Origin of the sequence: Nonomuraea sp. NPDC048881 (assembly GCF_040649795.1) — a bacterium.
Classification (GTDB): Bacteria; Actinomycetota; Actinomycetes; order Streptosporangiales; family Streptosporangiaceae; genus Nonomuraea.
In genome coordinates, this window is the sequence record NZ_JBEZGC010000013.1 from 1 (window position 1) to 56,643 (window position 56,643).

Consider the following 56,643-nt stretch of genomic DNA (forward strand, 5'->3'; position numbering starts at 1 on the left):
TGCGCCAGATGCACGGCCGCGCCGGCTTCACGCTGCTCCGCCACCGCATCCTGTTGGCCTAACGCTCCGTCACCACCGAAAGAGAGACAGAGCCGAAAGAGGAGACAGAGCCGTTGTTTTTACAGTCCCTGGACTTCCGGGATCGTCACGGGTGCGCAGTTGTGCGGCCACCTCTTCTCGCGTATGCGGAGCAGATGCGTCGTCGCGCATCACGTAGAGCGGCGTGATGTCGTCCCGCGCACTTCGCCTTGCGCCCCGCTGAGATATTCGCCCTACGTCATCAGATCACGGCTTTCCATGAGATTTCGGTTGATTCGAGGGGTGTTGGCCGGTGTCTGTGGGGGAGGAGGTCCTCGGGCCGTGAGTTTTGTCTGCGCTTTTGCCTGGTGGCTTGTACCGCTGCAAAATCATCGCATCAGGTTTGAGCTTGGGGTTCTTCGAGGCGGCTAAGCGGCTCGGCTGTAGTCGTTGATCAGCCCGCTGAGCACCTTCCGGCGTTCGATCCGGCCTTCCAGCGGCATCACGGTCCGCTTGTAGTGATCGGCCTACTCAGTGAGCACTGACCGCAGGTGCCGTTTGTTGTAGATCAGCATGCGGTCGGTGCACTCGGCCCGTACGGTACGGACCCATCGCTCGGCGTAGCAGTTGGCCCGCGGCGTGCGCGGCGGAATCTTGACCACCGTCACGCCCGCGCCGGCGAGGACCGCGTCGAAGACATCGGTGAACTTGGTATCTCGGTCGCGGATGAGAGAGCGAAAGGAGGCGATCCGTGTCCCGAGGTGCATCAACAGGTTGCGGGCCTGCTGGGCCGTCCAGGCGCCGGTCGGGTTGGCGGTCACGCCGAGGATGTGCACACGCCGGGTGGTGACTTCTATGACAAACAGCACGTACAGGCGCTTAAGGAATTCGTGTCGATATGGAAGAAGTCGACGGCCAGCAGGCCTTGCGCCTGGGCGCGTAGGAAGGTCCTCCACGAGGTGTCGGTGCTTCGTGGAGCCGGGCCGCCCCTCCGGCTCCGCAGGATCCGGCCTACGGTCGCCTCACCGACCTGGGAGCCGAGCAGGACCAGTTCGCCGTGCGCCCGGCGGTATCCCCAGGACGGGTTCTCCTGCGCCAGGCGCACCACCAGCTCCTGGATCTCCTTGCTCATCCGGGGGCGGCCGGACCGGTGCGGATACGTCCATCGGCGCTGGACCAGGCGACGGTGCCAAGCCGGCAGGTTGTCCGGTGTCACCAGCCGGTGAGCCCGCACCTCAGGTGGTAAGAGCCGGGACAGCGCGGCCAGGATCGCTCGATCGGCCCAGTCCGGCTTCGGCCGCGTGACTTGCCTCCGCAGTGCCGCCAACTCATGCCGAAGCACCATGATCTCGGCGTCCTTCACCGCCTCACCTCGGCCCAGCAGCACCAGCCGGCCGAACAACCGGATCATGATCAGATACAGGAGACGGAAAGACACGAGGACCGATCTTGCTCGTATCGGCGTATCAGGCCGACCTGGAGGTCAAGCCCCCTGCGACAACTTTTGAAGCGGTACACCCGGCTGCTGCAGGCGTTCCGCGACGACTGTGTGGATCGGGGACATCTGGTGCTGTGGGGCCGCTGCCGCGGAGGCGATGGCGTACCTGGCCGACCGGGTCCGGTCCGCCTGGTGCCGCATCACCTCAACCGCCGACGCCCCCTCGGAACCGCCCCCGGGTGACGAGGACGCGGTCGAGGTGTACTTCGCCTTCCGGTCCGCGTCCGGAGCCGACGAGTCCTACTCCCTCACCACTCTGGAGGTGACCGGCCCGCCCTCGGCCTACTCAGCTGGGCCCAGCATGCATCCCTGACCTTCCCCGCATACGCTGCAGTCATCGCCGGAGGGCGCGCCCCCGGCACCTACCGCGGCGGCGGACACCCCTCACCCTGTCGCGTCCGTTTCGACGACACGGGGGCGATCTGCGAGTTCATGACCGTGGAACCCGTTCTACCAGGGGGAGGGAAGCTCTTCAGAGTGAGGAGAGGGGACTGCTCCGCACAGATATGTGGACTCCTCCAGTAGTTGTGGTGTCATCGTGATGCCTGTGAGCTCCTCGGCCAGGATGAACATCGGACCCTCGTGAGGGTCGGCGTCTGGGTAGACGGAATCGACCACGGCCATGGTGTCTGCGAGTTCATCCGGAACATCCGGGGCATACCCTTCCTGGGCTATGAAGCAGAACCGGAGCTCACTGTTTTCGATCCAGAAGAAGTAGTCGATGGCCTTGACCGAGAGAAAGAAGTGGGAGACGAGCCGGGTTCCTGCCGAGAGCGGCATGATCACCTCTTCGGCCATGCCGAGCGAGCCGCCAGGATCCACAAGCAAGGTCCAGTCTCCGATGGCTGTGGCGGCAATGAACCTATCCGAGGTGGACGGACTCGCGAAGGATGTGTTGAAGAAATCGCTTTGCGTCATGGAAGTGAATTTCTCAGCACGTGCGCCGAGCCTGGCTATCACGTCCGCGGGTGTGATGCCTTGAACGTAGACGTAGCAGGTACCTTCCATGGCGTTGGCGAGATGGGAGTAGCTGCCAGGAATTGTGTTCATGCCCCCATCATTGCACTTGGCCTTGCTATGGATCGTCGTTTGTTCTCGATTGTGCATTAAACTGGCGGCGCGCGTCACTTCTGGCGCGAATGGTTGTGGGCGCCGGTGCTACGGCGAAGCTGGCCGGCGTCCCTGTTTCACGGGTACGGTGACCGGACCTCCTGGGGATGTTGCTAAGCCTGGGCATTGTTGCCGCTGGGATTCTCGCGTCTTTGGATTGCGTATCTGCGATCGGAGCTTCTGTTGAAGTTCGGTCGTCGCGGGGGGATCTCTTGAGATCCCCCCGCAACGATCGCCAGCTAGACGTCTAGGGCTCGATCTTTATCCAGAACGGGTTTCTCGGCCCTACACGATAGCTTGAATAGAAGGCATTCAGTGCATTGCCGTGGGCTCTGTTCTGAGTCGCTCTTACGGCGCTCGCACGTGCCGGTGACGGTCGGGAGTACGACGTCAGCGCCTCCTTGTCCTGCGGGTCGCACTCGATCAGCGGTTGTGGCGGCGCTGGTGCTGGTCTGGAGGCGGTCTATGAGATGGAAGGGATGGCTTGCACTGACAAGATCACATCTGAGAGAGGTCGGTGGGCCTGAGCTGGCCTGACCCGGGATGGGGCCGCGGTCGTCTAGGTCAGGAGCGGTGCCATCTGCCATCGCTGGCTCTACATGAGCATCTAGTCAGCATCTGTGTTTGCGGGTGTTGGGTCATTGCCGCCCCAGCATCAGAGGATGAAGGCTGGGACCAGTTTGGGACCACACGCCATGTCGTTCGCAGGACAACATGCAGGTCGGCGAATGTGGAGCTCAGTGCAGGAGTGCGCTTGACGTGCGGGAACACTCACTCCCACGTTCTGGGGGTCAAGGGATCGCAGGTTCAAATCCTGTCGTCCCGACGGTTGCGAAAGGCCGATCGGCTTGGGTGTAGGCCCAGGACGATCGGCCTTTTCTGTTTCCTCGATCTTGAGGGTGATCTCCTAGGCAACTCGCAGCTGGGGACCACTTGGGGACCACGTCGCCGCCATGTGCGCGCTGAGCGCGTTCCCGGCCTCAGTGATGGCGCCGAGGTCTGGGATGGTAGCTCCACCGCTGCCCGCTCAAGCGCGGGCCCCCTGCGAGGCCATCGCTCTTCTGCAGAACTTCGAGGTCGCTAAAGAATGAAAGGAGATCGCTATGTTGCGACATAGAGATTCATCGCCGACGCGACTCCAACGGTTACGTCAGCGTCGGCCGTGACCGCGAACGTCGTTCGCGGTCACGGCTATCGCGCTCTTAACCCGTAGAGTGCCGACACCTAATAAGGCCGTTCATGCCCCTACGCTCGGCGCCTCGTTGTGGGATCAGCGAGAATGAGATCCATCAGATGGGCGCAAGCTGCGGATTCGCTGACGAAGATTCGTTCGCCAACCCTTGCACCACGCTCGGCATAGTAGACCGCCCAGCCCAAGGACGTTTCTTCCATGCAGTACTGTTCGTCACCTCCGGATCCATCCATCCTGTATGCGCGTTCATCAACTCCGGCATCTGCCAGGAGTTGCTTGAGTGATTCTCTGTCCAAGGCTCACCTCTTGAGAAAGCCGTCGGCGATCAGTTGCGAGACGGGCGCGGGAAGCTCATATTGGACGCCTCCACCTGCATATCCCATCGCAGGAGCGACAGTGCCCGCGTCCACCTTGATGGGCTTGACCACAGTGTAGACCGCATATGGACGTGTGGATTCGTAGTGGGACGGGAGTGCTCGCTTGGCGAAAGGGACTCCGACAGGAGAGACGAAGGTTCCACCTTCATAGCCATATCGGTCGATTTTCGTGCCCGGCTTGAGAGTTTCCTTCACGGGCGTGCCAAGGAAACCCCTATTCGCGGGCCATTCGACTTTGACGAGCTCTTTCCCGGGTGCCCTTGCTGCGCTTTCACCGGTGCTGGCCCGGGCGGCAAGCACTTCCGGCGCGAGAACGCCAGCGCGCGCTGTTGTGCCCAGGCCCATCGTGGCAAGTCCAGGCAGAAGGCTGCCGGTGCCCTTGCTGACACCTCCGGTGAAGCTGTCGCCGTCGACAGGGTAGGTCGCGTTGACCCAGCCGTAGTAGTCGCCTTCGCCCCACGTGAACAGCTCCGTCAGGGGATCGAAGAGGATACCGAAGCCCGACATGATGCCGTTGTTCATGCCATTCACGATGTTTTGCTGCATCGACTGGCTGCCGTAGGGGACATAGTCAGCGCTCGGTGGCCTCATGACAGTCATGGGCTTTACTGCCGGCGTATAGCTGATCCCCGTTGATCGGCTCGCGCTCGTGCTGGCGACTGGCTTGTAGCCGCTGGCCGACGGGTTGCTGCTGGTGGTGTAGCTGCCGTCGGGCTTGGCGAGGTGACCATTCCGAGGGAGGTGGGGGTCGACGCGTACGGGATAGGTGACGAGCAATGGACCCTTGATCCTCTTGCGCCCCCGAGTACCAGGCGAGAACATGACCGGGTGGCTCTGGACGGGGCGCGACTGCGAGTGGACCGAATACTGCGGGCCTTCGGCTACCGCCTGTACATGGGGCCGGCGCACGGACGGGGGATGTACGTCGGGCCGATCTCCGGACGCTACGACCCCGGCCGGCCTCCCCCACCAGAGATGGAAGCCCAGCTGCACCCGGCCCACCCGCGCCTGTGCGAACTGCGCGAGCGTTACCGGCGCCTCGACTCACCGCTCACCGACCACACGGTGTGGACCGACGGGCATCGCCGCGACGGCATCGACCTGCGCCACTTCCGCGGCGACAACGCCTACGTCTGGCAGTTGCGGTACATGGGCAGGCGCCCGGCGCGGAAGTATCGCGCGTACGCCGACTACGTCAGAGGCCTGGACCGGCTCGGCCTGCTGGACCGGACCGAGGAGGATGGCGCGTTCGGGTGCTGGGTCTTCGACGACGGCCAGGGGCGGCCCGTCAGCCGTGATCTGCTCGACTCGATCAACGAATTATATTTTCTCGACCGGACGTGGGGGCTGTTCGACCGGGTCGGCTTCACCGTGGCCGACATCGGTGCCGGTTACGGCAGGCTGGCCGTACGCATGGCGAGCTGCGTACCCGGCCTTCGGCACTACCTCTGCCTCGACGCGATCCCGGAATCCACCTTTCTCAGCGAGCTCTACGTCCGCTTCCGCGGCAGTGCGGACCGGGTGTTGGTGGTGCCGCTCGACGAGGTCGATCAGTGCCTGGCCCAGAACACGCCTGACCTGGCGGTGGCCGTCCACAGCTTCTCGGAGATGTCCTCCGCGGCCATCGACGCCTGGATCGCGCGGCTGGCCTCTACAGGAGTGAAGCACCTGTTCGTGATCTCCAACGAGGCCGACGAGATCTACGCGGCCGACCCCGGGCACAGGCGTAACGACGCGATGCCGATCCTCGATCGCCACGGCTACCGGCTCACCGTGGCCGAGCCCATCCTGCGTGATGAAGCGACCCGCCAGGTGGTGGGGAGCGACAACCATTTCCTTCTCTTCGAACTCGGTGAGGCGTGAGCGTGACAGAGTTGATGAAGTTCGAGACGGCCGAGGGAGGCCAGGTGGTCGTCGAGGTGAGCGAGCAGGAGCCGGGCGTGCATCGGGCCGCCAGGTCCGGCGGCGTGGTGGAGGTTCGCCGGCGCTTCGAGGAGGCGCTCACCGATGTCAGGGACGCCGCGCTGTCGGCGCTGGCCGTCTTCCGTGACGGCCGTCTCCAACCGGACGAGGTGGAGATGGAGTTCGGGGTCCGGCTGAACGCCGAAGCGGGCGCGGTGATCGCGAAGACGACGGTGGAGGGTCATCTCGTCGTGAAGCTCACGTGGAGCAGGACTTCGTGAAGATCGCTTTCGCGGTCCGCGCCTATCAGCCCGATCGAGATCCGGTGAGCCGGTACGTGCGCAACATGTGCTCATGGCTGAGGCCCGCCGGTCATCAGACCTACCTCATCACGGACGCGCCGCCGCCGGTGTCGCCCGACGTGGCGGACGTGGTTGTCACGCCCCCGCCCGAGCCCGATCACGACTACTTCGGCGACGACCAGGAATACGCCGACCGGGTGCGCGAGGCCCTGCGCGTGCTGGATTCCGACGTCGGCCTGGATGTCGCGGAGTTCCCCGACCGGGGAGGCCAGGGGCTCGGAGCGATCCGCGCCAAGCGCCTGCTGGGTGAGTTTTCCCGTCTCGTCCTCGCGGTGCGTCTGCACAGATCTCCAGGGATCGCCGTCGTACCAGGAAGCCAGGCCGCCGCCGATTACCGGCACTCGATCCGGATGTTCGCCGAGGACTACTGCGTACGGCACGCGGATCTGGTGACCGCGCCCTTCGCGGTGGTGGACGGATCCGTCGGGGCACGATCGCGAGTCGCCGTCCGATGTCCGCCTCCCCTCAGCCGGGACGACCTGGCGGAGGTACGGCCGCTGGACGACCGTCCCGAGGACGAGGTGGTCTTCGGCGGGCCGCTCGATCCGTCAGGAGGAGCGGACGTGTTCCTGAGGCTGGCGGACCTGGTCGCCCGAAGATCCGCGACGACGACCTTCACGCTGTACGGCACCGCCGCCGCGCGCCCGCACTTCGGACGGCCGTACCGGGAGCAGTTGGAACGGCTCATCACTCCCGGCCTGCGGGGACGGGTGTCGATCGTCGACGCGTACCCCGTCGCCAGGCCCGCTGTCTGGGAGGGAGCGCGCTGGTGCGTGTTCCCCTCGCGTACCGACGACCTCTCCCTGGAGGGCCTGGAGGCGATGAGCCGCGGCAGCCTGGTGATCGCCGGGGCCGGCAGCGGCCTCGCCGGGATCATCGAACATGGCAGGTCGGGGTTCGTCGTGGACCCCGACGACCTCGTCGGCCTCGAACGGATGGCCGAGCTCATCCTCCGGCCGCCCACCGGGCAGGAGGAGATCGCCGCGCGGGCGGTGGACGCCGTCCGGCGGGCCGCCGATCCGGAAGTGGCTGTTCCACGTGTCCTGTCGGCCTATCGCGGTGCCGCCGGCGGTCGCCCGCCCGCGCCTGTGCAGGTTGGCGGAAATCCACTGGTATCGGTCATCGTCCCTGTCTTCAACCAGGGCCGCCTCGTCGAGGAGACGATCGCCTCCGTCCGGGCGTCCGACTACTCGCCGGTGGAGATCATCGTCGTGGACGACGGCTCCCGCGACGCGGAGACCAGGGCCACGGTCGATGCCCTCGCCGGAGTGACCAAGATCTGCAAACCGAATGGCGGACCTGGGTCCGCCTTCAACGCCGGACTCCGTGAGGCGCGCGGAGAGTTCGTTCTGCCGCTGGACGGGGACGACCTCATCGACCCGGCGTACCTCACGATCGCCGTCCGCGCGTTGCTGACCGACCCGAGCCTGGCGTACCTGACCTGCTACGTGCGCTATTTCGGGATGATGGACCTCGTCCACGCGCCGGTCGGGCACGTCCGCGACCTCATGCACTTCATGGATACGGAGGGCAAACGCAGCAAGGTCTTCCGCCGAGCCGCGCTGGAGGAGGTGGGTGGCTTCGACGAGAACCTCCCGACCCTCGACGACTGGGAGCTGCAGATCAGGCTGGCACGTCATGGCCACACGGGGGATGTCATTCCGCGGGTCCTGTTCTCCTACCGCCGGCACCAGACCTCACTGACATTCGCCTCGCCCGCGGCGAGCTTCGTGGACGAAGCCTGCTACGTCCTGGCCAAGCATGCCGACCTGGTGACCGAGCAGGCGCTGAGCACCGCCCAGCACCTGGTGTACCTGTGGAAGAACGGGATCGAGCTGAGCCGATCGGCGCGCTGGCGAGCACGGGCCGTCGGCGCGTCACCCCCCGATCAGTTACCTGCCGTGCGCAGCTGAAGCAGGTGCACGCCGCCGGACGCCTCGCCGCACGCGATCACCGGCATCCGGTCGTCCACCTTCAGCGTCAGGCAGGCGCTGATGCCACTGTCACCGAAGAAGCGGGCCACCCTGGCCCTGGCGCGGGTGTCCCACAGCGTGACCTCGTCTCCTGATCCGGAGACGAGCAGCCCGCTGCCGGCCGTGCTCGCCACCGCGCGGACGGGCTCTCCCGTGGGCACGAACTCGTCGATCGCGCCTCCGGTGTCGAGATCCCACGTCCGGACGGCGCCATCGCCCCCACCGGTGGCCACCCCGGCGGCGTCGGATCCGAGCAGCGTCATCGCATGGAGTTGGGTCTCGTGAGCCCGAATCTCCCACCGGGCCCGCCCCGTGCCGAGATCCCAGGCGGTCAGGAAGCCGTCGATGCAACCCGCCAGCGCCAGTTCGCCGTCCCGCGCCAGCGACAGGCACAGCACGGGACCACCAGGTCCCCGGCACAACTGGAGGGCGCGGTCGGACGCCACGTCCCATACGCCTACCGTGCCGCCGGCCCCGGCGGTGACGACGCGACGTCCATCGCCGATCGCGCGCAGGAACTGAACGGGCTCGCCCGTGTCCCATTCGCGTACGAGGCCACCGGTTCGCAGGTCCCACAGAGACAGCCGGCCATCGCCGGTGCCCGCCGCCAGGTGACGGCCCAGTGCGCACACCGCTGTCACGGGCTGCTCGCTCGCGTGCCACAAGCGCTGCTCCCGCCCGGTCCTCAGGTCCCAGAGGCGGACGGTCCCGTCACCGCCCGCGGTGACAGCCTGTTCCCCCTTCGCGAGCACGGTCAGATCCTTCACCGGGCCCACATGACCCCGTAGCGTCTGCCGGACGGTCCCCGTCGCCGCGTCCCAGACGCGTACCGTGGAGTCGTCGGAGACCGAGATCACACCGGCGCCGCCCGTACGGACTTCCTTCAGCGCCGCCACCCAGCCGCTGTGCGCCGCGTGCTCGGCGTGCTCGGCGGCTCCGGCCAGGTTCCAGATCCGTAGTGCGCCGTCGGCCGACCCCGACACCGCTCGTCGCCCATCGGCGGTCAGGGCGACCGCGTTGACCCAGCCGGCGTGGCCGCGCAGCGCCGTGGCCTCGCCCCCGCTGGGGAGACTCCATACCCGCAGGATGCCGTCGTCCCCGCCCGAGACAGCCGTACGGCCGTCGGAGCTGACGGCCAGCGCCCCTACCCAGCCGCTGTGGCCGTGCAGGACGGTGTGCGGCGATCCCGAGACCAGGTCCCACACGGTGAGCGGCCCGTCCATCGAACTGACCACGGCATATCTGCCGTCCGGTGCGGCCGCCAACGCCCAGCTCGCCCCGTGCCCGCTGTTCAGGGCGAACGCCCGCCGGCCGTCGTCGAGCCGCCAGATGTGCAGGTTGCCGCTGTCGGTGCCGAACAGCAGGTGGTGCTCGGTGAGCGCCACTGTCGCGGACTGCACCCAGCGCTCACCGCTGTCGAAGTTCGCGACCGGCGTGCCGTCGGCGACCCGCCAGGCGCGCGCCGTGCCGTCTTCGGAGCCCGACGCCACGATCCGGCCGTCGGGCGACAGCCGTATCGACATCACCGCGCCACGGTGACCGCTGAGCACGTGGCGTTGCCTGCCGTCGCGCAGGTCCCAGACCCGTACGGTCCCGTCCGCGGCGCCGGAGACGATCAACCTGGAGTCCGGAGTGATGGCCGTCGTCCAGACCGAGCCGCGGTGCCCTGTCAGCACGTGCTGTTGCGTGCCGTCGGCCAGGTTCCATACCCGCAGCGTGCCGTCGACGCCGCCCGTCACCGCCGTACGGCCGTCCGCCGTCACCGCCACCGACCAGACCGAGCCGTCGTGCCCCCGTAGTGTGTGGACCTCCCGGCCGTCATCCACGTGCCACACCCGCGCCGTGTGGTCGTCGCCGCCGGAGACGGCCACACGACCGTCTCCGGAGAGCGCTATGGTACGGATCCAGCTGGCGTGTCCCACCAGGCTGCCCCCCATCGCCGCCGCTGGAGCGATGAGACCGGCTCCCAGCGGGCGAAGCCGGGAACCGGTCGGCCACGTACGCGCCTGCTCGACCAGTGCGACGACCGCCGGATGCGTGACCCCGGCCAGTCGTCCGACCAGTTGCGCGGACAATTGGCCGGGATCGCGGGCCAAGGCGTGGCTGGACAGCCGGAGCGCGTCACGTACCAGGACGACTCCGGCATCGTCGACACCGGCGAAGTCCGCCAGCAGGTAGGTCACGTCAGTGGCGGCGAGCTTGGCAGACAGCCAGGCCAGGTCCAGCAGCAACATCCGCAGCTCATCTTCCCGCTCGGCGTGTCTCAGGTGGTGGGCGAGATTCTCGAAGAAGTAGCGTTCGACACTCCCGCCGGCCCGGCCGTCCCGCGTTGACGCCGTGTAGGAATCGAGCAGCCTGGCGTGCAGCGCCGGCACATCGGTGAGCTGCTTGGCCACGTAGTCCGACTGAAGGTCGTGCAGCCTGACGCCGGGACCCTCCACACGGGCCAGGGAGCGCTCGACGAACAGGTCGAGCAGTTCCTCCGTCTCCAGGTCGTCCACGCCTACGGGGGCCCACAGCAGTTCGACGACCTGCGCGGGGACGACACGCCCGGCGAAGACCGCCAGCTCCAGGTAACGCTCTCTGGCGTGAGGCTCCAGTACCAGCACACCGGCCTCGATCGCCTGCAGGAGGTCGGGATGGGGGTAGTGCGGGAAGTTCTGGCGGATCCGGCCGAGGTCGGACTCGCGTAGTCGCCGCAGAACTCCCGGCCAGCGCTCCGGTCTGCCTTCGGCCATGGCACCCGCCATCGCCAGCGCGAGCGGGAGGTTGCCGCACTCCCGTACGACTTCGTCCGCCTCCGGCGGCAGCTCGTCGAGCGAGTGACCTGCCCAGCCCGCCAGCAGAGCCGTCGCCTGCTCGTCCGTGAGCGGACTCACCAGCACGCCGTCGGCCCCGGACGCTCTGGCAAGACCTGCGTCTCTCGTGGTGAACAGCAGGCGGCAACGCGGGCCCAGCACGTCGAAGGCGGCGATCTGCTCGGCGTGCCAGACATTGTCGGCGACGATCAGGCAGCGGCGGTCCGCGAGGGCGCGGCTCAGACCCGCTCTGCCGTACTGGACGTCCACGAAGACGGCTTGGGAGACGCCCAGGGCCGCGGCGAGCTGCGCCTGCCGCTCGGGAAGCGAGGCCTGCGGGCCGAGCTCGACCCAGAGGACGCCGTCCGGGAAGCACTGGCGTACCTGATCGTCCCTGGCGACGGCCGCCGCGAGCACCGACTTGCCGACCCCGCCCATACCGTGCACGGCGATCTTCTGCCCCCCGTCCACGGCCCGCTCCGCTTCGGCGAGGACGGCCTGCCGCAGTCGCTCGAAATCCTCCGGCCTGGGCCGGTGATGAGGCGGCGGCCCGGGAACGTTGTACAACGGCCCGGCTGGTACGGCTTCGGGCGAAAGCGCGGCGAGCTCGGGAATCAGCCGCCCGAGCAGAGCGGTGGGTAGCATGAAAGCGATCTTGCGACCTTGCTGGAGATCCTGGGCCACCACCATCCCCACCACGGCCCGGAGCTCCTCGTCGTAGACGGCGCCGCCGCTGAACCCACGCTCCACGGCGGCGCCAGGCGTCTTGATGTCCTCAAGCTGGATCCAGCCGTTGCCCTGCGGCCCGCGGATCCGCCCGGTGGCCCACAACCCGGCACCGTGACCCCGCGGGAATCCGAACGTCCTGAAGGAGTGGCCCCAGACGTCGCCGGGGGCGCGCAGCGGTGCCGGACCGGCCTGCTCGGGCGCCGCGTCCCGCAGCGTCAGCAGGGCGCAGTCGCCCGCGCCGGTCCCGTCGATCGGCGACCACGCCCGTACGTCAGCCGCGATGAGATGGCCGGGTGCCACCAGCGGGAAGTCCACGTACACGGCGGACATCGGCCTGCGGTCCTCGTCCTCGCGCTCGCCCAGCGCGGCGTTCACGACGTGGGCGCAGGTGAGCACGTGACCGGCGGTCACCAGGAAGCCCGCGCCCACGGGCGTCCCGTCCACGGCGCGTATCGCGGCCAGCGACGCGAAGAGCGCCGCATCGGTGGTGGCGGGCGGTTCCGGCCCCGTCATCCGGGTCCACCTCCGAGCCGCCGGGCCGCACGGTCGTTCCAGTCCGTCGTGCCCGGCTCCCGCCAGCCGTGGCACAGCTCTCCGCCGTCCCCACGGAAGAACAGGTCCAGGCGCCCCGTCCTGCTGGAGATCACCGCAGGACGACTGCCGGCACGGACATGACCGTCGTCCAGAGACTCCCACCGAAGGCCGGCGTCGCCTGTCTCGCCCAGCCATTGCGTGAGATGGCCGATGGCGCCCGAGCGCAGACGGACGAAGACGTCGGCGCGGCGCGGAGCCGCCGACGTCGCGCAGGCGTCGGACGCGATGCCGGCCCCCAGGACCCGGTCGGCGGGCCGGTGCTGCCACAGCTGTGGTTCGAGGCACAACAACGTGTCGTCGCGGCGCGCGTAGGCGAGGAGTCGTCCTGGTACGCGGCCCTCGCCCCTGCAGGGCAGAAGCACGGGATCAGAGGTGCACGCCAGCGGTTCGCACCCGTCAGGAGTGACCGGGGGGCTGGTGTGGAAGGCGCCCCGGCCGGGCTGCCAGGTGGACGTGGTCCACTCGTGCGAACGCTGGCGGGGGAGGGCGTACTGGTAGCGGAGCAGCCCGTCGGCCTGGCCGCGTGCGACCATGTGGATGCCGTAGAGGCTGGTGGTGGCCGCGCTCGGCCGGCCGGCGAAGGACCCGCCGCAGTCTTCCGGCCCCTGCATGCCTGGGCCGCGCGAGTACCAGTAGTGCGCCAGACTCGCCTCCTGGGTCCGTACGAACAGGTCGAACCGCCCTGGCCCCCAGCTGACGACGGTGGGGGCGGCCGTGCTGGCCCCGACCACCCGCCACGGTTGCCAGGCGCCTTCCCACCACGAGTGGAGCAGGTCGCCGCCGCTGTCGCGGATGAAGACGTCCAGCCGCCCTCGGCCCCAGCTGATGACCACAGGCGCTCCGACCGGCGCCGTGGGCAGCTCAGGCAGGACGTCTTGTCCGTTGCCGGCCTCCGTCAGCACGAGGTGCCGGAGGCAGCCGGACGCTTCGACGGCGATGACGTCAGCGCGGTCCAGGCCCCACGAGGCGACGCCGGGTTCGGCCACAATGCCGTCCGTGAGGACCGCGAACGGATGCACTCGCGTCATGCGTCCGACGCTATTGCGCCGCCGGTCCCGTAAGGAAGCCAGTTCTGGAATACCAGCACCGTCCACAGCTCGTAGGTGTGCTCGTCGCTTCCGTCGAGATGGCGTTTCCAGCGAGCGCGTACGGCGCCCGCGTCGATCAGGCCGCCCTCCTCGATGACGGCCCGGTCGAGCAGGGTCTCGGCCCATTCCCGAAGGGCGCCCCTCAGCCAGGCCGCGAGAGGAAGGTTGAATCCACGCTTGGGCTGTTCGCGTGCCCAGCCGGGCAGGTGGCGGCGCAGGGCCCGCCGCAGTACCAGCTTGTTGCCCGCCTCGGTGACCTTGAGATCGAAGGGGATGCGGAAGGCCAGCTCGATCAGACGAGGATCGAGGTAGGGACAGCGCACCTCCAGACCCGCCGCCATGGTGGCCCGATCCATCTTCACCATGCAGTTGTCGGGCAGCCAGGTAAGCGCGTCGGCGAGAAGCAGCCCGGCCGGCGCGTCGCCGAGGGCCATGGTGCCGAGCGCGTCGGCGAGCCAGGGCGCCGGGTCCGCGGCGCCAAGGAGGGGAATCGCGGGATCGGCCCAGATCCGCCGCTGCGCATGGAGGTCGAAGGCCCGCCGTCCGGACAGTCCGGCCTCCGCCTTCGCGACGCTGTCGCGCAACGCCGCCAGATACGGCGGATAGCCACCGAACAGCTCATCGCTGCCCTCGCCCGACTGCACCACCTTGACGACCGTGGCGGCCTCCTGGGCCAGCAGCACGGTCGGCAACTGGGCCGGATCGTAGAAGGGCTCGTCGTAGATGCGCGGCATCCTCTCCACGAGCCGCAGTGCCTCCCGGGCCGTGCATACGACATCGACGTGTTCGCTGCCGAGCATTCGCGCGACGGCGTGGGCTGCTGCCCGCTCGTCGAAGTCCGGCTCCTCGAAACCCGCGGTGAACGTGCGCAGCGGGACCGCCGACTCCCGGGCCATCAGCGTGGCGACCGCCGCCGAGTCCACGCCGCCCGACAGGAAGACGCCAACGCGCACGTCGGCCGCAGAACGCAGCGAGACGGAGTCGCGGAGGACCTGATCCAGTTCCTCGGCCAGCTCCTCATGGGAGCCGATCCCGGCACCGCCGGTGGCCGCGATGTCCGGCAGCGACCAGTACCGGCTGATTCGCTCGTCACCGGGCGCGGCCGGTACGCGGAGCGTCAGGAGGCACCCGGGGCGAAGCTTACGAGCCGCGCTGTAGACGCAGTACGGGGCGGGCACGTACCCATGGGCGAAGTACAGCGCCAGCGCACGCCGGTCCAGGTGGGTCCGGAAGGACGGGTGGGCGCGCAACGCCTTGAGTTCCGAGGCGAAGACGAACTGTTCGCCGCACCACCCGTAGTACAGGGGCTTCTCACCGATCCGATCCCTGGCGAGCTGGAGGGTGGCCGTGGCGGGATCCCAGAGAGCCAGTGCGAAGGCGCCGTTGACCCGCTCGAGCGCGGCCGGCAGGCCATGTCTGTCGATCAGCGCGGCGAGCACCTCGCTGTCGGAACGTCCCCGGAAGCGATGGCCGGCGGACTCGAGCTCACGACGCAGTTCGAGGTGGTTGTAGATCTCGCCGTTGCACACGAGGACGGGGGCGTCCGCCCTGATCCTCATCGGCTGGCGACCCGAGGAGGTGAGATCGACGACGGCGAGCCTGGTGTGCGCGAGCCCGATCCCGGCCCGCGCGTCCACCCAGGCGCCGCGCCCGTCAGGGCCGCGATGACCGAGAGTGTCGCTCATCCGGCCTGTCAGGGCGCTCAACTCCGCGACGTCGAGTTCACCGGCCGGTACGAGCGCTCCAGCCATGCCGCACACCCTGTCACCTCCGGACTATCTTGTCCACGACCGCCAGGGTGCCCTCGCACATCGCGGCCTCCGTCAGCTCGCGGCGTGCCTTGGAACGGGCCTTGGCCGCCATCGCGGCCATCTCGTCCGGCTCGGACAATGCCTGACTCATCCGCTCGGCCAGTGCGGTCCGGTCGCGGGCGGGGAACAGCAGGCCGAGCCGCCCGCCATCGAGCAGTTCGGGGTTGCTGCTGGCGTCGGAGGCGACGATCGGCAGCCCAGCGCTCATCGCCTCGATCAGCGCTCGTGAGCATCCCTCCCAGTGTGTGGGGAAGACGAAGAGGTCAGCCGCGTGCAACAGCCGCGCCACATCCTGGCGGTGCCCGAGGAGGTGGACGCGCCCGTCGAGTCCGGCCCGCTCGATCAGGGACAGCAGACGTTCGTCCTCGCCTCCCTCTCCCGCCCATACGAAACGTACGTCGTCGGCGGCGGCCGGCAGCTCGGAAATCGCCGCGAGCAGGTCGGCGTGGCCCTTGGGCGCGGCCAGCCGGGCCACGGTGAGGGCGATCCTCGCCGTCGGGGGCATGACGAGTTCCTCGCGTACAGCCCGCCTTACCGCTGCGACCGTACCGGAGTCCGGTTCCTGCCAGTCGCGCGGCAGATCGACGCCGTTCAGTACACAGTCCACCTCGTCAGCCGCTCCGATGCGGAACGCGGTGGCGAGGTGGCGGCGGTTGTCCTGCGATATCGCCACCCACCGCTGCCTGGCTCTCCTGGCCCGCGCTCCGCGCCGCCGATCCTCCTCCGAAACCGGCCATTCAGGCGGCACCAGGCAGAACACCGGTACGGTCGGCAGGCCACGGTCGGCGCAGGCAGTGAGGAATCCCATGCTTGAATCAGGCTCAGGCAGGAAGAGCAGGATCGCGTCGGGGTTCACCGTGTCGAGTACGGGTCCGGCCAGGCCCTCCTGTCGCTGCGCGCTGCCGAGATTCATGCGCCCGTCAACGATCGCGCCCAGTGGCCACGGCAGCACGCTCGCGCCCGCCTCACGGATGTCGTCGGTGAGTGAACGAGTGCCAGGGGTCTGAGGGAAACAGGCCACGACCTCGTCGCCGCCACGGACGGCCGCGCGGATGATGACGAAGGCGTGCTCTTCGCAGCCACCGCGGATCACACCGGGGAAGAACACCAGGAGTCGCATCAAGCGCGATTGTCCGTGGTGGTCGGCCGTCTGTCCAGGGACGGCTCAGGGCCCGGCGTCCGCCTGGCGGCGCACCAGATCGAGCAGGTTCGTACGAGGCACCCAGCCGAGCAGATCGGCGAGCCTGCGGGTGTCGGCGAGGGAGTCGGCAGGCTCGTGGACGGAGGCGGGTACGACGTCGACCACAGGACGGGTGCCGGTAGCCTCCGCCACGGCCGCGATCATCTCGCGCAGGCTGTGCCCCTGCCCTGTACCGATGTTGACGACTCCAGGATGGCCGATCAGGTCGGCCATGACCGCGACGACCTGCCGTACGTCGGTGATGTCCCGGGTGCGATCGAGCGAGCCGTACACCCGCAACGGCCGGTGGGCGCGGGCCGCGGCGAGCCAGAGGTGCAGAGCCATGTCGGGGCGCTGCCCTTCGCCCGCCACGGTGAAGGGCCGCACCACGGTCACCTGCCTCCCCGCGCACAGTCGTTCCAGGGCCGCCTTGCTGAGGGCGTACTCGCCGCGCGGCCTCAGACGGTCGTCCTCGTGACTGGGCCGCCCGCGCCTGGCGCCGCCGTAGACGCTGCTGGAGGACGCGATCAGCATCGGGGTGCCCGGCGAGGTGAGGGCCAGAACGCGTGAGCCTGCGAGCACATTGTCGCGCCACCGGCCGCCGGCTTCGATGACATCCCGTACCCCGGGCCGGCCGGCCAGGTGGAAGACGGAGGTGGCCGCCTTGAAAGCCTCGCGCACCCGTTCATCGTCGCCGAGCAGGTCGGCGACCAGCACGGTAAGCGCGCCATCGGCCCGTTCCGATGACACGGGGCGGCGGTCGATCGCGACGACGTGGTCGCCACGCGCGAGCAGCAGATCGGTCAGCGCCTTCCCGAGGAAGCCGGCGGCCCCCGTCACGATCGTCGCCACTCACATCCCCTCGCGCGAACTACCACCCACGGACCGGCTACCTGACCGGGGCGAAGAACGGCTACCCCGCCGCATTCCCCCTGGTACACCGGCCCTGCTCGACTGACCGAGGCCCATCCGCACGTTCCGCACCCTAGCCGCAAACCCGCCGCCTGCCCGCTTCCAGACATTCCGCTTCACAGGCCTACGTCGCGTACATATGCGATGTCCGCATCTTCCCCACCTGACAACTTCGAGGCCGCAATGACCAACACCAACAGCAGGAGGGCATATCGGGACCGATCACCCGTACTCGGCCGGTGCCACCCACAGCCGCCCGGACAACACGATCGGCCGCCACCGCATCCCCCTGGTAACGGCCCTCTTCCCTCTGACGTGACAGACGCTTCGAACTCGTACAGGTTGAGCCGATGGCTTCACAGGGCATGACCGTTACCGCGCGAGCCTTAGCCTCTGCCCTGTGGCTAAGCCGCCTCCTCCTCGACAGCGCCTTGATCATTCCGGGCATGACGCACGCGGGCCCTCGCCCCCCTGCGCCTGCCGATAATCCCGTCCGTGCTGGTCAAGCGGCGTGTGAGGTCTCGTGGAGGACGCCGGCGAGCCTGTCTCGTCGGCGTATGTTCAGATCGATGATTCGTCCGGGTCCGGTGATCGGGTCCAGGGCGGGACGCAGTGGAGCCGCTTGGCTCAGGGCTTGATGTGCTAGGTGCCGGTTGTAGAAGCATTCGTATTCGCGCAGGGCGTGCCGAAGGTGGCGTTCGTTCCAGATGAGGCGGCGGTCGAGAAGCTCGTGGCGGCAGGACTGCACCCACCGTTCCAAGATGGAGTTCATCTGCGGCATCCGGATGCCGGTGAGCACGGTCTTGATGCCGGCCTCGGTGAGTACCTCGTCCATGATGGCCGGGAACTTCCCATCCTGGTCTCGAAGCAGAGAGCGCGCCCGGCAGCCCGCATCAGCGGAACAGCGGTTGGACCTCGCGCCGGCTGTTCTGCGACACGGTCTTCACGGTCGTCGTCGACGTGGTCGGGCTGACCGGGGCGCCCCTGACGGCGTCGATGTCGACGACGGTCGCCGTACAGGATCCCGATCTCGTCGCCACGTCCCTCATGGCAGGGAGCGCGACGATCACCGGTGCGGCCACCCTCGCCGGTACGACGACCACCGGCACGCTCCTCGCCGGCGACGTCACGGCGAGCAGCCTCACCTCCGCCGGCGCGCTCGACGTCAGCGGGCAGACGGTGCTGGCCGGGGCGGGCACGAGCGCGGCGAACGTCAGCGGGCCGCTCACCGTCAGCGGCGTGGCCACACTGACCGGCGGTCTCGACGTGGTGGGCGGGCAGGTCACCATGCTCGGCATCGTCGTCCCTCCGGGAGGCGGGAACACCCTCACCACCCCGAACGTGATGACCGTGCCCATTCACGCCAACACCGACTGGTGGTACGACGGCGCCGCCGTCACATTCGGCAGCTCCGAGGGCGGGGAACCGGCCGGCGACAGCTCGATCATCCAGCTGTTCTGGTTCCCCCTCGGAAACGGCTCGATCGCCAACTCCTACGAGATCGTCCCGGCGGACGAGACGACGGAGGTCCCAGGGCCGCCTCTCGCAGACGTCGGCGCCGTGCTCCGGCAACGCGAGACGCGTGCCCGCAACCTCGTCGACAAACTGTCCCGGGCCTTCGGCCACACCCTGGACGACGCCAGCAGGAAGGAACTGGTCACCCTCTTCTCAGAGGGTTGAGCGCGCCGGGGGCCGGGTGGTGCGCAGGCAGCCGACGGCGGGGTCGTGAGGGCTGCGGCGCAGCCGGTCGCACAGGAGCACCGGGAGTAGCGCGCAGTCATCAATGAATGTGATTATTTCGCTCGAATCAATCGCTCTTGACGATAGTCTGGCTGTCATGGCTGACGTGGAACTGCGCCACCTGAGGACGATGGCCGCCATCGCCGAGGAGGGGACGTTCGGCCGGGCGGCGGTTCGCCTCGGCTACACCCAGTCGTCGGTGAGCCAGCAGATCGCCGCGCTGGAGAAGGCCGTCGGCGGGGCCGTCTTCGACCGGCCAGGAGGTCCAAGGCCGGTACGCGCCACTCCTCTCGGCGAGCTGGTCCTGGCCCACGGGCGTGATCTGCTCGCGAGGTCGGAGGCGCTGACCGACGCCGTCGATCGGTTCAAGGCGGGTCACGGCCGGATCGACGTCGGCACCTTCCAGGGCGCGACCCGGTTGATCCTGCCCGCAGTGGTGCGCGGGTTGCTGGGCGAGCACCCCGGCTGCGACGTCAGGCTGTCGGAGGTGATACCGGAGAACCCGAACATCGGAGATCTCGACCTGTTGTTCCACTACGACCGCATCGACGGCGACGTCGAACACGTCGAGCTGCTGGACGAGCCTCACCTCCTGGTGGCCGCCGCGGGCGCGTTCCCCGACGGTCCGGTACCGGTCGAGCTGCTCGACGACACTCCCATGGTCGCCTGGCCGCCCACCGTCCACCAAAGATGGCTGGAACGGGAGCTCGCCGGCGCGGGCGCCCGGCCGCGGATCGTGTTCCGCACGGCCGGCCACGAAACCGTCGTCTCGATGGTGCGGGTGGGCCTGGGCTCGGCGGTGTTGCCCTGGCTCGCCCTCCTGGGGTCGGACGTCTGGTCCGACGACCGGCTCCGTATCCATCGGCTGGAGCCGCCGCCTACCTGCACGTGGTACCTGTGTCGGCCGGCCGGGCGCATCCGGTCGCCGCTGGCGGCCCGGGCCATCGACCTCGCCGTCGCAGCCGCCGCTGAGCTGGCCGGCCAGATGGAACACGGTATATCGCTGTAGGCGATCGACTCGATCGAAAATCATAGCTTTTCGCGATGGGGCGGCCAGGCTTAGCGTGCCGGACATGAACGCCAACCAAGATCACCCCGAGCGGCTCCTCGACATCAACGGCATAAAGCTCTGCGTCCAGACGTTCGGCGACCCGGCTGCGCCCGCCCTGCTGCTCATCGGCGGCGCCGAGGCGTCGATGGACTGGTGGGACGACGACTTCTGCGAGCGCCTCGCCGCCGGCGGCCGGCACGTCATCCGGTACGACACCCGGGACACCGGCCGCTCCACGACCTTCCCGCCCGGCGCGCCGCCGTACGGAAACGACGCCCTGTTCGACGACGCCGTCGGCCTGCTCGACGAACTCGGCATCGCGGCCGCCCACATCGTCGGCGTCTCCATGGGCGGCGGAATCGCCCAGCGCCTGGCCGTGCGCCACCCCGGCCGGGTCGCCTCCCTGACGCTCATCGCCACCAGCCCGGGCGGACCCGGCGGCCCCGACCGCCACGACCTGCCGCCGATGAGCGCCGAACTGGCGAAGCGGTTCGCCGAGGACGGCGACCAGACGCCCGACTGGTCCGACCGCGAGGCCGTCATCGCGTACTACACCGACGGCGAGCGCACCTTCGCGGGCACCATTCCCGTCGACGAGGAGCGGATGCGCCGCATCGCCGGCCGCGTCTGGGACCGCAGCCCGTCCCCTGCGTCGGCGCAGAACCACTGGCAGCTCGACGGCGGCGAGCCCGTCCGCGCCCGTCTCGGTGCGATCGCGACGCCCACGCTGGTGTTGCACGGCACCGCGGACCCGCTGCTCCCGTACGGGCACGGCGAGGCGCTGGCACGGGAGATCCCGGGAGCCCGGCTGGTCCCGCTCGAGGGCATGGGGCACCAGATGCCGCCACCGGAGCTCTGGGACATCGCGATCGCAGAGATCCTTTCGGTCTCCAGCGGAGAGCGCCCGTGAGCCGGCTGCGATCGGCACTATGGCTGCCGCTCTTCGACGAGCTCGCCGACCCGCGGGCGGTGGCGAACCTGGCCGCCGACGCGGAGGAGGCCGGGTGGGACGGCTGCTTCGTATGGGATCACCTGTCCTGGCGGGCGCCGGTCCAGCAGGTCGCCGACTCGTGGATCACGCTCGCGGCGGTCGCGACCGCCACCGAGCGGCTGCGGCTTGGTCCGATGGTGGCGACGCTCGCCCGCCGGCGTCCGGCCAAGGTGGCGCGGGAAACCGCGACACTGGACCAGCTGAGCGACGGCCGCCTCACCCTAGGCGTCGGACTCGGCAGCGATCGGTTCGGCGGCGAGCTGTCCAGGACCGGCGAGCAGCTCGACGACCGGCAGCGGGGGCGGATGCTCGATGAGTCCTTGGCCATCCTGGCCGCCGCGTGGTCCGGAGAGCCGGTGCGCCACCGCGGCGAGCATTACACCGTCGACGACATCACGTTCCTGCCGCAGCCGGTTCAGCGGCCAGGCGTGCCGGTATGGGCCGCCGGATTCCCCGGCAACGTCAAGCCGATCCGCCGCGCCGCCCGGCTCGACGGCTTCTTTCCGATCAACCTGGAACACCCGGACCAGCTCGCCGAGGGCGCCGGCACCCTCACCGAGCTGCGAAACGGCGACATGGCCTCGTACGACATCGCCGTCAGCCTGCCCGCCGGCGTCGACCCGCTGCCGTACGCCGCCGCCGGCGCGACCTGGTGGCTGACGGAGTTCGACCCGGGTGTACGGCTCGACACGGTACGCGGCGTACTCCGCGACGGCCCGGCGAACCCGGGCGACGGCGCCTGAGCCGCTTCACCGGCCTTCCTGATCTCCGACGAGTCGTCCTGCATCAGCGGCGCGGAGATCTCCATGGACGGCGGGCACACCGCCCACGACGGCGCCGAATCCCTCTCCGACGCCTCCGCTGACCGGCGATTCATCACTCCGCTCCTGGGCAGACCGCATGGTCTGATCGGATGAAGAGGAGAAACGTCGTGAACGGCGAGATGCATCAGGATCGGATGATCCGGCGGTTGTGGCCCGGCGGAGCGGAGATGGGCGCGGTCGGGCTCGGCTGCATGGGGATGACGTGGGCGTACGGCGACTCCCCGGACGCCGAGGACCCCCGCACCGTCATCGGGCGGGCGTTGGACCTGGGCGTGAACTTCCTCGACACCGCCGACGTGTACGGACCCTTCACCAACGAGGAGACCGTCGGCAGGGCCATCGCCGGACGGCGGGAGGAGGTCGTGCTCGCCACCAAGGGCGGCAACGTCGCGCGGACCACCGAGAACGGCGCCCCCGCCCTGCCTGTGCCGGACGGAAGGCCCGAGCATCTGCGCGCGGCCGTCGACGCCTCGCTCCGGCGGCTGGGCGTGGACCATGTCGACCTGTACTACCTGCACCGCCCGGACCCCGAGGTGCCGGTCGAGGAGAGTGTCGGCGCCCTGGCCGAGATGGTGGCGGCGGGCAAGGCGCTGGCCGTGGGGGTCTCGGAGTTCAGCCTGGAACAGCTCGACCGGGCGCAGGCCGTCCACCCGATCAAGGCCGTGCAGTCGGAGCTGTCCCTGTGGACGAGAGACCACCTGTCCACGTCGCTGGAGTGGTGCGCCCGCCACGACGCCGCCTTCGTCGCCTACTCACCGCTCGGCCGCGGTTTCCTGACCGGCCGCTTCCGTGAGGCCGGCTTCTCCCCGGACGACTACCGCTCCCGCAACCCCCGCTTCCAGGAGGAGAACCTGAAGGCCAACCTGGTCATCGTGAACGCGGTGGAGCGGATCGCCGCCCGGCACCAGGCGACCGCGGCCCAGGTCGCCCTCGCCTGGACGCTCGCCCAGGGAGAGCACGTCGTCCCGATTCCGGGGAGCCGGCGTCGCTCACGGGTGGAGGAGAACGCCGCCGCGGCACGCCTCAGGCTCACCCCGGAAGACCTCGCGGATCTGGACGCGTTGCCCGCACCGGCCGGCAGCCGGTACTGACCCGCCGACTCCAGGAGGGGGCGGGCCGAAGTTCCGACACCCTACGTTGTCATCCGCGAGATGGAGTAGTCGGTCGTTGTGGGGCAGGGGATGTCGTACCGGAGCGATGCCACGGTTGGGTATTCGGCGACAACTTGGCGCAGCGACCAGCGAAATGCGACGCGCCCACGTACCCGTACTCGATCACGATTTACGGCCCGTGGAAGTGCCCTGACGATGTGGCATACGTAGTTGTCGCCGTTCACGGTGGACCGGGCTGGATTCGTGGTCCTTGACTACCGCCCCGCTCGTCGTTCGATTGCAGGTCGGTTGCGTGAATGCCCGGGTGAGGCGGTCGCGTCGGGGCACCTCGATGTCGGCTCGATGTCGGCGTCGACGAGATCGAGCAGCGCCCGCGGAGGGCCGGCCTGCTGCGGGGTCCGATGTGGTCGATGCCCATCGAGTAGGCCTTGTATTCGGCAAGGACCTCACGCAGGTCGCGTTCGAGCATGATGAGGGACCGATCGACCGCGCGACATCTCCCGCCACGTAGACCCTGTCGGTCGCCACGCCGTTGATGTCGAAGGCGCGCCCGCCGGCGTCGCAGCCGACACCCCAGAAGCCGGCCGCCAGTCCGGAGCCCTCCAGCCATTCCACGTCACGGATCGACCCCAGCGAGGCCAGCACCAGGTCGGCCTCGATGGCGGTCCCGTCCGAGAGCCGAGCAGGCCGCACGTGTCCGCCCGCGTCGCCCTCCAGCGACGACATGCCCACCCCGCAGCGCAGGTCCACGCCATGGTCGCGCCGCATCTGCGCGGCGATCTGGCCGATCACTCCGCCGAGCGCGCCGACCAGCGGCGCCGAGCCCCGCTCGGCGACTGTCACCGGGATAGCGAGTTCCCGGCAGATGGAGGCCGCCTCCCGAGCCGATGAACCAGGCGCCGATGACGAGAACCCGCGACGGCCGCGCGGCCGGCGCCTGTTGCAGCCGCGCGGCGTCATCACGCGAGCGCAGCGTGTACATCCCCTCCAGGGCGGCCTCGGCCGGCGCCGCCCCCTTGCGCCAGCGGTGGGCCACCACAACCGCCGCCTCCGCCGCACCTGCGTGAACATCGTCAGCTCCAGAGCACACCCATCGCGGCCATGCGGCACGCTAGGCGGGGCCGTGTGATCGCCCTGGTCAGCGACGCGACTATCCCTTTCTTTCGTACGTGGTCTGCCCCTGGATGGCGGTAACCCCCGGCCCGCCCTGGATCGCTGACGCCACTGGCCGATCGGATGCCTGCTCACGCCTCAACGCCACCATGATCCCAGGAGGGGCGTCTCGGACCCCCAACGATCTTCGGGCCTCGATGGCCATGTGGGGGCGGAAACGAGCACGCAGCCGTTGCGGAAGCTGAAATGTCGCCACGGCGGATTAGTGTGCAAACCGTGAGTTATGTGATCGATTGTCACCGTGAGCGTGTGCGCGCCGCCGACCCTCTCGTCGCCGTCGCGGATCTCGGCGAAGACCTGATCGAGACCGTGAACGCTGTCGGCGCCCCCTCGGTGACCAGAGCCGACCCCGGCGCCCCGTCAGTGCGCTGGGGCCCGCTGACCACCTACTCCCTCCACGCCAGAGTCGCCGACGACAACCCCGCGGACGCCCTCGGCGGCCTCCTCGACCGGTGGATCTCGACCCTCGACGCCGAGCCGGGTTCCGGGCTCGTGGTGAACTGGCCGAGCCGGGATGCCGCGCCCGTGGCGGCACTGGTCAGGCGGGGGTTCGCGCCACGCTCTGTGCTCGGCGTCCGCGTCGGCCCCGCTTCAGCGGGCGGGCACTCGTCTCCAGGTATACGGCGGGCCACGGCGGACGATCTGGATGCCATGTGCCGGCTGTACGTGGAGCTGGTCGACTACGAGGCCCAGTTCGGCTGGTTCTCGGTGCTGCCCTCGACGCCCTCCGCCGCTCGGGCCGAGCTCGAGGAGAAGCTCGCCCGTGACGACGGCTGGTGCTGGCTGGCCGAATCGGACGGTGAAGTCGCCGGCATGCTCGCAGTCCATCACCCCGACCATTCGGGCTGGATCGCGCCCGCCGTGCAGAAGCCTCCGCCCGTGGCGTACGTGGGCTCCTTGTACGCGCGGCCGGTCAGCAGGGGCCGCGGCATCGGCACCGCGCTGACCGCCCACGCCCATGCCGAGGCCGCAGCGGCAGGCGTCGAGACCATACTGGTGCACTACGCGGCCCCGAATCCGCTGTCCGTCCCCTTCTGGTCCCGCCGGGGCTACCGTCCGCTCGTCACGACCTGGGGACGGTTCGCTTAGGCGAGGAAGGTCCTGCGTATCGGCGGCCCGTCTGCAGCCCCACTACTGGTCGACCACGGGAGGAGGAGGCGAGATCCCCGGCGTAAGCCCGGGCTGCGTTGCTTCGGGGGCTGACCTGGGCGGGTGAGGCGCGTTGGCAACCCGTGTGTTCACCGATGAGGAGATCCGCTGTGCCCGCATCATCTCCGGCAGTCTGCGGGCCAGCGCGGACAGCACCGCTCGATCTGCCCACAACAGCCTCGGACGGCCAAGTTGACGGCGCAACACGGCGACCTCGTGCCGCAGCACGAGGATCTCCATGTTCTTGGTCGCGTCGCTACGAGTCAGCAGCGTTAGCCGGCCCACGACGCGGCAGAAGATCAGCTAGAAGAGACGGAGCGCCATCGGGCCCCGCTCTTCGCCGTCGCCCTTCGGGAGGTTTCACAGCCAATGGGCTGCGGACCATCACCACACTGCCGTAGACGCCGAGGATCAACGCCATTTGCGACCGGGCCATCGGCACCCTGCGCCGCGAACTCCCGGACCGGATGCTGATCCTCAGCGAACGCCATCTGGCCCTCGTGCTCCGCGAGTACCTGAACCCCTACAACGGGCACCGGCCGCACCAGTCCCGGCGCCAACGGCCGCCAGACACCGCAACGCGGTCCGCCCGCGACATGACCGAACTCAATGGCCTGCGATCCATCCGCCGAAGGCTCGTCGTCGCAGGCGTGATGAGCGAATACCACCACGCCGCTTGATCGCAGCTCAGCCCACGAAACTTAATATTCGGGCGGCACACCTCGCGATGGTCGCACTCGCTGCCCTGATCATGCAGCAAAACTCCAGCTCATGGTACGAAACCGTATTTCTGAGCGGATACCGTGCTGATGGTGCGGTTCTTCCCGGACGAAAGCGTGCCGTCGGGTGCCTTGAGTTCCAAGGCGCCAACGCGCACAAAAATCACATACGGGACAGCAGCTCAGCCTTCCGCCGTGACCTGTTCGATCATGGGAGCTTGTACGGCGGCCAGCACGGCGGCGGCGAAGGGCAGGGAGTGATGCGTGGCTCCCCAGCCGATGCCGAACACCACGGAGGCGGGATCGTTGTTGGGGTTGGAGAGGGCCTGGTGCCCACGGATGCGCAGCCGCAATGACCCACGAGCGTCCTCCAGTGCATGCCACTCGACGCCCTCGATCTCAGTGATCGGGTAACGCCGGTCACCTGCCGTGTACTTGGCCGGGGAAGCTCCGGACGCGAACCAGGTGAAGGTGACAGCCTGCCCGTCGAAGGCGGCCTCACCGTCCCATGCCTTGAAACTACGCGGCACCGAAGGACCGGCGATCAGGAACCGCTCAGCCGGACCGCGCTGGGACAGGGCCGCGCGCACCTCGTTGGCATACTGGTCGGCCAGCGTCTTCGTGGCGGCGGGCAGCACCAGCCGGTACGGATCGAGCGACTCCTGGAGTTGCCCCGTTGCCGCGGACATGACCGGATCGGCTCCCTCTCGGGGAACCACCCGCAACGCCACCCTGCCGCGTGCGCCAGGCTCCAGCATGACATCGGCCAGCGCGTCGTACGGCACGAACCGCTCTCCGAGCTCCATGCTCAGTTTCGACGCCTTGCCCGGTTCAGGCGTAATGCGCAGCCCACCGTCCTCGAACTCCCACGCGCAACCTCGCCCCTTCAGTACGTCACCCATGCAAGCAAGGATAGGTGCCCGAACACTGGCGGCTACGCAGACGGGCGACCACCGCGACGAGTCGGCCGGGCCTGCGCACGTCGCCGGCCGCCACGTTCGGCTACGACGACTACGGCGACTTCTGCCGGCGCACTTTGGAGGAGCAGGAAGCCCTTTCTCTTGCACTTCAAAGACCTGGCCGCCCCGAACGCAGTTACCGTCACGTCCAGCCGTTACCTAGTAACGGCTTCAGAACGCGAACGGCTACTCCGAACGCGAACCCATCCCCTTGGAGCGGAGCGCGGCCAACCAGCCGGGCACCACTCCGTGTCGTTCTCGCCACGCGCCCGCCCGGTAACGATCCGAACAGTACTGGGCATCCGAACGGCGGACGCAGACCCCGCCACCATGACTTGCCGCACACCGGGCAGGCGACCGAGGTCCGCGCCGACCGCACCTCCGCGCCGGTGGGCCCTCTGGTCAGACCCCGACCTGCCAGCTCCGCCGCAGCAGCGTCGTATTCGGCACGCTGTCGTTCCCGATCTCGCCAGGCGTGCGACCGGCAGGCGTTGGAGCAGAACCTTCTCGAGACGCGAGCAGCTTCCGGCAATAGACCGCCGCAGCCCTCGCAACGCCGCGTGCCCCGCGAACTCACACCCTCGATGATCCCGGTCTGCTCACGCCCTGTCGCCGCGAAGGGGAACGACCCGTGATCACGCGGTCGCAAATGGGCCTGACCGGAGAAAGGATTTCAACTGAGGCAGAATTCGTTGCCCTCGATGTCCTGCATCACGATGACCGACTCGTTTTCCTCATCGGCAGGTAGTAGCCGCTCGCGTTGCGCGCCGAGCGCGATCAGCCGGGCGCATTCGGCCTCGAGTGTGGCCAGGCGCTCGGCGCCCACGAGCCCGGTGCCGACCCGCACGTCAAGGTGCACTCGATTCTTGACGACCTTGCCTTCGGGAACTCGCTGGAAGTAGAGCCGGGGACCCACACCTGAGGGATCGCTGCAGGCGAACCATGAATCGCGCTGCTCAGGCGGCAACGAGCGGTTGTAGTCGCCCCAACTGGCGAACCCCTCCGGTGGGGGCGGTGCGACATATCCCAGCACCTCGCACCAGAACCGCGCGACGCGCTCAGGTTCCGCACAATCAAAAGCGACTTGAACCTTCTTAACCGACACCATGGGGCAATTCTCCCATGGCCGCGCTACACACCGTGCCCCACCGCTCACCGGGGCACCGAGCGAGACCTCCGCACAGGTCTCCGAGACTCGCGCCCTGGCCGCCGGCATCTGCGTCGCCGAAGAAGGGAGCCTCTGAAGATCACACAAAAAGCATGAAGACATGCTCTCAAGGACTCTCCCCGGGAGGACCTGCTGCGAAGTGCTCGGGCCGCCGCCAAGGGGGAGAGCGCGCTGTCCCCCTTCGGTGGCGGCACGGCTGATGAACCGGGTCAGAACACCCGCGCCGGCACCGTGGAACTGGCCATCCCCCAGCTGCGCTCGGGCTCCTACTTCCCCGACTGGCTGCTGGAGCGCCGCCGCCGCGCCGAGCAGGCGCTGATCAGCGTGGTGGCCACCGGCTACCTGCTCGGGGTCTCGACCCGGCGGGTGGACAAGCTGGTCGAGCAACTCGGCATCAAGCACGTCTCCAAAAGCCAGGTCAGCCAGATGGCCAAGATCCTGGACGAGCAGGTCGAAGCCTTCCGCACCCGGGCCTTGGACGCCGGCCCCTACACCGTCCTCTGGCTGGACGCGCTGACGCAGAAGGTGCGTGAAGGCGGCCGCATCATCAACGTGCACTGCCTGGTGGCCACCGGCGTCAACGCCGACGGACGGCGGGAGATCCTCGGGCTGGAGGTCACCACCGGCGAGGACGGCGCGGCCTGGCTGTCGTTCCTGCGCGGCCAAGAGCGCGCAGCCGTTCGTGGCCACGCTGGTGCGGACCATCTTCGACCAGCCCGACGCCGCCTCGGTGCGGGCCCAGCACGCCTGGGTGCTGGACGCGCTGAAGGGCAAGCATCCGGCCGCCGCCGAGCACCTGGACGCCGCCCGGGAGGATCTCCTGGCCTTCGCCGCCTTCCCACGCGAGATCTGGACCCAAATCTGGTCGAACAACCCGCAAGAACGGCTGAACAAGGAGATCCGCCGCCGCACCGACGTGGTCGGCATCTTCCCCGACCGGGCCGCGATCATCCGGCTGGTCGGCGCCGTCCTGGCCGAGCAGAGCGACGAGTGGGTCGAAGCTCGCCGCTACACGGGATTGGACGTGCTGGCCAAAGCCCTCCTGCGATGCGTCCCCGGCGACACATCCACCCCGGCCCCGATCCCGCAGACACTGACCTTAACCTGCAGATACAGGATCACGCGAAGATCGACTCATACACCACATCCATGGACGCGACCTCGCCGTCCTGCAAAACTACGAGCTCACCCACGGATGAAAGGCCTCAGTGAGGGCGCATCCCAATTCGTCCCTGGCCGGTAAGACGGATGCGCAAAATCCGCGTTTCGCTGGTAGGGCAGGACGAACAACCCGGTGCTGGGCCGGCTCAACGTGGTGCAGGCGGCGTTGAGCCTGCTCTCACCCAGGCGTGCAGCGGGACGTGATCAGACCACGTGCTCCGGGCGTAATCGACGAAGCATCTCCGTACGCGGCCCTCGCCGGCGAACACGTAATCAATCTTCCGCTTGCGGGTCACGTAGGTCCAGCGCCGGCGCGGGTCGCATTCGTCGCGGCCCTTGTAGGCCGCGGCGGCGTCGCGCGGCACCAGGTTGAGGTCGCCGCCGATCACACCTCGGCCGAGCTTGAACAGCTCGCGCAACTGGATGTGCCGGTAGGGCCTGCCCTTCTGCCTGTCGTCGTAGCTCGATCCCGACGAGAAGTGCGCGGTGCAGAACGTCCGGGCGGCCGTGCAGACGGCGTACCTGCGGGCTCCCCACGGCGGCGAGGTCAGCGCGTGCACGACGAGGCCGGTGTCCGTTCCGGCCACGGCCAGGGTGACGCTCAGCACCCCGCGTGGCCTGCCGTTTCTGTCGGGCAGGCACTGGTACGGGGAACCGTCCGAATACATCAGCCCCGCCGACCGGACGCTCCAATTCCGGCCGGTACGGCGTTCGAGCTCGTGTTCCAGGTCGGCGTCGGCGCCCGTGCAGAACTCCTGAAGGAAGACCACGTCCGCCTCGGTCGCCAGCGCTGCCACGTGCCAGGCCAGCTCGGCGTTCGAGCGGCGGAAGAGCGCGCACCCGGCGTTGGTGCCCGCACAGACGTTCCACGTCATCACGTGGAGGAGAGGTGGCTGTGCCTGTACGGACAGGTTCGGTAACAACAGTCCGGCGATCAAGAGCTGGCTGATCATCATCACCGAGATCCCTCCACACATGATCCGAGCCGTCAGAAGACCGCTCAACCGGCACATCTGGCAACCAGGAGCCTATTGGTCTTCATGGGGTCGGACCCGGGCGTACGAGCTGCCAAGAGCCTCTTCTCGTGCCAACCCGTCCCGGTTCTCTCCTGCTGATCAGCCCGATCAGGTTGGAAAAGCCTCACTGATACAACCAGTAACGCTCGCGAAGGGCGCCATCGAGGATTCGGAGTGTGTCCGGCACTGAGGCGTGCTTCTTATGGACTTGCAACTCCCCGCGCAGATCGGCCAGTTGCTGAGCGATGACGAACGAGCTCAATGACCGAGTGTCCTCCACCGCCTCCTTTGCCCGTGCACACGCTTCGTCGACATGGTCTTGTGCGAGCATCACCTGAGCCAGGAGAAGTTGGGTGAGAGCTCGGCTGCGTGTTCGGTCTCGCGCTCGAAGCTCCAGCGCTCGGCTTCCCTGCCGTTGTGCTTCGCCCGGTTGGCCCAAGCTCAGCCGAGCAGGCCCACGCAGAGGTCGCCGAACTTCGCGCCGAACTTCGCGCCGAGCTGGAGCGCCGCATCACCGCGGGCGCGGAGGCCCTCGCCGACCAGACCCTGCTGCGCAGCCTCACTGTCGAGGGCGGCAGCATCAACCTCGACCTGATCCCGCCCCGCGAGATCGCCGCTGTCTGGGTGCATTGCGCCATCGGCATGCTCGGCGATGCCCGAACTACTCCGAGACGCCGGTCGAGATGCCGAAGGTGTCGATGGAAATCAGCCCGGCCGGGACGTACGACCGCTACGCGCTCATCGTGCAGCGTGTCGGCCGACTCACCCCACACGAGGCCCGGCAGCGTGCCGAGGCCGAACGGGACCAGCTCGACGCTCGCCGAGGCTGTCCGGCAGCGCGACGAACTGCGTGACCTGATCCGCGAGCTCTCCGACAGCAGCCCATGCCGGTTCGATCACGACGGCGGCTGCCAGGAGCACGGGCCGACATCCACCTGGGATGGCTGCCCACACGCTGACGCGCAGAAGTTGCTCGCCCAGGAGCGGACGTGACCTGGGTACGGCGGGCGACATCAGCCCCGCACACCTGCGAGCCGCCGATGCGCGAGGTCGTCTACCGGCTGCCGTCCATGAGTACGCACGCGGCGCCGGCCGGCCAGCCGGCCAGGGTGCGCGACCGGCAGGCTCGCGGTAGTCGTCGCGAAGTTCCTCGGTGGTCCACTCGCGGCCCGCCCGACGGCCGCCTCGGCGACCTGTGGCGGGGCCCCTGCGGCGCGCTGTGGCGGATCAGCGATGCCTGCAACGCGTGCGACTGGGCCGGTGGGGCCCGTCGACGAGGGCAACCACGCGATCGGCGTGACGTGGCGGCCCGCCACCCTCTGGCAGCGCGTCCGGTACTTGAAGAAAGGACGACCATGATCATCGAAGAGGAGAACACCGCCTACGAGGCGTCCTTGCCGGAGTGGCAGCGCAGGCCGAACCCCGTCGGCCCGAACACGGCGAACGTGCTCTGGGCCCCGCACCGAGTGCACGATGGCCCTCGCCAAGGAGCGGCCCTGCCCCAAGTCCCTGTGGTTTGCCAGCCCGGAGGAAGCCGAGCGGGTGTACGGCGGGCGCGGCCAACTCTGGATGCGAGGTGTGGCGTTGCTACAGACAGGTCAGGACCAGTGGCAGCGGCCGGCATCTGCCGTCCGGGGTGTTCACGAACAGGGCTGGCCTGGGGCGCAAGAGGGGGTGAGAAGATCGCTTCCCGAGAAGAGGATGATCGCTTCCCGCGTAGGCAGCCCGGGCGCTGACCGTTCAGGGGAGTGCCACGTGGCAGGGCCAGCCGAGGGAGGGCTGGTCTGCGCTGGGTGAAATCATGTTCTCGCAAGATCTTCGTGCAGGGGTGAGCAGGAGTCCGGAACGCTTTTCAGCTGGCCCGGCCCAAGGTCACGGTGCGGGTTCCGGGGGTGAAGTCGCCGAAGGACTGTTGCCAGGACTCACCGGGCCAGTAGTACGTCACAAGGCCCTCGGCGGGCCGGTAGTGGGCGGTGTAGAGCGTTACCGTCCCCTGCTCGTCGACGGATCGATACAGCGGCGGCTTGAGCATCGCCGCCACGTCCGCGCCCGCGGCGCGGATGGCTCGCAGCCGCTCCTGCGTCCGCATGGTCCGCTCCTGCTCGTCGGTCACCGGCAGGTGCTGGTGATTGGAGGCGCAGGCCTCCGGTGCCACCGTCGGCGGCATGTCCGGTCCCACGAACACCGTCATCGCCTTCTTGGGATCGACAATGGTGAGGTTCTGGGGGACGGCGACCGGCAGGGACCGCAGCCTGTCGACCGCCTCATCGACGGTGTCGCACGTCTCCAGCAGGTAGCGCACGAGGATGAGAATGGCGAAGCCATGTCCGTAGACAGAACGTCCGCCCCAGGTGAGCGAGATCGCGAGACCGGCGTCGTTCATCCCGTCCAGCAAGCCCCACAGCATGTCCTGCATCCCGATCACGGGGCGCAGGAAGCAGGAGGAGACGATGGTCCCCTCGCACTGATCGGGCCGCAGGTCATAGTTGCGCAGCAGAGTGCCGTTCTGGCCGATCTGGGTGCAGGACTGGGAGAACGGCCGCAGTGCCGCGTGGGTGAGGAAGACTTCCGCCTCTGGCCGGTCGAGTTGGCCGGCCAGGCGGTCCAGAACCGGGACCAGTTCCGGCAGGTGCGCACGGAACAGCGCCCGAACACGATCCGCGCCCTCCGGAGTCCGGCCCTCCTCGGTCAGCAGGCCCTCCATGTCCTGCCACAGGGCCCGGGCGTGGGCGGCCCATCGCTCGTCGCCGCCGTCGCCGACCTCGATCGCCTGGAAGGTCTTGTGCTGTTGCCGCATGGCTGCCACTTCCCCTGTGAGAATCGGACGAGGTGAGGGCAACCTAACTAATTGTGCGGGTAATTCACCAGGTGGCCTGTGCGTTGCCAAAGCGCGGACACTGCTGTTGAGCTGGCCGTTTGTCGGACGGTCAGACGCCATGGACGAGTTTCGGCGCCGCACAGGCACCATGGACCGTAACGAGTTGGGCGGCGGAAATACCTCCGTCACGCCACGGTGTGACGGAACGCAACCAGCCGACCGTTACAGCCGGTACCAGTTCGGAGCTGCTACTTGTCATCAAGGGCGCGGCTGCCTCGGCAGAGACGAACAACCGGATGCTTGCGACGACGACAACGGTGCTGCTGTTTGGATGCTGAAGGTGTCCGGGGCCGGTCGGGACGGTCCCGGACATCCCTACTCATGGGTCAGCACCGGCGCTTCGATCCTCCCCGAAGGCCGATCGCGCCGAGGAGTGCCCCGAGCCTGAACTGCTGCGCCTGGCCGCCGGCATCCTCTGCGCCAACGGCTGTCCGTCGGTTCCTCAACCCGTGGTCCGCGAAGCGGGCGACCACACGCACGGGAAGCGATTGATCAGATACGCCTCGTTATCTACGCTGTCATCATGTCACTCCCCACCGAGCCGATCGGCAGCATCCCCCGCCCGCCTGCCCTGCTGGCCATCGCAGCCTCCGAACCGGCCGAGGGAGCGTCCGCGCTGGCCGAGGCGCAGGAACAGGCCGTCCGCGACACCGTCCGCCGTCTCCAGGAGCTGGGTTCGCCGGTGGTCACCGACGGCGAGCAGGCCAAGCCCAGCTTCGCCACCTACCCGATCGCCGGGCTCGACGGGCTCGTCCCGGACGGCGTGGTGATCCCCTTCGCCGACGGGCACCAGCGGCAGTTGCCCCGGCTGGCGGCCGGGCCGTTCCGCTACCAGGTCCACGCCGAGCACTACCTGCGCGCCGCCCAGCGCCACGCGAGCGTGCCGGTCAAGCAGGCCGTCATCGCGCCGTCGGCGCTGAGCCTGCTCTACCCGGCCGAGGGCATCGACGGCTACCCGCGCGAGGCGTTCCTGGCCGACCTGGCCGACCAGGCCGAGGCCGACATCCGCGGCTGCCTGGAGGCCGGGGCGCACGTGGTGCAACTCGACTTCACCGAAGGCCGGCTCTCGCTCAAGCTCGACCCGAGCGGCGGGGTGCTGGACGACTTCGTCGCGTTCAACAACAGCGTGCTGGAACGCTTCACCGACGCAGAACGCGCGCGCATCGGGGTGCACACCTGCCCCGGCGGCGACCAGGACTCCACCCACAGCCTCGACGTCGACTATGCGGCCCTGCTGCCCAAGCTGTTCCGGCTCAAGGCGGGCAACTTCTACCTCCAACTGGCCAGCGAGCCCGACCCGGACAAGGTCCTGGCGGTCGCCGCCGAACACCTGCCCGCCGACGCGCGGATCTTCGTCGGCGTGATCGACCCGGTGGACCCGCGTGTCGAGACCGCCGAGGAGGTCCGCGACCGCGTCCTGACGGCCGCCCGCCACCTGCCCGCCGACCGGCTGGGCACCTGTGACGACTGCGGGTTCGCGCCGTTCGCCGACGACACCTCCACCTCACGGGAGACGGCGTTCGCCAAGATCCGGGCCCGGCTGGAGGGCACCGAGCTGGCCTCGGCCGAGCTCGGCATCTGATCATTGCGCCTGCCCGTCCGTGAGAACGTTGCCCACGGACGAGCAGGTCACCCGCAAGGAGGTGGGCGGGGCGCGGCGCACGGACCGCAGCGTTACCCGCCTGCCAGGTGCTGAACCGCGCTGGGCATCAGGCCGAGGACGTGCCTGCTGATGGTCGCCGTCGCACCGCAATCCAGTACGCGTGTTCTAGAGCCGGGCCGTACAGCGGACGCATCTGGAAGGCGGCACGGGCCGCACATCGCTCCAGCCCGCCTTCCTGACGATCTCGGCGCCCCAGGCGACGCCCTCGGGAGTGAGTCGTTGCCTCCCGAGCAATCGGCCAGTCATGCGGTCGATCACGATCTGCCCCCACTGGAATTGGAGGGCCAGCCCGTCGAGCCCGAACGTCCCGGGAATGTCGTCGACCACCTTGATGCCCGGCGCCTTGGCCAGGAGAAGGTAGGCGGCAGCCCTGGTGCCAGGCGTCGCCGGCGAGTTGATGAGCCGAGAGACGGCCCCCTCCAGCCATGGCTCGCGCTCGGCGGCCACCTGAGGGTCGTAGCGTTCCAGCAGCCGTGCCCTGAGCGCCGCCGGCTCCTTGGGGAGGCTCCGCAGTTGTAGTCATAGGCGTTCTTCGTCCTCGTGACATGCTCGGTGTCGCGTCGCCAGAAGCGGCCCTTCGCCTCCGGTGTCGCCGCCAGCCTGGCGGCCGCAGCTTCCAGTTTCTGCATGGGCGTGACCGCGACCGGGTCCGATGCAGGTCGGGGTACGAGGATCGCCACCGCGCCGACGATGAGCGCGACGGCCGCCGCGACGAGCGCCATCCCCGTCCACGACCTCCTGCCCGCCCGTACCACGGACCCGGCGGGTGCCTGTGTGGCTGCGAGTACCCGCTCCCGTGCCGCCGCCAGCTGGTCGGCCGACGGGGGTGGCACATCGGGCATCACCGAGTCGATGACCTGGAACTCGTTCATCCCAACACCTCACGCAGCTTGGTCCTGGCCCTGCTCAACCGGGACGCGACCGTCCCCGAGGCGATGCTGAGCGCCGCCGCCACCTCGTCGTATCTCAACCCGCCGTACGCGATGAGGAGCACCACGTCGCGTTCCCCCTTCGACAGCCGCGCCAGCGCCCCGGCCAGCCGACCAACCGTCACGCCCGCACTGAGCCTGTCCACGATCCGCTGGTCATGTCCCTCGTCGTCAGGTGGCGGCCGATGAGGTTGGTCGCGATGCCGTACAGCCACGGCCTGACCCCACCCATGGCCGAGTCGAAGTGTTCGCGTTGCCTGAAGGCGATGAGGAACGTCTCCGCGGCGAGATCCTCGGCCACATCGGGGTCGAGCCTGCGTCCGATGTAGCGCCGGATCTCCACGTAATGGGCTTCGAAAACAGCTTCGAAGACGTCAGGAGCAGTGATCACATTCTTGTTTGCCCTCAAGCATGCGACTCTTCCAGGAAATCTTGATTACTTGTCGCAGAGATGTGTCCGGCCACAAGCTCAAGATCGTGCTGGCCGTCCACCGGGATCACGGCTGACCGGGTCGCCCTGGGGCCAGGGACAGGCTCGGGAGCGGCGGGCCGATGCGGTGGGCTCAGGCGTCCTTCGGTGGGCAGACGTTCGTGATCGCGCCTCACATGCTGACGTGGCCGTTGGTGCCGATCGCGGGCCCGGGGCACGGCCACGATCCCGTCGTCCTCGGCCAGCACCAGGTCGCCCGGCGTGATCAGCACCCCGCCGCAGGTCACCGGCTCCTGGACGGCGGCCACCCGCATCCTGGCGCGGTAGTCGACCGGCCGCGTGCCCAGGGCGAAGACGGGGAAGTCCAGGTCCAGGATCTTGGCGCGGTCACGGACGTATCCGTCGCAGACCACCCCGGCCGCGCCCCGGCCCTTGGCGGCGGCCGAGAACAGCTCGCCCCAGCAGGCCGACCGGCCGTGACGATCACTGCCACTACCTCGCGCCGGTCCTCGCCGACGCGGGGCCTGGGGCGTCGGTGGGGTGCTGGGCAGTATGGCCGTCGGCCCGCTGGTGGACCGGCTCGGCCGGACCGCGGGGCTGGTCTTCCAGTGGTGGGGCAGCCTGCCGCAGCTCCGGGTCAGCCCGGGAAGAGGCGGAGAGATGGGCGGCAGGCTGTTCCAGCCGGCGCGGTGTTCGACGTTTCCGGGCGCGGGCTGACAGAGCCGGAAGAGGTCTCCAGGCGGAAGGTTCTGGCCCGCCACGAGCTCCGTCACCCGCCTCTTGTAGGGACGCGGGAGCCTGAGAAGGTCGTCCAGGAACTGGTCAACCCGCGCTCCCGGCCTGGGGCGAGCTCGTCGGCCAGGCATGTCTCAGGTCAGCGTGCTCTTGAGGATCCTGGCGACCCGGACGCGGTTGCCGCTGACCGGGAGTGGCCGGCCTCCACTTGGGGGACCTCATGGATGTGTCTGGTCCGGGCGCGTCAGCCATGGGAGCTCTCGGTGTCGCAACCGGTAGGCGGCCCCGGAGATGCGCAGCGGTCCGGCGTCCCAAGCTCAGCGGCAGAATGCTGTGAACCACCATGGCGGCCGCCGTCGTGGCGCTGCGCACGCCAGACTGATGGCCTACCTCGCGCCGCCGGCTCCGGCGATCGACGTTCTCCTGCTCACGAAAGTGGCTCACGGTGGCGCAGCAGCCCGACCAGCCGGATCGCGGCCAGCACGCCCACCCCCAGATGCGCGCACACCAGGACGATCTGGAAGATCCGCTGCCCGCCGGTGAGGTCGGCCGCGTAGCCTCCGTCGTAGAAGCCGGACATGAACGCCAGCACCCCCGCCACGACCAGCAGCCCGGCGGCGGGCGCGGCGAGCGCCCGGCGGCGGCTGGTTGCCCCCGCGACCAGGATGACCTGCGCGACCATCATCGGGATCGGCGCCGACAGGCGCGCCTGGGAGCCGAGCGCGTCCAGGAACGTGGCGTTCAGGCCGGCCGACAGCGAGATGACCGCGCCGGCCAGGTCCAGGGCGAGCAGCAGCCCGACCCCGGCGAGCAGCGAGACCTTCAGCGGCCGGTCGGTGGTGGTCGTGGTGGAGACGGACATGTTCTTCTCCTGAGGTCGTAGGGAACGGCCTCAAGGATGTGCGCGGCGGCCGCCGGGCGTCATGAGCCTCATGTCCCGACCCGGAGGGGACTTCTCGTCCCGTGACGGCGGGACAACCGGGTGGCACGATTCACTCCATGAAGGACAGATCGGTACGGCGAGCCTCGCTGGTCGGCGGGGTGCTCGTCGCCCTCGTGGTCGGCTCGCTGGCGGTCGAGCCGCGGCTGCGGGCGCTCGGCGTCACGGGGATCGTCGAGCGCTTCGACGCCTTCCGCGGTGTGGCGGCTCTGTCGTTCGGCGTGCCGGGGCTCTTCGTGGTGTCGCAGCGGCCGGTCGGACCGGCGGGCCGGGTGGGCTGGGTGATGGTGTTCACCGGGGCGGCCCAGGCGGTGGGGCTGGCGCTCGGCACGTACGGGCTGCTCGGCATCAACCAGGGCGTCGAGGGCGGCGTCGGGGGCGGGCGGCTGCCGGGTGACGACTGGGCGATGTGGGCGTCCAACTGGTTGTGGATGCCGGCTTACCTCGTCGTGCCGACGGTCTTCCTGCTGATCTTCCCGGACGGGCGGCTGCCCTCGCGCCGCTGGCGGCCCGCGCTGGTGGCGGCGCTCGTCGCGATCGGGGCCAACACGCTCGACTGGATGCTGCGGCCGGTGCCGTACGAGAACGTGCCCGGCCTGTTCCCCGACGGGTACGCGGGCGTGCTGGCCGGTCTGCGCGGCCTGCCCGACGTGCTGGACGGGCCGGTCGTCGCGTGCACGGCGGGGGCCGTGGCCGCCGCGGTGGCCTCGCTCGCCGTCCGGTACCGGTCGTCGGGCGAGGAGGTGCGCAGGCGGCTCCAGTGGGTGGTGGCCGCCGCGCTGATCACGGTCGCGCTGGCGGGGGTGGCGCTCGTCGCGTCTTGGGGAGCGGGCGCGCTCGTGCTGGCGGCGGTGCCACTGCCGGTGGCGGTCTCGGTCGCGATCGTCGCCCACCGCCTGTGGGACCTGGACCTCCTGCTGTCGCGAGCGCTCGCCTTCGGCGCGCTCAGCGTCGGGCTGCTGATCATGTACGCGCTGGTCGCGTTCACCCTCGGTGGCATCGTCGGCGCGGGCGTGTCGGCGGTGCTCGTGGCGTTCGTCGTGCATCCCCTGTACGCCCGGGTCCTCGCCGCCGCCAACCGCCTGGTGTACGGCGACCGCGACAACCCGGCCCGCGCGCTGCGCATGCTCGGCACCCGCCTGTCCGGCGCCGGAGTGCCGGGCGAGTTGCTCGACCAGATGGCCGCCGAGGTCGGCAGGGTGTTGCGCGTCCACTACGTCGCGGTCGAGGAGTCCGGCGCGGTCGTCGCCTCCTGGGGCCGTCCGGGCGAGGTCGCCGAGAGCGTGCCGCTGCTGCACCGGGGCGAGCCGGTCGGCGCGCTGCTGCTCGGCGAACGGCTGCGCCCGAAGGACCACAAGCTGGTGGGCGAGCTCGCCCCGCACGTCGCGGTGGCCGTGCACGCCCACCGCCTCGGCGCCGACCTGGAGCGCTCGCACGGCCGTATGCTCGCCGCCCGCCAGGAGGAACGCGACCGCCTGCTGTACGAGCTGCACGACGGCCTCGGCCCCAACCTGGCCGCGCTCGCGCTCCAGACCGACCGCGCCCGCCGCCTCGTGGACACCGACCCCGCCAAGGCCAAGGGGGTGATGGACGAGCTGTCCAGGCGCATCCGCGCCACCGTCGAGGACGTCCGCACGATCGTCAACGACCTGCGGCCGCCGCCCCTGGACGACCTGGGCCTGGCCGGCGCGCTGGCCGAGCTCGGCAGGGGCTTCGCCGGCGACCTCGCGGTCGACGTGGAGGTGCCGCCCGACCTGCCCGTGCTGCCGCCGCCGGTCGAGCTCGCCGCTTACCGGATCGCCGCCGAGGCGCTGACGAACGCCGTACGGCATGCCATGGCCTCCCGCTGCACGGTCACGCTGCGCGCCACCGACACCCTGGAGCTGCGCGTGCAGGACGACGGCGTGGGCGTCGGCGCGCCCGTCCGGCGCGGGTTCGGCCTGGCCTCGATGCGGCGCAGGTCCGAGGAGCTGAACGGCACGTTCGAGCTGGTCACCGGCTCGGGACCGGGCACGCTCCTGCTCGTCAGACTCCCGCTGGCGGCCTGATGATCAAGGTCATGGTGGTGGAGGACCACCCGGTGTTCGCCGAGGGCCTGGTCGCGCTCCTCGGCGACGCGCCGGAGATCGACGTCGTGGGCGTCGCGAGCACCGGCGAGGCCGCCGTCGACCTCGCCGGACGGGTCGCGCCGGAGGTGGTGCTCATGGACCTGCACCTGCCGGGCATCACCGGCGTGGAGGCGACCGCCCGCATCCTCGCCGACCGGCCGGAGACGGTCGTGCTGGCGCTGACGATGCTCACCGACGACGAGAGCGTGCTCGCCGCGATCCGAGCCGGGGCCCGCGGCTACCTGCTGAAGGAGTCGACCGGCGAGGACATCGTGCGCTCGGTGCGGGCGGTCGCGGCCGGGCAGGTGGTGTTCGGCGCCTCTACGGGCGAACGCCTGCTGTCGGTGCTCGCCACGACCGCGGCACGCCCGCGCCCGCTGCCCGAGCTGACCGACCGCGAGGTGGAGATCCTCGACCTGGTCGCGGTCGGTCTGAACAACCAGGCGATCGCGCGGCGGCTCGTGCTGAGCGAGAAGACCGTGCGCAACCACGTGTCCAACATCTTCGCCAAGCTGCACGTCTCCGACCGTTCGGCGGCGGTTGTCCGGGCGCGGGATGCCGGGCTCGGCTCCGGCTGATCATCGCCGACTTCCGTCCGCCCGCGAACCCCCTGGCCGGACACCTGACCGTGCGGGTGCCGATCAATCATCCGGCCAGGTGAAGCCGCATGCCGATGCTCCTTCAGGATGCGCCCAAGTTGTAGAAGGCTTCGAACTCGCGCAGCGCGTGCAGAAGGTTCTGGGACCGTCAGAACGTTCAAGCGGCCGGCGGGCAGGGGGCGGACTTCGAAGCAGTCGCACGCCAGCAGAGCGCCTGCTTGGCTGCGCAGGAACGCGGCCCAGGCGGCGGCGGTCCGCTCGGGAGACGGATCAATGTCGCGCGCTTTGCGGATCTCCCACACCACGCCCGCGAGGCGCGCCGGCCGCGGCGCGACGGCACCGCAGCAGACCGCGGTGCCAGCGCAGGACGGTGTCCGGGCGGACCAGCAACCCAAGATGCCGGAGTCTCTTCGTCGGCAGGCGGTGAAGCAGCCCAGCGAGAAGGAACCGATCGGTCGGCGTGAACGCGGGCGTGGTCACCTGCCGCTGCGTCACCATCAGCTGGTGCCGCGACACCAGGATTTCGATTTCCTTGTCACGATCGGTTCGGGGGAGCAGCCCCAGGAAGGAGAAGGTGGTCGTGACCGTGAGGTAGGCCAAGCGCAATGGACATGATCGACCATCATGCCGTGCGCGGCACGCGACGGAGTGCGTCACCTCCATGACCTGCACGGATGAATATTCGGCACCCGCAAGACCAAGAACTTCGCATCGCGCGGTTGTATATCAGTGTCTCCACGGCGCCAACGGATGGGGTTGGGGACCCGCTGGGGACCACACGCCATGCTCGCACTTGCGCAACCCTCAGGTCGGCGAACGGTGCGCTCACCGTGAGAGTGCGTTTGACGTGCGGAAACGCGTACACCCATGTTCTGGGGGTCAAGGGGTCGCAGGTTCAGATCCTGTCGTCCCGACGGTTGCGAAAGGCCGATCGGCTTGCGCGGCGACGTCGTAGCCGTCGTCGGCGAAGATCACGAGCGTCCTGCCGCCGAGGGCAATCGTGGTCAGGTCGTCGATCTCGGCCGGGTGCACGGCCAGGCCGAATCCCTTCAACACGGAGTGCAGGTCGGTATGCAGTTGCTCGGAGCCGTGCGTGCCGGTCAGGATGACCGTCGCATCGTCCTCGGCGTCGTCCTGATCAGCGGCTGTGGCTGGGATGAGGATCCCTCTTCGCGCCAACTCTTCGATGAAGTTGTCCCAGCGGTCGGGCGGAAGTCCCGGCAGAGTGTCCGACAGGAGGGTGCGTGAGAAGGTACCGGTCGAGTCGCACGTCTGGATCAGTCCCCGCGCCATCTCGGCGCAGAGGCCGCGCAGCGTGGTTCCCTTGGTTCGCTGGACGCTGTAAAAACAGAGATCGACGCCGTCATCGTGACAGGTGTAGTACGGCGAGAAGCGGTATGTCTTCGTGGTGTCTCTCATCCGGACTCCAGTGACATCAAGCGAAACCATTCGGCCGCGGGGAGGTTCTCCAGGTCGCGGACGGCGTCCGCGACACGCCGCGCTCGTGGTGTCACGAGCGTCGGGGTGGGGGCAGGAACTGGTCAGCCGGCTCGCCAGGTGGTTCGGCTGGGGCCTGTCACTTCAGGAGGGCGCGCCAGCGACCGGCTGACTTCATGATGTCCAGGCTGACGTGTTCCAGGTACGCCGCCGTCTTGGCCAGCCGTCGCCCTACGGAGCTGTCGAGCCCGTAGGTTTCGGCCGCCGCCATGGTGGCCCGCGCCGTCTGGAGTGTCTGCCGCTCGCTGGTCATGATCGCCTGGTACCAGGCGTCGTCGTCGATCACGTAGATGTCGCGACGCCGCCGTGGGTCGCGCTCCCGACGGACGAATCCCTGCTGGAGGAGGAAATTCACGGCCACGGAAACGGACGACGGGCTGACCTTCAACCTGCGGGCCAGCTCGGACGCGGTGCGCCTGCCGTCCTCGGACAGCATCAGGTCGTGGTGCACGCGCGCGGCTGTCCTTGGCATCCCCCCGCTGACCGTCATCTCGATGATCTCCTGCTCCAGCGTGGCGACCGGCGGCGTGGCCGCGTGTGGAGGTGCAGGGGAGCCGCGCCGGGCCCGCTGGATCGTGGCTTGGTGTGCTTGCTGGGGCCGGTAGCCGGTGGGGCCGCCGTTGCGTGCGATCTCCCGAGTGATCGTCGAGGTCGGTCTGTCGAGCCGCCTGGCGATCTCGCCGTAGGAGAGTTTGTCGGCGAGCCCGGACGCGATGCGCTCGCGGTCCTGCTGGGTCAATCGTCGTCCTGGCATGCCTCCAGTGTTGTCTTCGTCGACACTCATTGCAACGTCGTATTGCATTCGAGCGCAGTGTCATTGCTCCAGTTTATGGTGGACTACCTGGAACAACGCTTTTTTGCGATTGACGTAATTTCGAATGCAACATAGCTTTCGAGTCAAGCGAAACACGTACTATCGCGAACAGGGGCCAGTCATGAGAGAACTCCTCCGTACCGCCGAGAACGACAGGGCCAGGACGCCGCAAGTGTTCCGGCGAGTGACGGTCGCGGCGCTGGCGGCCGCGCTGCTGGCCGCGGCGGCCACACCGGCTCTGGCCACCACGGACGGGAAGGCCGCTGCCGGATATGACCGCCCGGAGCTGCAGAAGGCCATCCAGGCGTTCGTCGATGCCGGCTTTCTCGGGGTGCAGATGCGCGTGAACGACGAGCGGGGCGAGTGGGTCGGCAGCGTCGGGCGGCGCAAGCTGGGCGCGAGCGCGAAACCGCCGACGAACGGCCGGTTCCGGCTGGGCAGCAGCACCAAGCCCTTCATCGCGACCGTGGTACTGCAACTGGTGGCCCGCGGCAAGATCGGACTGGATGCCCCGGTGGCCGACTACCTGCCCGCGTTCGAGCTGGACCGGCGGATCACGGTGCGGATGTTGCTGCAGCACACCAGCGGGTTGTACGCCTACACCGGCGAGTTCCGTCCGGACGGGTCGGTCGAGCCGGGGATCCCCGCGGCGGGCAGGGAATGGGTGGACAACCGGTTCAAGACCTATCAGCCGGAGGAGCTCGTGCGGTTCGCGTTGTCCAGGCCGGCGCGGTTCGAACCGGGGACGAGCTGGAGCTACTCCAACACCAACTACACGCTGGCCCAGCTGCTGATCGAGAAGGTCACCGGCCACTCGATCGCCGAGGAGATGAAGCGGCGGATCCTGGGGCCGCTCAAACTGCGAGCCACCGTGATCCCGGGCACCACGGACCTTCGCGGACCGCACGCCCACGGCTACTACCGCTACCAGGACGCCGGCCAGTGGAAGGTGGTCGACGTCACCCGCCAGAACCCCTCCATGCTGGCCGGCGCCGGTGACATGATCTCGACCACCAAGGATCTCCACACGTTCTTCTCCGCGCTCAACACCGGCAAGCTCCTGCCGGCCCGACTGCTGGCCGAGATGCGCAAGCCGCACCCCGACAGCGCCGGCCTCTTCGGCAGCTACGGCCTCGGGGTGTACGTGCAGGACCTGGGTCCGGGCTGCGGCACCGTCCTCAACCACAACGGGAGCGCCACGGCGGGCTACGCGACGGCGATGCTCAGCACGCTCGACGGGAGAACGACCCTGACCGCCTCGATCACCTACGGGGACACCGCACCCGACCTGGCGGTATTCCCGAAGGCGCTGGACAACCTCCTCAGGGCGGTGTTCTGCGGCGGGCAGGCCGGATCAGCCGACGAGGCCGACCCGGCTCAGTGATCGGGCCGAGCACCTTGGGCCCTTGAGCGCGGTCAGTGTGTACAGGTGGTTGCGGGCCGTGAAGCCTGTCATGAGCGGGCTTCTGCGATCGTGGCCCGCCCGCGAGGGTTGAGCAACAGAGCCCCCAGCAGCCGGCGCACAGCCGGCTGAGACACCGTACGCTCCCGGCCGTCCACCCGACGCCGCGCCCGTGGTCGCGCCGATGCCCCTCGGGCTGATCACGACAAGACCACCGCTCGACTCGACGAGGGGTGGCGACGCATGGAGCCGTAACGCCGTCAGGCGACAGGGACGGTCACCCTTGAGCTCCATGGCTCAGCCGGGAGATCCGCCGCGACCGGCACCCGACCAACGGCCAGTGCCGTCCGCGCGCCGGCGGCGAAGTCGTGCTCCAGCCGGTTCAGGTCGAGCCGGCCCGGCGCTCACCGTCGACGCGTGAGTGGAGCCGGGCCGGCGGTCGAGCCCTCCGACGCTGTATCGATCACTTCGTCCAGGACCTCGCGGGAGCGGATCAGGTCGGTGATCATGTGGTCGATGCGGTCGCGTTGCGCGGTGAGCTCGCGGACCAGCCTCGGGGTCGCGATCTCGTTCGGGCGGCCGTCGGCATCTCTCATGCAGGGCAGCAGCTGTGCGATCTTCTTGCTGCTCAGGCCCGCGGCATAGAGCGTCTGGATGCGTACGACGCGGTCGACCGCCCACTCACCGTAGTCCCGGTGTCCACCGGGGGTGCGCTCGGCGCGGAGCAGTCCTTGCACCTCGTAGTAGCGCAGGGAACGCTCGCTCACCCCGCTGCGCCGGGCCAGCTCGCCGATCCGCATTCCGCACCTCGCCCGAGGACTTGAATCTGACACTGATGTCAACTTCTACCATGCCGGCACGACGAACACATACCCACGATGGAGGCGTCGATGAGTGACCTGACCGGCAAAGTGGCGCTGGTGACCGGCGGCAGCCGCGGGATCGGCGCGGCGATAGCAAAACGGCTGGCCGACGCGGGGGCGGCGATCGCGTTGACCTACATCCAGGCAGCAGACCAGGCGCGCGAGGTCGCCCAGCAGGTTGAGGCCGATGGTGGCAGGGCTGCGGTCGTCCGGGCCGACCTTGCCCAGCCGAACGCCGCGGCCGAGGCGGTGGAGCAGACAGTACGACAGCTGGGCCGCATCGACATCTTGGTGAACAACGCAGGTTTCCTTTCCTACGGCCCGCTGGCCGAGGTGTCCGCTGCGGACCTGGATCGGGTGCTTGCCGTGGACGTCCGGTCGGTGTTCCTGGCCGCACAGGCCGCCGCCCGGCACATGGGCGAGGGCGGGCGCATCATCAGCATCGGATCGTGCTTCAACGGCCGCGTTCCCGGTTCGAACTTCGTCCTGCAGGCGATGGCCAAATCCGCGCTCACCGGGCTGACCAAGGGACTTGCCCGGGAGCTGGGGCCGCGCGGGATCACCGCCACCATCGTGGACCCTGGCCCGATCGACACCGACATGAACCCGGCCGACGGCGAGACTGCCGATTTCCAGCGCTCCCTCACCGCCCTGGGCCGGTACGGCGAGGCCGCGGACATCGCCGCCGCGGTGGCCTACCTGGCGGGTCCCAGCGGCCGTTACGTCACCGGCGCCACCCTGGCCGTGGACGGCGGGTACACCATCTGACGGCGAGTCGTCCTACTTCGCCCGAACACGTTCCAGCGATGCATCACCTCCAAACCTGCCGATGATCACGCACGAGGCCCTACCGGTGACGTCCAATCGCACCTTGTGCACTTCTCATGCCACCGCGGCCTGATGGTTGCGAACGTGTGAGGGCAGCAAAGCTCTCCAGTCGCCAGGTGACTCAGGTCGCTCGGAACACGATCACCGTGACGGCCGCCCTCACGGTGATCAACCGGAGCGATCCGATCGATCTTCTACCGCCACCCCCCCGCAGCCTTCACCGGGCTCATGCTCACCGGAACACCTACTCCGTTGAGCCGGTTACACAGCTCCGAGTACGCGTCCGGTTCACCGACGAAGCCTGTGGAGTCTTACTTCATGACCTCTCGCCTGATCTTCCGCCCCATCACCGGACCAGAGGAGATCGACCTCTTCAACACACTGGCCGGCCCTTACAACGACAGCCTTGCGGACGATCTCCGCAACGGACACTCCAAGGCCGACTGGATGTGGATGGCCCTGCGCAACGGTCGGCCGGTGGCACGGGTCGGCTGGTGGTCTCGGAGCGGCACTGGACCGGAAGTCATGGAAACCCTCGACATCGAAGACACTTGCGACGACCCGCTTCGGATCGACATCGGCGAGCATCTCCTGCGCACCGCCTTGGCCGAGCTCTTCCCGGCGGGCACCCGTCCACCTGAGTACGTTCTCCAACCCGTCCCGGCGGACTGGAGGGACGACCCCAAGACCGGCAGCCGGATCAGGGACCGGATGGAGGTGGTGCGGCGCACCGGCGGCAAGGTGTTCGTCGAGAGGCTCCGCTACCGATGGACATCCGATACACCGCTGCCCGCACCCCGAGGCCGACTCGCCTTCCGTCCGATCAGGAACGAGGAGGAAGCGATCGTACTCCTGAGCGGCATCCTTCCAGGCACGCTCGACGCCTACAGCCGGGCCGACATCGCACGCTCCTCCATCCAGGACTACGCCCACGTGCAGTACCACGACGAACTGCTGAGCTATCCCAGCCCGAGCGAATGGTGGCGGGTCGGCGTCCACCAAAACGGCGAACCGGTAGGGATGGTCGTCCCGGCGCAAAGCCCGAACGGCTTCGTGATCGCCTACCTGGGGGTTGCCGAAGGGCATCGTGGTCAGGGCTTCGTCAACGACCTGCTCGATGAAGGAACTCGCCTGCTGGCCGCCCAGGGCGCCGAACGCATCACGGCGGACACCGACCTGGGGAACGAGCCGATGGCCCGGGCCTTCGAGCGTGCCGGATACGAAAACTTCGCCCGGCGCATCGATATGTGCTGGGACTGAAACGGCCCATGTCACGAAGATCGTCAAGACCCCGGTGCATGCTCGACGACAGCCTGTTCGTCGCGCTGATCCGGGCCCTCGCCGGGCTTCCCGCGAGCCTGGTCCGCGTAGCGTGACCCTTTCGGTCGGCAGACCCATGGCGAACGACGTGGCGCGGTCAAGTCGGCAGCTGCTCTTCGCGCATGCGGCGCTACAGCCAACGATCCCGCGCTGCCAACAGGTCGACCGGGGCCACCGGTTCTCACGATCACTGGCAGGTTTGATTGACGTCAGCGTCAAGGTTGCATAGTTGTCGCATGGTCTTCACGAATGCGGAACTCGACTACCTGACCGGGCAGCGCCTCGGCCGCCTGGCCACTGTCTCCGCGACCGGTCAAGTCCAGAACAACACTGTGAACTTCTTTGTGGACGCCGACTCGGGCACGATCATCATTGGCGGGCACGCGCTGGGGGCGTCCAAGAAGTTCAGGAATGTCCAGCGCGGTAGCGCTGTGTCGTTCGTCGTCGATGACCTGACTTCGGTGCATCCGTGGGTGGTGCGCGGCATCGAGATCCGCGGCTCGGCGCTGGCCCTGACCGAGCATGAGCCCCCGTGCCGTACTTCTCACGGGAGATCATCAAGATCACTCCCGCGGAGATCATCCCTTGGGGCTGGGCGGGCCCCGATCGAGCCGCGTGGTGTGACAGCTTGCGGGGGCGGAGGGGGTATGGAGACGCCGGCGGAAGGATCCCCGATCGGCTCGCGGGCCGGCCGGGCGCGAAGGCGAACTGTCACGTGCGGCGTCCTGGCATGCCTGGCGCCATCTCTTGCCCGGCGCCCGGGGCGGAAGTGTTCACGATGCGGTTGAGCCCGCATTGACAGATGAAAGGCTGAAATGTCGGTAACGATCCCAGGCTTCGATGAACACCTGATCAAGGTGGACGGCCTTGACCTTCATGTCGCTTCCGGAGGAGAGGGACCTCCACTGCTGTTGCTTCACGGATTCCCGCAGACGCATTTGGCCTGGCGAGATGTCGCTCCGGCGCTGGCACACCGCTTCCGCGTCATATGCCCCGACCTGCCCGGCTACGGAGCCAGCGCCAAGCCAGAAGGCGGCCACGAGCACTATGCCAAGCGTGTGACCGCGGCGACCGTGGTGGCGCTGATGCGGCAGCTCGGCCACGAGCGTTTCAGCCTGGTCGGCCATGACCGTGGAGCGCTGGTCGCATTCCGGGCAGCGTTGGATCACCCCGACGCCGTCGCTCACCTCGGCGTGATCGACGTCATTCCCACCGTGGACATGTGGGAGTCACTGGCAGGTGTGGGTGGGGTCTTCGGCTTCCATCTGTATTTCCTCGCGCAGCTCAACGACCTGCCCGAGCGGATGATCGGCGCCGACCCCGACGCGTTCTTCGGCCACTTCCTCGATTCCTGGGCCGCGGCCGGCACGTTCGACGCCGAGGTCCGTGAGGCATACCTGGCCGCGACGCGTAATCCGGAAACGATCCACGCCATCTGTCAGGACTACCGTGCCAGCGCCTTCGTCGACGCTGCCCACGACGGCGAGGATCGGCGGGTCGGTCGGCGCATCAAGGCCCCCACCTTGGCGATCTGGCAGGACCCGGGCGACATGGTGCTGCCATTCGACCCCTCGGCGATATGGCACCGCTGGGCGCCGGACGTCCGCACCTTGATGCTGCCGGGTGGGCACTTCCTGCCGGAGACTCAACCCGACGCTGTCGCCGAGGCGATCAGCGCCCTGCTCAGGCGGACGTGAAGTGCATGGGATGGTTCCCCGGTCATCGACAAAAGGGACGTCCCTGCTGGACCCCCGCAGTCGCGCTGCCCAAAGCCGCGGACGTCTGCGACGCATAGAGAAGGGCGCCATGCAGGTGCCGCGTCACTCCGGCCCAGCGGGAGAGCCGGCCGTCGTGGCCTCGCTGTCGTGACGTAAGAAGGTTGCTGTCGTGCACCTTCGGGTCGTTCGGCCCCGTTGGCCTGCACTCGCTTGACCGTCTCGTAGGGCAATCGACCGCCGGTTTCCAGGACCTCGAGCCCAGTGCCGCCGCGTGAACGACCCGCCGACCCGCTCGCCCGGTTGGCTGTCCCACAGAGCCAAGGCGGCTGATCGGGTGCCCGGCGTCAGGCGAAGAAACGCGTCAGGTGCGCGGTGACGATCTCGGGCTGTTCCTCGGGGATGTAGTGGCCGCTGCCGGGCACGAGCACCACCTCGACCTCGGTGCCCTTGTCCGGCAGCACCGCCTGGAGGAGCAGGTGACCGTTCTCCCCGCCGCCCAGGCCCAGGATCGGGGCGGTGACCTTGCCGTAGGTCTTCTCGTCGGCGATGTCCTGCGCGAAGGCCCGGTACCAGGAGTTTCCCGCCCGGATGGCGTCCGGGGTCGAGTAGGCGTGGGCGTAGATGTCGCGGTCGCGGTCGCTGATGGAGGCGGGATCTTCGATCAGGTAGTCGCACATCCAGTCGATGAGCTCGCGGGACCGGCCGGCGAGCAGGCGTTCCGGCAGGCCGGGTACCTGGTTGAAGGCGAACCACCACAGGAAGCGGCCCGGCCCGGCGTGGATGTCGCCGTCTGTCTGATGGCGGCCGGGACGGGGAAGCAGGGAGTGGTTGAAGAAGCGCTCGTCAGGGTGCGCGATGTCCAGCAGGGCGATGCGGCGGGTGCGGGCGGGGTGGTTGGCGGCCAAGGCGTAGGCGACCATGCCGCCGATGTCGTGGCCGGCGATGTCGGCCCGCTCGTGGCCCAGGTGGCGGACGAGCGCGGCGATGTCGGCGGCCATCGTCTTCTTGTCGTACCCGGAGGCGGGCTTGGCCGAGCCGCCCATGCCGCGCAGGTCGACGGCGATCACCTGGTGCTGTTGGGCGAGCGGCGGCATGATCTTGTGGAACTCCCACCAGGTCTGCGGCCATCCGCCCAGCAGGATCAGGGGCCTGCCGCGCCCGCCCGTCACATAGTGCAGGCGGGTCCCGTTGACGTCGGCGTGCCTGCTGATGAACCCACCCTCGAGCGAGCTCGCCAGCTCGGCGTCGGACGGTACTTCACTCACGATGGTGTCTCCCTACGGATGTCGTGCCGGCTGATGCAGTGGTTGATGGCCAGGCGCGGTGCCGGCGTTGATCTCACCACGCCGTGGCCTCCAGCCACGTAGTGAGCAACTCGCCGTCCCCAGCCATGTTGAAGCGCGCGGTGTCGCCGTATGAGAGCCGGCCGTGGGTCACCGGCAGATCGCCGTATGACCCGCGTACGGCCACCGCCGCAGGGCCATCCCCGCGAGCCCTTTCCCGGACGCAGTTGTCCGCGAGCGTGATCAGCCATGCGTCATCGGTGTCGGTGGCCGACAACGCCAGCGGCTCACCGCCGCCATCCAGCCGGCTCACGGGTTCAGCGATCCACGCGAAATACGGCTGAGTCTCAAGGAATCCTCGACCCTGCCGGCGGCGTGTGCAGCCAGGCTGGGTATGGCGTCATGTCCTGGGGCAGGTCGAGCGGTGTGTCCCGGAACCAGGCACGCTCGGTCGCACGATGACGCACCAGGTGCTCCATCCAACGGGGCGTGGTGCCGTGATGCCTGGTCAAGTCGGCGAGCGTCCAACCGGGACACGTGGGCACCGGTGTCCGCATGTGGGAACCCGCCGCCAGCAGGTCGACCAGGCGCACGTCTGCGGCTTCGACCGCATCGCAGTACTGCTCATGTGTCAGATGAGTCACGAGTGCCCTTTCTCGATCACCGGCCAAGCGGTCTGCCGCTGGTTCGAACTTCCACGGCAGCCAGCGAGGCTATTCCTTGACATTGGCGTCAAGGTCAAGCGCTGCTTTGCGCTCGCGCCATCTGGCGTCAGCGGGACTCGGCCCATACGGACGCATTCGGTTGTTGCGACCGAGGGAGGGCGCTGAACCGGCGGGTCGAGACGGCGTTGATGAGTCCGAGCCCGGCGTAGGCGGGGCCCCCACTCGGGCCCGTGCCCCCAGCCGCAAAGTAACGCTGAGTAACCGCCATCGCCTTTGCATGGTCACGAGATCGGCCGGCCAGGTCGAGTTCACCGTCAGCTTCGACTCCACCATCGCCCGTGCCCACCAGCACGCCGCCGGCGCCCGTAAAAAGAGGACGACGGCGAGACAATCGACACCAGGCAATCCCACTCATCTACAAGCACCGCAACTTGCTCGAACGCTGCATCGGCAAGCTCAAGCAATGGCGCGCCATCGCCACCCGCTTAGACATCCTGGCCAGCAGCTACCTGGCCGGCGTCACCATTGCCTCACTCATGCTCTGGCTCCGGCAAGCCGAATTGTCAGACACCCTCTAGCAGTCCCAGCAGGACCGCGCCGAGGGCGCGGAGTTGCCGAAGGCTGCCTCCGGGCGGCCCTCAGCCGGTGAGCTCGCTCGCCGGCAGCCCCATCATCAGGTAGTCGTACGACTTTCCCTCGGTCCGGAAAGCGGCCCTCCTGGACGAAGCCCACGCGCTCGCGGGGGCGGACGGCGGCGGTGTTCTCGGCGGCCACCCACAGGTGACGCGGCGCATGCCGACCTCCTCGAACACGAACTGGCACGCCACTCGGAGGGCGTCGGTGCCATTACTTTTGCCCCAGGCGTCACTGGATCTTGGCATCATATTCACGCATACAGCATGACGACGAACAGCCCAATTTAGACTGGCCCGCATGACGGCTGCCTGGATGGCGTTTCTCGGGGTAATTGTGGGGTCCGTCAGTTCCCTGCTCGGCTCCGTACTCATCACGCGCCTGCAGTGGAAGCACGAAAGACTGCGGTGGAATGAGCAGCGAGAACGCGACACGATTCAATGGCAGCGCCAGCTGGGGATCGAGCGAGACAGGATCGCAGAGGACAACGCTCGTGCCGGGCGAACTCGGACTCATGAACGTGACCTCGAACGAGACCGCCGGCGCCTGGACCAGCAGATTGACCTCTACATGACTGCCATCGCACTCGTGCAGGAGGCCGAGGCCAAGTTTCAGGAATACATGGCCGAGCTCGACCCGCAGGGTGGGTTCACCGACGCGGACGCGGCCAGAGCCAGGGAGATAAGGTCGAATGTGGATAAGGCCCGGCAGTACCTGCCGGCGTTATTGGCCCTGTGCGACGAGTCCTGCCATCGGGATCTCAACCGGGTGGAGTCCATCCTCGACTACTTCAGCGGATCGATTGAAGCCGGCGGTGTGATTCACCTCGGTAAGAGCGGCCCTCAAGTGCTCGGGTGGCCGATGCCTGTGAGCATGTTGCTCGGATCGGCGCACAAGGCGTTGCGGGACGCTTTCGGAAGGGCTGTGCGCGTGAGTCTGGGATGAGCGCTGTCAGCAGGTGGAGTGGAAAGAGGTGCCGCCGACCGCAGTGGTATCGGCGAGCGCGTTGTACCGCGGACGGCGGCCGTCGCCTCCTCCACGTAAGACCGCGACGCCTTTCTCCCTCAGCAGATCGGTGGTTCGTCGGCGTCCGGCGAACAGGCGAGCACGAAGTCACCCGAGAGTGCTCGCCGCGGTCTTCGGCGTCACGGCGTCGTGGCCGTTGTGGCCGTGCTGCCGAGGGCCGGGGCTCAGCACATCGACGGGATGCAGGTGAAGGGGTTCTCCATCGGGGACGGTTGCTGTGGTTGGGTGGGCGCCTGGGTGGGCTGCTGCGACGGTTCGCGCGTGGGCTCCGGTGGGGGCTCGGTGTTCCGGGCGGGCGTCGGGTGGGAGGCCGAGCCGTCGTCGATGGAGCTGCTCGCCGCGTCGCGCGTCCTGGCCGGTCGGGTCGTGGGGGCCGAGGTCCTGGGCCGGGCCCGCGGCGTGGCCGGCGGGGACGACGTCCGCCGCGGGGTGCTTCTGACCTGCTGCGGCGAGGCGGTGGCCGCGGCCGGGGCCGGGGTGGTGGTGCCGGACGGTGGGGGAGCGGCCGAGCCGATCGTGGCCGGGGGTGGCGGGGGCGGGCCGTCCGCGGTGATCAGCAGGCCGCCCGTGACGAGCAGCGCCGCCGTCGCGGCGGCGGCCGCCGCGGGCAGCGCGCGCCGCCGCGCCCGACCGGTCTGATGCTCCGGCGGCGGGGACGGCCCGGCGGCCGGTGCCGGAGCGAGCTCGTGCGAGGTCAGCCCGGTGACCAGGTCGTCGGCGCTCGGCCGCGCGGCCGGGTCCTTCGACAGGCCGGCGGTGACGAGCCGGAGCAGGACGCCGTCCAGACCGGAGACGGCCGGCTGGTCGTTCAGGATGCGGTTGATCACGGCGGGGGTGGAGTCGGCGCCGAACGCGGGCCGCCCGGAGGCGGCGAACACCATGGTCACGGCCCAGGCGAAGACGTCGGCCGCGGCCGTCACCTGCCTGCCGCCGATCTGCTCGGGCGCCAGATAGGACGGCGTTCCCATCAGCGGGCCCGTCGAGGTGTTGCCCGGCGCGTCCAGGGCCCGGGCGATGCCGAAGTCGATCACGACCGGGCCTTCGGGTCCCATGAGGATGTTGGCCGGCTTGAAGTCGCGGTGGAGCACCCCGGCCCGGTGGATGGCGGCCAGCGCGGCGGCGGTGCTGATCGCCAGTCGCTCCAGCGCGGCCCCCTGGCGTGGTCCCTCGGTGGCGACCAGGTCGCGCAGCGAGGGGCCTGGCACGTACTCGCTGACGATGTAGGGCCGCCGGCCCGCCAGGTCGGCGTGGAGCACGGGCGCGGTGGAGAACCTGGCCACTCGCCGGGCGATCTCCACCTCGCGCAGGAACCCGGCGCGCGCGCCGGGATCGGTCAGCGGGCGGTGGTGCAGCAGCTTGACGGCCACCTGGCGGCCGGAGGGGTCGCGTCCCAGATAGACGACGCCCTGGCCGCCCTCGCCGAGCCGGGCGACGAGCTCGTACGGCCCCAGCCTGCGCGGATCGTCCTCCACCAGCTGATCCATCTGGCCCCCTGAAACATATGAACGGACAGGACAAAAGGGAGTGGCGGATCCACCGGTCGCGATCACCGGCACACACGCCGAAGGCGTGCTGGCTTCTCTCAGCCCGGCAGGCCGCCTGGGTGGGCGTCGGCCACGAGGCCGAGAACGACGTCGTGCTCCAGCAGCGCCTTGAGGGCGCTGATCAGGAAGGTGAAGCCACCGGTGGAGTCGGTCACGTAGCGGACGAGCTCGTCGCCGGTGCCGGTGAACCCGCTCTCGGTGACCTGGACGTAGGTGGTGTCGTCAGGCATGGGGATGAAACGGAACTCGACTGTGGTGGGGGCGTCGGGAGTGTAGTTGCCCCAGGTGAAACGGATCCGCCGGTTCTCCTCCACCTCGTCGACCGAGGCCCGAGTCGACGCCCCGTACATTTCCCATTCCCAGGTCAGTTCGGCGCCGGGAACCATCTTCCCGCTGCTTCTGGTGTACCAGATCTTGCTCGTGACAGCGGGGTCCACGATGGCCTGGAACACCTCGCGGGCGGGGCGGCGGATGAGCATGCCGACCTCCACCGAAGGGATCGTGGTGAGCTCGAGCGTTCGTGCGGACATGCGCTGGTTCTCCTTTCGTGATTCGGGACCGGTGTCAGGGGCGTGATTGCTGATCCAGCGGTGTCACGGTCGGCGTGTCAGGAAGGGGCGTAACGCGGTGATCAGGGCGGCCGGATTGTCCTCCTGGACGTTGTGCCCGGCGTCCGGCACGACCACGAGCTCGCCGTTCGGGACGTGCGCGACCAGGCGTTCGGCGGCGGCTTGGGGGAGCACCCTGCTGCGTCCGCCGCGTACGAGCAGTACCGGCGTCCTGCTCAGCTGGGCGGGCAGCCTGTCGATGGCCGCCAGGATGGCGGGGAAGTCCGGAGGGCGTGGATCTCCCTTCGGCACCCAGCCGCCGCCGCCGGGTGCCCGGCGGAACAGTGTGCTCATGCGGTAGGCGACAGTGGGCCGGTGGGCGCGTGGATTGACCCGCATCGCGGCCTCCACCACCGTCTCCAGCTCCCGCACCGGACCGAGCCCGCTGATGAACGTCCGCACCCGCCAGGTGCTGTCGAAGTCCACGCCGGGTGCGACATCGATGAGCGCCAGCCGCTCCACCCGGTCGGGATGCTCGTCGGCGACGTGGCCCGCGATGACGCCGCCCAGCGACATGCCGACCAGGTGGACCCGGTAGAAGCCGAGATGGTCTGCCGCGGCGACGACGTCGGCCGCAAGGGTGCCGACGCGGTAGTCGCCGGACCAGCCGCTCTCGCCGTGACCTCGCAGATCCAGCGCGATCAGCCGGGCGGCGCCGCGCAGGCCGAGGCAGACGAAGTCCCACGTGTGCGCGGTCAACGCGCCACCGTGCAACAGCAGCACGGGCGGTCCTGTGCCGCCCCAGTCGAATCCGTGCAACCGGCAGCCCGCGCGGGAGAAGTGGATCTCGCGGGGCGGGGCCGGGTCGTCGATCGGGACGCCCAGTGCCGCCGCCAGCTCGGTCATCGCCGGCATCGTGAAGTGTCCCTGCACGCGCCACCCCCTTACCTTGAGCAATCAAGGTAAGGGGTGTTGCCTTGGCCGGTCAAGGTAAGGTGGATGCGTGGCCACCCGAGTACGACGTCAGCCTGAGGATGCCAAGCGGCTGATCCTGGAGGCGGCGAGCAGGTTGCTCGCCGCGGGCGGCCCCGCCGCCGTGCAGGTGCGCGCGGTCGCCGCGGAGGTCGGTGTGTCCGACGCCGCGGTCAACCACCACTTCGGCACGCGTGACCGACTGCTGGAGTCGCTGTTGCGATTCGGCGGGGCCAAACTGAAGGCCGAACTGCACACTGTGCTGGGCACGTGGGCTGACGCCCCGATCGATCCCGCCGAGCTGGTGCGCACGCTGGCCGCGCTGTACGCCGGGGGTTACGCCGAACTGGCGCTCGCGCTGCACCGATCCGGCTGGCGGGACACCGGCAGCGGAATGCTGGATGAGGTGGTGGACCGGCTGCACGCCCAGGCGCTGCAGCACTGCACGGCCACTGGGCGGACGCCGCCGTCCCGCGAGGCGATCCAACTGACCGTGTGCGCCCTGCACCAGGCAGTCGCTACGGAGCCGCTGTTCGGCGACGAGTTCCGCCGGAGCGTCGGACTGGACGACACCGCCCGGGATCGTCTGCTCGACTGGTGGACCGAAATTTTGCGCGCGACTGTCTCCGGACAGGGATAGC

The 56,643-nt window shown here is 68.8% G+C and carries 53 protein-coding genes, 1 tRNA gene and 1 pseudogene; 25 read left to right on the plus strand and 30 right to left on the minus strand.

The genetic code is table 11. The features are described 5' to 3' along the window. Positions 1–545: 545 nt before the first annotated feature. Together AB0C33_RS35860 and AB0C33_RS35865 are read right to left on the minus strand one after the other, a co-directional pair. Entirely contained in the window at positions 546–854 is a 309-nt protein-coding gene (locus AB0C33_RS35860) for a hypothetical protein (RefSeq protein ID WP_358295664.1), read from the minus strand. A 17-nt stretch (positions 855–871) separates the two neighbouring features. Next, positions 872–1,456, minus strand: coding sequence for a hypothetical protein (locus AB0C33_RS35865; protein ID WP_358295667.1), 585 nt, complete (start codon positions 1,454–1,456; stop codon positions 872–874). Between the two features lie 157 nt (positions 1,457–1,613). On the opposite strand from AB0C33_RS35865, the gene AB0C33_RS35870 reads away from it, so the two are divergent. Then, positions 1,614–1,829, plus strand: coding sequence for a hypothetical protein (locus AB0C33_RS35870; RefSeq protein WP_358295670.1), 216 nt, complete (start codon positions 1,614–1,616; stop codon positions 1,827–1,829). Between the two features lie 137 nt (positions 1,830–1,966). On the opposite strand, the gene AB0C33_RS35875 is transcribed toward AB0C33_RS35870, so the two are convergent. Further along, the gene (locus AB0C33_RS35875; protein WP_358295672.1) at positions 1,967–2,566 is read right to left on the minus strand and encodes a DUF6461 domain-containing protein; all 600 of its coding nucleotides are present in this window, start codon (positions 2,564–2,566) and stop codon (positions 1,967–1,969) included. 791 nt (positions 2,567–3,357) lie between these two features. On the opposite strand from AB0C33_RS35875, the gene AB0C33_RS35880 reads away from it, so the two are divergent. Continuing rightward, positions 3,358–3,452: transfer RNA gene (locus AB0C33_RS35880), tRNA-OTHER, on the plus strand. A 665-nt stretch (positions 3,453–4,117) separates the two neighbouring features. Here the strand turns inward: AB0C33_RS35880 and AB0C33_RS35885 are convergent. Further along, positions 4,118–4,972: a TNT domain-containing protein gene (locus AB0C33_RS35885; protein WP_358295674.1), complete on the minus strand. Its 855-nt coding sequence runs from the start codon at positions 4,970–4,972 to the stop codon at positions 4,118–4,120. A gap of 78 nt (positions 4,973–5,050) precedes the next feature. On the opposite strand from AB0C33_RS35885, the gene AB0C33_RS35890 reads away from it, so the two are divergent. Genes AB0C33_RS35890 through AB0C33_RS35900 form a run of 3 tightly spaced genes read left to right on the plus strand, consistent with a single transcriptional unit; the run spans position 5,051 to position 8,372 of the window. Further along, entirely contained in the window at positions 5,051–6,058 is a 1,008-nt protein-coding gene (locus AB0C33_RS35890; RefSeq protein ID WP_358295677.1) for a putative sugar O-methyltransferase, read from the plus strand. A 2-nt stretch (positions 6,059–6,060) separates the two neighbouring features. Further along, positions 6,061–6,378: a CU044_2847 family protein gene (locus AB0C33_RS35895; protein WP_358295680.1), complete on the plus strand. Its 318-nt coding sequence runs from the start codon at positions 6,061–6,063 to the stop codon at positions 6,376–6,378. Further along, positions 6,375–8,372: a glycosyltransferase gene (locus AB0C33_RS35900; protein ID WP_358295683.1), complete on the plus strand. Its 1,998-nt coding sequence runs from the start codon at positions 6,375–6,377 to the stop codon at positions 8,370–8,372. Before AB0C33_RS35895 ends, AB0C33_RS35900 begins: the two co-directional genes overlap by 4 nt. Here AB0C33_RS35900 and AB0C33_RS35905 read toward each other — a convergent pair. The 6 genes from AB0C33_RS35905 to AB0C33_RS35930 all read right to left on the minus strand — a co-directional run bounded on the left by AB0C33_RS35905 (position 8,348) and on the right by AB0C33_RS35930 (position 18,379). Further along, entirely contained in the window at positions 8,348–12,472 is a 4,125-nt protein-coding gene (locus AB0C33_RS35905) for an NB-ARC domain-containing protein (RefSeq protein ID WP_358295686.1), read from the minus strand. The two genes, AB0C33_RS35900 and AB0C33_RS35905, sit on opposite strands and share 25 nt — an antisense overlap. After that, positions 12,469–13,581: a hypothetical protein gene (locus AB0C33_RS35910; protein WP_358295689.1), complete on the minus strand. Its 1,113-nt coding sequence runs from the start codon at positions 13,579–13,581 to the stop codon at positions 12,469–12,471. Before AB0C33_RS35910 ends, AB0C33_RS35905 begins: the two co-directional genes overlap by 4 nt. Continuing rightward, positions 13,578–15,392 (minus strand): asparagine synthase (glutamine-hydrolyzing), encoded by a 1,815-nt coding sequence (gene asnB / locus AB0C33_RS35915; RefSeq protein WP_358295691.1) that lies wholly within the window; start codon positions 15,390–15,392, stop codon positions 13,578–13,580. The genes AB0C33_RS35910 and asnB overlap by 4 nt, the downstream gene beginning before the upstream one ends. A 13-nt stretch (positions 15,393–15,405) precedes the next feature. Next, complete coding sequence (locus AB0C33_RS35920; protein ID WP_358295694.1) at positions 15,406–16,572, minus strand: glycosyltransferase; 1,167 nt, start codon at positions 16,570–16,572, stop codon at positions 15,406–15,408. Between the two features lie 45 nt (positions 16,573–16,617). Then, a complete protein-coding gene (locus tag AB0C33_RS35925) occupies positions 16,618–17,484 on the minus strand; it encodes an NAD(P)-dependent oxidoreductase (RefSeq protein ID WP_358295696.1) in 867 nt (288 codons plus the stop codon). A gap of 562 nt (positions 17,485–18,046) precedes the next feature. Further along, positions 18,047–18,379, minus strand: a complete 333-nt coding sequence (locus AB0C33_RS35930) for an integrase core domain-containing protein (RefSeq protein WP_358295699.1) — start codon at positions 18,377–18,379, stop codon at positions 18,047–18,049. Between the two features lie 125 nt (positions 18,380–18,504). On the opposite strand from AB0C33_RS35930, the gene AB0C33_RS35935 reads away from it, so the two are divergent. From AB0C33_RS35935 to AB0C33_RS35955, 5 genes are all read left to right on the plus strand, one after another. Next, positions 18,505–19,224 carry a hypothetical protein gene (locus AB0C33_RS35935; protein WP_358295703.1) on the plus strand — a complete coding sequence of 240 codons (720 nt, stop codon included), beginning with the start codon at positions 18,505–18,507 and terminating at the stop codon, positions 19,222–19,224. A 157-nt stretch (positions 19,225–19,381) separates the two neighbouring features. Next, positions 19,382–20,293: a LysR family transcriptional regulator gene (locus AB0C33_RS35940; protein ID WP_358295706.1), complete on the plus strand. Its 912-nt coding sequence runs from the start codon at positions 19,382–19,384 to the stop codon at positions 20,291–20,293. A 64-nt stretch (positions 20,294–20,357) separates the two neighbouring features. Next, complete coding sequence (locus AB0C33_RS35945; protein WP_358295709.1) at positions 20,358–21,245, plus strand: alpha/beta hydrolase; 888 nt, start codon at positions 20,358–20,360, stop codon at positions 21,243–21,245. After that, positions 21,242–22,069, plus strand: coding sequence for an LLM class flavin-dependent oxidoreductase (locus AB0C33_RS35950; RefSeq protein ID WP_358295712.1), 828 nt, complete (start codon positions 21,242–21,244; stop codon positions 22,067–22,069). The genes AB0C33_RS35945 and AB0C33_RS35950 overlap by 4 nt, the downstream gene beginning before the upstream one ends. 215 nt (positions 22,070–22,284) lie before the next feature. Next, positions 22,285–23,241 carry an aldo/keto reductase gene (locus AB0C33_RS35955; protein WP_358296289.1) on the plus strand — a complete coding sequence of 319 codons (957 nt, stop codon included), beginning with the start codon at positions 22,285–22,287 and terminating at the stop codon, positions 23,239–23,241. Positions 23,242–23,424: 183 nt separating this feature from the next. Here the strand turns inward: AB0C33_RS35955 and AB0C33_RS35960 are convergent, their stop codons facing one another. Next, the gene (locus AB0C33_RS35960; protein WP_358295715.1) at positions 23,425–24,105 is read right to left on the minus strand and encodes an FAD-dependent oxidoreductase; all 681 of its coding nucleotides are present in this window, start codon (positions 24,103–24,105) and stop codon (positions 23,425–23,427) included. A gap of 579 nt (positions 24,106–24,684) precedes the next feature. Between AB0C33_RS35960 and AB0C33_RS35965 the strand changes: the two genes are divergently transcribed. Together AB0C33_RS35965 and AB0C33_RS35970 are read left to right on the plus strand one after the other, a co-directional pair. Next, positions 24,685–25,524, plus strand: a complete 840-nt coding sequence (locus tag AB0C33_RS35965; protein WP_358295718.1) for a GNAT family N-acetyltransferase — start codon at positions 24,685–24,687, stop codon at positions 25,522–25,524. A gap of 470 nt (positions 25,525–25,994) precedes the next feature. Further along, positions 25,995–26,264 carry an integrase core domain-containing protein gene (locus AB0C33_RS35970; RefSeq protein WP_358296292.1) on the plus strand — a complete coding sequence of 90 codons (270 nt, stop codon included), beginning with the start codon at positions 25,995–25,997 and terminating at the stop codon, positions 26,262–26,264. A gap of 221 nt (positions 26,265–26,485) precedes the next feature. On the opposite strand, the gene AB0C33_RS35975 is transcribed toward AB0C33_RS35970, so the two are convergent. Then, the gene (locus AB0C33_RS35975) at positions 26,486–27,205 is read right to left on the minus strand and encodes a DUF4429 domain-containing protein (protein WP_358295720.1); all 720 of its coding nucleotides are present in this window, start codon (positions 27,203–27,205) and stop codon (positions 26,486–26,488) included. Between the two features lie 730 nt (positions 27,206–27,935). Continuing rightward, positions 27,936–28,370 carry a VOC family protein gene (locus tag AB0C33_RS35980; RefSeq protein ID WP_358295722.1) on the minus strand — a complete coding sequence of 145 codons (435 nt, stop codon included), beginning with the start codon at positions 28,368–28,370 and terminating at the stop codon, positions 27,936–27,938. Between the two features lie 273 nt (positions 28,371–28,643). On the opposite strand from AB0C33_RS35980, the pseudogene AB0C33_RS35985 reads away from it, so the two are divergent. Then, positions 28,644–29,466: pseudogene (locus tag AB0C33_RS35985) on the plus strand (transposase); the annotation flags it as partial. Between the two features lie 271 nt (positions 29,467–29,737). On the opposite strand, the gene AB0C33_RS35990 reads toward AB0C33_RS35985, so the two are convergent. After that, the gene (locus AB0C33_RS35990; RefSeq protein ID WP_358295724.1) at positions 29,738–30,466 is read right to left on the minus strand and encodes an endonuclease/exonuclease/phosphatase family protein; all 729 of its coding nucleotides are present in this window, start codon (positions 30,464–30,466) and stop codon (positions 29,738–29,740) included. A gap of 510 nt (positions 30,467–30,976) precedes the next feature. Between AB0C33_RS35990 and AB0C33_RS35995 the strand changes: the two genes are divergently transcribed. After that, positions 30,977–31,600, plus strand: a complete 624-nt coding sequence (locus tag AB0C33_RS35995) for a hypothetical protein (RefSeq protein WP_358295727.1) — start codon at positions 30,977–30,979, stop codon at positions 31,598–31,600. An 859-nt stretch (positions 31,601–32,459) separates the two neighbouring features. Here AB0C33_RS35995 and AB0C33_RS36000 read toward each other — a convergent pair. Then, entirely contained in the window at positions 32,460–33,404 is a 945-nt protein-coding gene (locus AB0C33_RS36000) for a C45 family peptidase (protein ID WP_358295730.1), read from the minus strand. 604 nt (positions 33,405–34,008) lie between these two features. Here AB0C33_RS36000 and AB0C33_RS36005 point away from each other — a divergent pair. Then, entirely contained in the window at positions 34,009–35,067 is a 1,059-nt protein-coding gene (locus AB0C33_RS36005; RefSeq protein WP_358295733.1) for a cobalamin-independent methionine synthase II family protein, read from the plus strand. A 186-nt stretch (positions 35,068–35,253) separates the two neighbouring features. Here AB0C33_RS36005 and AB0C33_RS36010 read toward each other — a convergent pair whose 3' ends face one another. The 5 genes from AB0C33_RS36010 to AB0C33_RS36030 all read right to left on the minus strand — a co-directional run bounded on the left by AB0C33_RS36010 (position 35,254) and on the right by AB0C33_RS36030 (position 38,104). Beyond that, positions 35,254–35,595 (minus strand): hypothetical protein, encoded by a 342-nt coding sequence (locus AB0C33_RS36010; protein WP_358295736.1) that lies wholly within the window; start codon positions 35,593–35,595, stop codon positions 35,254–35,256. A 421-nt stretch (positions 35,596–36,016) separates the two neighbouring features. Continuing rightward, the gene (locus AB0C33_RS36015) at positions 36,017–36,202 is read right to left on the minus strand and encodes a sigma factor-like helix-turn-helix DNA-binding protein (protein ID WP_358295738.1); all 186 of its coding nucleotides are present in this window, start codon (positions 36,200–36,202) and stop codon (positions 36,017–36,019) included. Further along, positions 36,199–36,486, minus strand: coding sequence for a sigma factor (locus tag AB0C33_RS36020; RefSeq protein WP_358295741.1), 288 nt, complete (start codon positions 36,484–36,486; stop codon positions 36,199–36,201). The genes AB0C33_RS36015 and AB0C33_RS36020 overlap by 4 nt, the downstream gene beginning before the upstream one ends. After that, the gene (locus tag AB0C33_RS36025) at positions 36,483–37,280 is read right to left on the minus strand and encodes an RraA family protein (RefSeq protein WP_358295743.1); all 798 of its coding nucleotides are present in this window, start codon (positions 37,278–37,280) and stop codon (positions 36,483–36,485) included. Before AB0C33_RS36025 ends, AB0C33_RS36020 begins: the two co-directional genes overlap by 4 nt. Positions 37,281–37,669: 389 nt before the next feature. After that, a complete protein-coding gene (locus tag AB0C33_RS36030) occupies positions 37,670–38,104 on the minus strand; it encodes a hypothetical protein (RefSeq protein ID WP_358295745.1) in 435 nt (144 codons plus the stop codon). 137 nt (positions 38,105–38,241) lie between these two features. On the opposite strand from AB0C33_RS36030, the gene AB0C33_RS36035 reads away from it, so the two are divergent. Together AB0C33_RS36035 and AB0C33_RS36040 are read left to right on the plus strand one after the other, a co-directional pair. Continuing rightward, positions 38,242–40,230, plus strand: coding sequence for a sensor histidine kinase (locus AB0C33_RS36035; RefSeq protein ID WP_358295748.1), 1,989 nt, complete (start codon positions 38,242–38,244; stop codon positions 40,228–40,230). Then, a complete protein-coding gene (locus AB0C33_RS36040; RefSeq protein ID WP_358295751.1) occupies positions 40,230–40,868 on the plus strand; it encodes a response regulator transcription factor in 639 nt (212 codons plus the stop codon). Before AB0C33_RS36035 ends, AB0C33_RS36040 begins: the two co-directional genes overlap by 1 nt. 291 nt (positions 40,869–41,159) lie before the next feature. Here AB0C33_RS36040 and AB0C33_RS36045 read toward each other — a convergent pair whose 3' ends face one another. The 3 genes from AB0C33_RS36045 to AB0C33_RS36055 all read right to left on the minus strand — a co-directional run bounded on the left by AB0C33_RS36045 (position 41,160) and on the right by AB0C33_RS36055 (position 43,170). Then, positions 41,160–41,561, minus strand: coding sequence for a hypothetical protein (locus AB0C33_RS36045; protein ID WP_358295754.1), 402 nt, complete (start codon positions 41,559–41,561; stop codon positions 41,160–41,162). Between the two features lie 207 nt (positions 41,562–41,768). Then, positions 41,769–42,308 carry a hypothetical protein gene (locus AB0C33_RS36050; RefSeq protein ID WP_358295757.1) on the minus strand — a complete coding sequence of 180 codons (540 nt, stop codon included), beginning with the start codon at positions 42,306–42,308 and terminating at the stop codon, positions 41,769–41,771. Positions 42,309–42,465: 157 nt separating this feature from the next. Next, positions 42,466–43,170 carry a helix-turn-helix domain-containing protein gene (locus AB0C33_RS36055; RefSeq protein ID WP_358295760.1) on the minus strand — a complete coding sequence of 235 codons (705 nt, stop codon included), beginning with the start codon at positions 43,168–43,170 and terminating at the stop codon, positions 42,466–42,468. Positions 43,171–43,321: 151 nt separating this feature from the next. On the opposite strand from AB0C33_RS36055, the gene AB0C33_RS36060 reads away from it, so the two are divergent. After that, complete coding sequence (locus tag AB0C33_RS36060; protein WP_358295763.1) at positions 43,322–44,584, plus strand: serine hydrolase domain-containing protein; 1,263 nt, start codon at positions 43,322–43,324, stop codon at positions 44,582–44,584. A 422-nt stretch (positions 44,585–45,006) separates the two neighbouring features. Here the strand turns inward: AB0C33_RS36060 and AB0C33_RS36065 are convergent, their stop codons facing one another. After that, entirely contained in the window at positions 45,007–45,402 is a 396-nt protein-coding gene (locus tag AB0C33_RS36065) for a MerR family transcriptional regulator (RefSeq protein WP_358295765.1), read from the minus strand. A 90-nt stretch (positions 45,403–45,492) separates the two neighbouring features. Between AB0C33_RS36065 and AB0C33_RS36070 the strand changes: the two genes are divergently transcribed. The 4 genes from AB0C33_RS36070 to AB0C33_RS36085 all read left to right on the plus strand — a co-directional run bounded on the left by AB0C33_RS36070 (position 45,493) and on the right by AB0C33_RS36085 (position 49,310). Beyond that, positions 45,493–46,233: an SDR family oxidoreductase gene (locus AB0C33_RS36070; RefSeq protein ID WP_358295768.1), complete on the plus strand. Its 741-nt coding sequence runs from the start codon at positions 45,493–45,495 to the stop codon at positions 46,231–46,233. Positions 46,234–46,611: 378 nt separating this feature from the next. Then, on the plus strand, positions 46,612–47,553 hold the full coding sequence (locus tag AB0C33_RS36075; RefSeq protein WP_358295771.1) for a GNAT family N-acetyltransferase: 942 nt from the start codon (positions 46,612–46,614) through the stop codon (positions 47,551–47,553). Between the two features lie 296 nt (positions 47,554–47,849). Further along, positions 47,850–48,401, plus strand: a complete 552-nt coding sequence (locus tag AB0C33_RS36080; RefSeq protein WP_358295774.1) for a PPOX class F420-dependent oxidoreductase — start codon at positions 47,850–47,852, stop codon at positions 48,399–48,401. Between the two features lie 27 nt (positions 48,402–48,428). After that, complete coding sequence (locus AB0C33_RS36085; RefSeq protein ID WP_358295777.1) at positions 48,429–49,310, plus strand: alpha/beta hydrolase; 882 nt, start codon at positions 48,429–48,431, stop codon at positions 49,308–49,310. Between the two features lie 365 nt (positions 49,311–49,675). Here the strand turns inward: AB0C33_RS36085 and AB0C33_RS36090 are convergent, their stop codons facing one another. The 3 genes from AB0C33_RS36090 to AB0C33_RS36100 all read right to left on the minus strand — a co-directional run bounded on the left by AB0C33_RS36090 (position 49,676) and on the right by AB0C33_RS36100 (position 51,258). Beyond that, on the minus strand, positions 49,676–50,596 hold the full coding sequence (locus AB0C33_RS36090) for an alpha/beta hydrolase (protein ID WP_358295780.1): 921 nt from the start codon (positions 50,594–50,596) through the stop codon (positions 49,676–49,678). Between the two features lie 73 nt (positions 50,597–50,669). Further along, positions 50,670–50,927, minus strand: coding sequence for a hypothetical protein (locus AB0C33_RS36095; protein WP_358295783.1), 258 nt, complete (start codon positions 50,925–50,927; stop codon positions 50,670–50,672). Between the two features lie 34 nt (positions 50,928–50,961). Beyond that, positions 50,962–51,258 carry a maleylpyruvate isomerase N-terminal domain-containing protein gene (locus AB0C33_RS36100; RefSeq protein ID WP_358295786.1) on the minus strand — a complete coding sequence of 99 codons (297 nt, stop codon included), beginning with the start codon at positions 51,256–51,258 and terminating at the stop codon, positions 50,962–50,964. A 359-nt stretch (positions 51,259–51,617) separates the two neighbouring features. Between AB0C33_RS36100 and AB0C33_RS36105 the strand changes: the two genes are divergently transcribed. Next, positions 51,618–51,857, plus strand: a complete 240-nt coding sequence (locus AB0C33_RS36105; protein WP_358295788.1) for a hypothetical protein — start codon at positions 51,618–51,620, stop codon at positions 51,855–51,857. Positions 51,858–52,212: 355 nt separating this feature from the next. Beyond that, positions 52,213–52,857 (plus strand): hypothetical protein, encoded by a 645-nt coding sequence (locus tag AB0C33_RS36110; protein WP_358295791.1) that lies wholly within the window; start codon positions 52,213–52,215, stop codon positions 52,855–52,857. Between the two features lie 245 nt (positions 52,858–53,102). Here the strand turns inward: AB0C33_RS36110 and AB0C33_RS36115 are convergent, their stop codons facing one another. The 3 genes from AB0C33_RS36115 to AB0C33_RS36125 all read right to left on the minus strand — a co-directional run bounded on the left by AB0C33_RS36115 (position 53,103) and on the right by AB0C33_RS36125 (position 55,963). Beyond that, entirely contained in the window at positions 53,103–54,422 is a 1,320-nt protein-coding gene (locus tag AB0C33_RS36115) for a serine/threonine-protein kinase (RefSeq protein ID WP_358295794.1), read from the minus strand. A gap of 98 nt (positions 54,423–54,520) precedes the next feature. After that, entirely contained in the window at positions 54,521–55,012 is a 492-nt protein-coding gene (locus AB0C33_RS36120) for an SRPBCC family protein (protein WP_358295797.1), read from the minus strand. Between the two features lie 63 nt (positions 55,013–55,075). Then, positions 55,076–55,963 (minus strand): alpha/beta hydrolase, encoded by an 888-nt coding sequence (locus tag AB0C33_RS36125; RefSeq protein ID WP_358295800.1) that lies wholly within the window; start codon positions 55,961–55,963, stop codon positions 55,076–55,078. Between the two features lie 70 nt (positions 55,964–56,033). Here AB0C33_RS36125 and AB0C33_RS36130 point away from each other — a divergent pair, with 70 nt between their 5' ends. After that, the gene (locus AB0C33_RS36130; protein ID WP_358295802.1) at positions 56,034–56,642 is read left to right on the plus strand and encodes a TetR/AcrR family transcriptional regulator; all 609 of its coding nucleotides are present in this window, start codon (positions 56,034–56,036) and stop codon (positions 56,640–56,642) included. Position 56,643 lies beyond the last annotated feature (1 nt).

Bases quoted from the DNA above. Each gene is read 5' to 3' on its own strand.
- AB0C33_RS35870 (WP_358295670.1), top strand. From the start codon at position 1,614: ATGGCGTACCTGGCCGACCGGGTCCGGTCCGCCTGGTGCCGCATCACC.
- AB0C33_RS35875 (WP_358295672.1), bottom strand. From the start codon at position 2,566: ATGAACACAATTCCTGGCAGCTACTCCCATCTCGCCAACGCCATGGAA.
- AB0C33_RS35905 (WP_358295686.1), bottom strand. From the start codon at position 12,472: ATGACGGGGCCGGAACCGCCCGCCACCACCGATGCGGCGCTCTTCGCG.
- AB0C33_RS35910 (WP_358295689.1), bottom strand. From the start codon at position 13,581: ATGACGCGAGTGCATCCGTTCGCGGTCCTCACGGACGGCATTGTGGCC.
- asnB (WP_358295691.1), bottom strand. From the start codon at position 15,392: ATGGCTGGAGCGCTCGTACCGGCCGGTGAACTCGACGTCGCGGAGTTG.
- AB0C33_RS35920 (WP_358295694.1), bottom strand. From the start codon at position 16,572: ATGCGACTCCTGGTGTTCTTCCCCGGTGTGATCCGCGGTGGCTGCGAA.
- AB0C33_RS35930 (WP_358295699.1), bottom strand. From the start codon at position 18,379: ATGGACGAGGTACTCACCGAGGCCGGCATCAAGACCGTGCTCACCGGC.
- AB0C33_RS35940 (WP_358295706.1), top strand. From the start codon at position 19,382: ATGGCTGACGTGGAACTGCGCCACCTGAGGACGATGGCCGCCATCGCC.
- AB0C33_RS35945 (WP_358295709.1), top strand. From the start codon at position 20,358: ATGAACGCCAACCAAGATCACCCCGAGCGGCTCCTCGACATCAACGGC.
- AB0C33_RS35955 (WP_358296289.1), top strand. From the start codon at position 22,285: ATGATCCGGCGGTTGTGGCCCGGCGGAGCGGAGATGGGCGCGGTCGGG.
- AB0C33_RS35975 (WP_358295720.1), bottom strand. From the start codon at position 27,205: ATGGGTGACGTACTGAAGGGGCGAGGTTGCGCGTGGGAGTTCGAGGAC.
- AB0C33_RS35980 (WP_358295722.1), bottom strand. From the start codon at position 28,370: ATGGTGTCGGTTAAGAAGGTTCAAGTCGCTTTTGATTGTGCGGAACCT.
- AB0C33_RS35990 (WP_358295724.1), bottom strand. From the start codon at position 30,466: ATGACGTGGAACGTCTGTGCGGGCACCAACGCCGGGTGCGCGCTCTTC.
- AB0C33_RS36000 (WP_358295730.1), bottom strand. From the start codon at position 33,404: ATGCGGCAACAGCACAAGACCTTCCAGGCGATCGAGGTCGGCGACGGC.
- AB0C33_RS36005 (WP_358295733.1), top strand. From the start codon at position 34,009: ATGTCACTCCCCACCGAGCCGATCGGCAGCATCCCCCGCCCGCCTGCC.
- AB0C33_RS36030 (WP_358295745.1), bottom strand. From the start codon at position 38,104: ATGTCCGTCTCCACCACGACCACCACCGACCGGCCGCTGAAGGTCTCG.
- AB0C33_RS36035 (WP_358295748.1), top strand. From the start codon at position 38,242: ATGAAGGACAGATCGGTACGGCGAGCCTCGCTGGTCGGCGGGGTGCTC.
- AB0C33_RS36040 (WP_358295751.1), top strand. From the start codon at position 40,230: ATGATCAAGGTCATGGTGGTGGAGGACCACCCGGTGTTCGCCGAGGGC.
- AB0C33_RS36050 (WP_358295757.1), bottom strand. From the start codon at position 42,308: ATGAGAGACACCACGAAGACATACCGCTTCTCGCCGTACTACACCTGT.
- AB0C33_RS36055 (WP_358295760.1), bottom strand. From the start codon at position 43,170: ATGAGTGTCGACGAAGACAACACTGGAGGCATGCCAGGACGACGATTG.
- AB0C33_RS36060 (WP_358295763.1), top strand. From the start codon at position 43,322: ATGAGAGAACTCCTCCGTACCGCCGAGAACGACAGGGCCAGGACGCCG.
- AB0C33_RS36065 (WP_358295765.1), bottom strand. From the start codon at position 45,402: ATGCGGATCGGCGAGCTGGCCCGGCGCAGCGGGGTGAGCGAGCGTTCC.
- AB0C33_RS36070 (WP_358295768.1), top strand. From the start codon at position 45,493: ATGAGTGACCTGACCGGCAAAGTGGCGCTGGTGACCGGCGGCAGCCGC.
- AB0C33_RS36075 (WP_358295771.1), top strand. From the start codon at position 46,612: ATGACCTCTCGCCTGATCTTCCGCCCCATCACCGGACCAGAGGAGATC.
- AB0C33_RS36080 (WP_358295774.1), top strand. From the start codon at position 47,850: ATGGTCTTCACGAATGCGGAACTCGACTACCTGACCGGGCAGCGCCTC.
- AB0C33_RS36085 (WP_358295777.1), top strand. From the start codon at position 48,429: ATGTCGGTAACGATCCCAGGCTTCGATGAACACCTGATCAAGGTGGAC.
- AB0C33_RS36110 (WP_358295791.1), top strand. From the start codon at position 52,213: ATGACGGCTGCCTGGATGGCGTTTCTCGGGGTAATTGTGGGGTCCGTC.
- AB0C33_RS36115 (WP_358295794.1), bottom strand. From the start codon at position 54,422: ATGGATCAGCTGGTGGAGGACGATCCGCGCAGGCTGGGGCCGTACGAG.
- AB0C33_RS36120 (WP_358295797.1), bottom strand. From the start codon at position 55,012: ATGTCCGCACGAACGCTCGAGCTCACCACGATCCCTTCGGTGGAGGTC.